We start from the raw sequence: 55144 nt of genomic DNA, 5'->3' as shown, positions 1-55144 counted from the left end.
GATCGACATTCTTCAGATTGTGTTCGCGCGCCCCGCGAATGGAAAGATATTTATGGTCGGCCATAGCCGGTCGCCGCCTCAGAATCTGGAATTTCCTGGAATGGCGGGTTTTCCCGGCCATCCCCTATGTAGGTAGTTTTGCCGCCACGTCGAGAGACGCCACAATTCCCGACCAAAGCGTTTAACCGTCTTTCGCGTGAACGGGCAAGCGGAAAGAACAAAGGCCGAACACGCTCCTGACAAAGCTGTGCAAAAGCTGACCTGCACGTAACCTTCCGGCGATCACATTTTTCGGTAACCGGCTATTGATGGTTGACGCCACCAGCTGACGGGAGCAGTCTCCAGCAGTCAACGAAGACGGCCGTCTTTCGATGGCCTCGCCGCCCAAAGGCGGCCTGCGAGACGCCGCAGGCATTTGCGATTTGTGCTTCGTGACGACAACGTCGCAATGGACAAAGGAGCGGAGCTATGACGCCACCGGATCGTCCCATAGGGTTCCAGTTGTTACTGGAGCGGCGGCAGGCATAAGTGCCAGGGTTTAGCGTTTTCGCCACCCGACAAACCGTGACCTGCCATATCCCCGTAAAAATCAGAGACTGTTAGTCGGATCGTCGGTTGAACGCCGCGTTGCATCCGAAATCAAATGCCGGCAGTACACTCCCGGTAGAGATTGGATTTGAGATCCAAAAAGGCCCCGTCCGTTTGCGCAAAGCACGGCGGGGCCGTTTTCATGTGCGGATTGTCTGTTTGGCGCAACGCAGCACGCGCCGACAGACTGTCAGTGGCGCGGCGGCCCGATCGAGCCGGCGCCGACATCGACGGTGATGCTGCCGGAAATCCTGACATCCGTATCGCCGATCTTGAACTGGCCGTTGCCGTTGCCGGGAAACGCGTCGTCGGGCTCCGGAGCCGGCTTGGCGATGCGGTAGTCGCCGGTTACGCCGGGCAGGGCGCCTTTTTGCGTTGACGGCGAACTGTCTTCGGCAAGTGCCGCGCCGCTGATGAGGCCCGCAATGGCGAGCGCTACAACGGCGATGACGCGGTGCAATGATCTGGACTGATGAGTGTCGGTCATCCCAAGACTATAGTGGCGCGCCGCCGATGGAACCAGACCGGCATCGTCAAATCTTCGACAGCCGGACGGAGTCCGATCCGGCCCTGGCTCACGCCGCCTTTTTTCGCGTGTCGAAAACATGGTCGACGATGCCCCATGCCTGGGCCTCGCGGGCGGTCATGAAGTGGTCGCGGTCCAGCGTGCGCTCGACCTCTTCATAGCTGCGGCCGCAATGCTGCGCGTAGAGTTCGGCCATGTGCCGTTTCGTCCGGCCGATGCGCTCGGCATGGCGCTGGATGTCGGAGGCCTGGCCCTGGAAGCCGCCCAGCGGCTGGTGCAGCAGGATGGTGGCGTTCGGCAGCGAGATCCGGCGCCCCGGTGCGCCTGCCATCAGCAGGAACGAGCCCATCGATGCGGCAAACCCCATGCATACGGTCGACACCGGGCAGCTGATGTATTGCATTGTGTCGTAGATGGCGAAGCCGCTGGTGACCACGCCGCCCGGCGAGTTGATGTAGAGCGAGATCTCCTTGTCGGGATTGTCCGATTCCAGCGACAAAAGCTGCGCGCAGACCAGCGCCGAAATGTCGTCGTTGATCTCGCCGTTGATGAAGATGATGCGCTCGCGCAGCAGCCGCGAAAAGATGTCGAAGGCGCGTTCGCCGCGGCTCGATTGCTCGATGACCATCGGCACCAGACTGGCAACACCGCTCATTATCTCTCTCCGTCCGTTTTGTTTTCAGGCCGCGCGAAGCAGGAGGCGAGGCGTGTTTGCGGCGATTGGCTTAGATGACCTGTTTGCACCGAGCGAAAGCCGGCAGCCGGCGCCCGCCATGGCGATGGCAGGCATGGCCTTGCGGGCAAATCCGTCATGGACGATGCGCAGATGCGTGCCGCCGGAAACGGTTCGGGCAAGTGTGAAGGTGACGGTACTTTCGAGCGGATCCTGCCTGGCTGCGTCGGCCGGCTGCTCCCGCCAGGAATAGCGCAGCAGCTTCTCGGGTTCGGCGTCGAGGATTTCGCATTCGATCGGCGCATCCGGACCGGCGAAGGCGAAACGGCTGCCAGTCTCCGGCCTGATGTCGTTCGGCATCATCCAGGCGGCCAGCAACTCCGGCACGGTCAGGGCCCGCCACACCTTTTCCGGCGGCGCCGCAAGGTCGTACTCGAACTCGAGCGCATCCGCGGCGTCGCTTTGGCCCTCGTATTGATCCCGCCTTCTTCATTGATCCATGTCCTTCAAAACCGCCTTCAGCCTTTCGATGCGTTCCGGCCAGAAGGTCCGGTAGCGTTCGACCCAGGAGAGCAAGGGGGCGAGCCCCTGCGGATCGGCGCGGTAATAGGCGTTGCGGCCGGCTCGCCGCTCGACCACCAGCCCGGCGCCACGCAGCACCGCCAGATGCTGCGACACCGCGGGCTGCGACACCGTCATCCCGGTGCGCAATTCCGACACGCTCATCTCGCCGGCGGCCAGCCGCTCAAAGACGGCGCGGCGCGTCGGGTCGGCCAGTGCGCGAAAAATCTCTGCTTCGATCATGCCAAAAGCATAAGTGCACACTTATCGATTTGGCAAGCGGTCTTTTCGAGCCCATATGATCGGCTTCGGCATTGCTGCCATTCCTTGACAATAAGCAGCGATGCGGATAAGAACGAAAAGGGAACAAAAACCTTGTGGGTAAAGGCAGCCATGGCAAGCGGCGATCGCCTGCAGCCTGTAAGGTGCTGCGACAAAAATTTGTTTCGGATGAGCGCGGAGAAATATCATGGCGGGTAGCGTCAACAAGGTCATTCTGGTCGGCAATCTCGGCGCGGATCCCGAAATCCGTCGCCTGAATTCGGGTGAACCGGTCGTCAACATCCGCATCGCCACATCGGAAAGCTGGCGCGACAAGAATTCCGGCGAACGCAAGGAAAAAACCGAGTGGCACAACGTCGTCATCTTCAATGAGGGCATCGCCAAGGTGGCGGAGCAATATCTGAAGAAGGGCATGAAGGTTTATGTCGAGGGCCAGTTGCAGACGCGCAAATGGCAGGACCAGACCGGTGCCGACAAGTACACGACGGAAGTCGTGCTGCAGAAATTCCGCGGTGAGCTGCAGATGCTCGACGCACGCGGACAGGGCGAGGGCGGTCAGGTCGGCGGCTATACCGGTGGCGGCAGCAGCCGTGGTTCCGATTTCGGCCAGTCCAGCCCGAGCGAAGGCTTCAATCGCGGCGGTGGCGGTGCCAAGAGCGGCGGCGGTGGCGGTTCGTCGCGCGAATTGGATGACGAAATCCCGTTCTGATCGCAACAGTTATGTCAGACACAGTGCCCCGAGAGTCATTCATGGACTTTCGGGGTTTTGCATTGTGAATTGAACGCTGACCGGGCCGATCAACGAAATACGGTGAAAGGACGAGTTGGGTGAAAGCACGCGTAAAGTGGGTCGAGGAGCGCACCTTCGTCGGGGAATCCGGCAGCGGTCACAAGGTCGTGCTCGGAACAGCGCACGGATCGGAAGGCAAGTCGCCGGGTCCAAGCCCGATGGAGCTGGTGCTGATCGGCACCGGTGGCTGTTCGGCCTATGATGTCGTGCATATCCTCGAAAAAGGCCGCGAGGCGGTCGAGGACTGCGTCGTCGAACTCGACTCCGACCGGGCCGAAACCGAGCCCAGGGTTTTTACACGCATCCATATGCATTTCGTCGTCAAGGGCAGGGCACTCTCCAGCGACAAGGTGAAACGCGCGATCGACCTTTCGATCGAAAAATATTGCTCGGCGTCTGCGATGCTGGCCAAGACCGCGACGATTACCCACGATTTCGAAGTGATCGACACGACGGTGAAATAGGGCCGGCTTCGGCGGCAGCTCGTCGCGTTACCCCGCCATCAGCGCCTTGATGCCATCGGCCACGAATTGCACGGCCAGTGCCGCCAGGATGACGCCAAGCAGCCGGGTCAGGATCGAACGACCAGTCTGGCCGAGGATGCGGTCGATGCGTTCCGACAGCACGAACACCAGATAGGTGATGGCGAGGCAGACGAAGATGATGCCGACCAGGGCTGCCTGCGCGGCAAATCCCTGAAATGAACCGGAAAGCAGCACCGTCGCCGAAATCGCGCCGGGGCCGGCGATCAGCGGGATCGCCAGCGGGAAGGCGGCGATGTTGTGGATCATGTCCTTGGTGATGGCGACGTCGCCGATCTTCTCCTTACGGTCCTGCCGGCGCTCGAACACCATCTCGAAGGCGATGAAGAACAGCAGGAAACCGCCGGCGACGCGGAAGGCCGGCAACGTTATGCCGAACACCGACAGGATCGATGCGCCGGCAACCGCAAACAGCGCCATCACCAGGAAGCCGATGATCGAGGCACGGACGGAAACCTGCTGGCGCTCCTCGCGGTTCATGCCGCGCGTTACGGCCAGGAACAGTGGCGCCAGGCCAGGCGGATCGATGGTCACGAGAATGGTGACGAAGGCGTTGAACAGGCTGTCGAAACTCGGCATCTCTGACCCTCCCGCCGGGCCGTGCCCGGACAGAATATTGGTAGAGCAAAGCCCGGTCGGTGGGAACTGTCAGCGGGAAAGTGGTTGATGCCGGCGCAAAGGATCGCGACGCTTTTATTCTGGGCTGCTGCTGCATTCCTCGGCGATCAAACCTCTCGGCGCGCCAGGAACTCGACTTCCAGCCGCCATGTCGCGCCATTGTCTTGCGAGCGTTCGCCCAGCCATCGGAAGGAGTTTTCGGTGATGCGTGAAAAGCTCCAGCGTACTGAACTGCCGGTGCCGTCGGCGCCCACTTGCACGATCGTGTCACCCTCGGCGCGGCCGAGCTGGCGGCTGAAATACTGGTTGCGCGGGTCGCTCCAGAAGATGTGCCAGGCATCCGCGCCGGGATCATAGACGCGCAGCGTCGTGCCATAAAAAGTCCATTTGCCGAGCGAAGGCTGGGAACCAGTGTCCCGCGCGGGCAGGATCCACACGTCCTGAATCGCCCGGCCTTCCAGCACCCAGCCGAAATGCACCTCGCCACGCCCTGTCAGCACCGTACCGTCCTCGAGATGGCGCGAGGCGTTGAAAGTCCAGGCGCCGACGAAGCGGCCGTAAAGGCTCAGTTTTTCGGCAAGCCCTTCGATCGGTCCGGGGCTATGCAGGGCTTCGGCAAACGAGGATTGATCGAACATGGTTGTGGCCTCTTCTTGTCAGGAGACTGGGAGGGAGTAGGCGGTGATGGGGTTCTGGGCTTGGGAAAAATTGCTATATTTCGTCCATGACAGCGACAACGCATACGCTTGCATCCGGCCCCGGCTGGCGCGTGACGGACGTGATCTGCTCGGCCGGCGCTGGCGATCGGCCGTTCGAGGAAGCTCATCAGGATTTCTGTGTGGCCGCCGTCACCAGCGGCACGTTCCGCTACCGCGCGCAACAAGGTACGGCAATGCTGGCGCCCGGCGCCCTCCTGCTCGGCAATCCCGGCACATGTTACGAGTGCGGGCATGAACATGGCAGCGGCGACCGTTGCCTGTCGTTTCATTTCGGGCCGTCCTACCTGGAACGGATCGTGGCTGGCGTGCCGGGCGCCAGGAAGCTGGCCTTCGCCACACCGCGCCTGCCGCCTTTGCCTGTGCTGGCGCCACTGCTGGCCGAGGCGGAAGCCGCGCGCGAGACTGCCGACCTGGATGCCTTCGAGGAACTTTCCCTGCGCATGGCCGGTGCCGCCGCGACGATTGCCACCGGAGCCACGCATGTCAGGCGCGCGCCGAGCCGCCGCGATCAGAAACGGGTGGCCGAAGCGGTGCGGCGGATAGAGTTGGATGCCGACGGGCCGGTCTCGCTTTCAGCGCTTGCGGATGAGACTGCGACCAGTCCTTACCATTTCCTGCGCATCTTCCGGCAGGTCGCGGGCATGACGCCCTATCAGTTCTTGCTCAAGACGCGGCTGCACAGGGCAGCGGTGCGGCTGCAGATGTCGGATGATGCGGTCTCGGCGATCGCCTTCGGGGCCGGCTTCAACGACCTGTCGACCTTCAACCGCCGGTTTCGTCGTGTCATGGGCGAAACGCCCGGTAAGTATCGCGCCCGCCGTGGCGCTATGGGCCTTCGCGTCTCGTGAATCGGCTCAGGTGCTCGCAAGGGCAGCCACAGGGTCCAATCCATCGCGCTCGTGGCTTTTGCTCGGGGAAAACGTCCATTGCAGGCTTTTGCGTCGATGGCGGCGAAACCGCCTTGGCCATATCGTCGCAATCAATGGTATCCATTTGAAATTACCACCAAAAATGACACTGGAAAAGTGCTGGGAATGTTGGAGTTTCAGCCTTGCTTCCTATATAAGCACCAAGTGATTCCTGATTAGATTGTGATCCGATTTGACCGACCAGAAGACACCGCGCGGCGCCGAGGGCGGCCCCACCGGCATCGAGCCGATATCCATCGTCGAGGAGATGCAGCGCTCCTATCTCGATTACGCCATGAGCGTGATCGTCAGCCGTGCGCTGCCGGACGTGCGCGACGGCCTCAAGCCGGTGCATCGCCGCATTCTCTTCGCCGCCCATGAGAGCGGTTACCATTGGAACCGCAAATATGTGAAGTCGGCGCGTCCTGTCGCCGACGTGATGGGTAAATACCATCCGCATGGCGACGCCTCCATCTATGACGCCTTGGTGCGCATGGCGCAGGACTGGTCGCTGCGCGTTCCGTTGATCGACGGGCAGGGCAATTTCGGCTCGATCGACGGCGATCCGCCTGCGGCGATGCGCTACACGGAAGCGCGCCTGACCAAGGTCGCGCACGAGCTCCTGGAGGATATCGACAAGGATACCGTCGATTTCCAGGACACTTATGACGCGTCGGGCAGCGAACCGAAGGTTCTGCCGGCACGGTTTCCCAACCTTTTGGTCAACGGCTCGGGCGGCATCGCCGTCGGCATGGCGACCAACATCCCGCCGCACAATCTCAGCGAAATCTGCAACGGCGCTATCGCCCTAATCGACAATCCGGCGATCGACCTGCCGGCGTTGATGGAGATCATTCCGGGACCGGATTTCCCGACCGGCGGCATCGTGCTTGGCCGTTCGGGCATCTACAACGCCTATTCGACCGGCCGTGGCTCCATCGTCATGCGCGGCAAGGTCAACATCGAACAGCGCGGCAATGACCGCGAGTCGATCATCATCACCGAAGTTCCCTACCAGGTGAACAAGTCGTCGATGATCGAGAAGATGGCTGAACTGGTGCGCGACAAGCGCATCGAGGGCATTTCCGATATCCGCGACGAGAGCGACCGCCAGGGCTACCGCGTCGTTATCGAGTTGAAGCGCGACGCCGTTGCCGACGTCATCCTCAACCAGCTCTATCGCTTCACGCCGCTGCAGACCTCTTTCGGCGCCAATATGGTGGCACTGAATGGCGGCAAACCGGAAGTGATGAACCTGACCGATATGCTGAAGGCGTTCGTCGCCTTCCGCGAGGAGGTGATCACAAGGCGGACAAAATTCCTGCTGCGCAAGGCGCGCGACCGCGCCCATGTGCTGGTCGGTCTCGCCATCGCCGTCGCCAATATCGACGAGATCATCAAACTGATCCGCACCGCTCCGGATCCGCAGACAGCGCGTGAGCAGTTGATGGAGCGGCGCTGGCCCTCTGGCGACGTGGAATCTCTGATCCTCCTGATCGATGACCCGCGTCATCGGATCAATGAAGACGGCACCTACAATCTGTCAGAGGAACAGGCGCGCGCCATCCTCGAACTGCGCCTGCAGCGCCTGACCGCGCTCGGCCGCGACGAGATCGCCGACGAGTTGAACACGATCGGCGCTGAAATCATTGATTATCTGGACATTTTGTCGTCCCGAGCGCGTGTCCAGAAGATCGTCAAGGACGAGCTTGCCGCCGTGCGCGACGAGTTCGGCACGCCGCGCCGCACCGAACTCACCGACGGCGGTTCGGACATGGAAGACGAGGATCTGATCCAGCGCGAGGACATGGTCGTGACGGTGAGCCATTCCGGCTACATCAAGCGCGTGCCGCTGTCGCTCTACCGGGCGCAGCGCCGCGGCGGCAAGGGCCGCTCCGGCATGTCGACCAAGGAAGAGGATTTCGTCACCCGGCTGTTCGTCGCCAACACCCATACACCGGTGCTGTTCTTTTCCTCGCGCGGCATCGTCTATAAGGAAAAGGTCTGGCGGCTGCCGATCGGCAATCCGCAATCACGCGGCAAGGCGCTGATCAACATGCTGCCGCTGGAGCAGGGCGAGCGCATCACCACCATCATGCCGCTGCCCGAGGACGAGGCCAGCTGGAGCGAACTCTACGTGATGTTCGCCACCACACGTGGCACCGTGCGCCGCAACGATCTATCCGACTTCGTCCAGGTCAACCGCAATGGCAAGATCGCCATGAAGCTGGAGGAAGAAGGCGACGAGATCCTCGGCGTCGAGACCTGCACCGACAAGGACGACGTGCTGCTGACCGCCAGTTCCGGCCAGTGCATACGCTTCTCCGTCGGCGACGTGCGCGTCTTCCAGAGCCGCAATTCGGTCGGCGTGCGTGGCATTGCCATGGCCGAGACAGACCGGGTGATTTCCATGGCGGTGATCGAGAGTGTCGATGCGTCGCCGGCCATACGCGCTGCCTATCTCAAGCGGGCGGCGGCCGAACGGCGGCTTGCCGCCGGAATCGCTGCCGGCGAAGAGGAAGAGATCGCGCTGACCAACGAAGAGGTCGGCGAGGAGGCGGAGCTTTCCGACGCGGACTACGAGAATCTCAAGGTACACGAGCAGTACGTGCTGACAGTGACGGAATATGGCTACGGCAAGCGGTCGTCTTCCTATGATTTCCGGGTGACCGGGCGCGGCGGCAAGGGCATTCGTGCCACCGATGTTTCCAAGGTAGCCGAGATCGGCCGGCTGGTGGCGACCTTCCCGGTCGGCAATGACGACCAGATCATGCTGGTGTCGGATGGCGGCACCGTCATCCGGGTGCCGGTCAACGGCATCCGCTTCGCCAGCCGCGCCACCAAGGGCGTGACCATCTTCAACACGGCTGAAGGTGAAAAGGTGGTTTCGGTCGAGCGCATCTCTGAGCCGCAATCGGACGAGGAAATCGAGGAAAGCACCGATGCCGGTGCCGAAACCGATCCTGCGGCGGATGCCGGCCCCGAGGGTGCGGAATAAGACTGCTACCTTGTTTTGACATAACAACGCCGGCCAATCGGCCGGCGCGGCAGCAAGTTGAGACTGACTTAGTAGTGACGATACGGCTTGCGGGGGCCGAAGCCTTCGAAGCGCTTGGCGTTGGCCTTGATGCGGACGCGTTGTGCCTCCTGATGCAGCCCGAATACGGTTGCAATCAGCATGGCGACGGTCATTGCGGTGGCGAGCATGTAGATCAGCATGTGCGTGTTCTCCTGCGCCTAACAACGGATAGATGGGATTTTGGTTTCATCTTATTAAGGTGCAACCTAGTGAACGCTGCGTGAAGGCTTCGTGATCGGCGTGTTCATCTGTCGTTCATGTGCCGGAAAAGGTTCACCGCCGGCGCGCCGATCGGATTTGCCTTTGCGAGAGAGGCTCGCTAGAAGCACCAGCCATGACTGAACGCATCGCCCTCTATGCCGGCTCCTTCGACCCGCTGACCAACGGCCATCTCGATGTGCTGAAGGCCTCGCTGGCCGTGGCCGATATCGTTTATGCGGCGATCGGCATCCATCCGGGCAAGCAACCGCTGTTTTCCTTCGAGGAACGGGTGCAATTGATCGAGACCGCCACGAAAGCGGAATTCGGCCGTGATGGCGCGCGCATCAAGGTCGTCGCCTTCGACGGGCTGGTCATCGACGCGGCCAGGAAGCAGGGCGCCTCGATCATGATCCGCGGCCTGCGCGACGGCACCGACCTCGACTACGAGATGCAGATGGCCGGCATGAATGAGACGATGGCGCCTGAACTGCAGACGGTTTTTCTGCCCGCCAGCCCCTCCGTGCGCACCATTACCGCCACACTTGTCCGCCAGATTGCCTCGATGGGAGGCGACATCCGCCCCTTCGTGCCGGCGGCTGTCGCTGGCGCGCTCACCGCCAAATTCAAGAAATAAGACCCCGGAGACAGATATGCAGCTGAAAAAGCTCGCCTCGTTCCTTGTTGTGCTTGCCGGTCTTGTGACCGCATCGGTCTCGGCTTTTGCCGCCGACCCGGAAAACACCATGATCATCACGCTGAAGGACGGCGACGTCACCATTGCGCTTCGGCCCGATCTCGCGCCCAAGAACGTCGCGCAGATCAAGAAGCTGGTGCGCCAGGGCGCCTATGACAATGTCGCCTTCCACCGCGTCATCGACGGTTTCATGGCGCAGACCGGCGACGTCAAGTTCGGCAACGTCAAGAAGGGTTTTAGCGCCCAGGCCGTCGGCACCGGCGGTTCCGATCTACCCGACCTGCCGGCCGAATTCTCGCAGACCGAGCGCTACACGCGCGGCGTGGTCGGCATGGCCCGCTCGCAGGACCCCAATTCGGCCAATTCGCAGTTCTTCATCATGTTCGCTCCGGCACCGCCCCTCGATGGCCAGTACACGATCGTCGGCAATGTCGTCAGCGGCATGGAACTGGTGGATCACATCAAGAAGGGCGACCAGGCGGACAACGGCACGGTCACCGATCCCGACCGGATGATCAAGGTGCGCATCGCCGCCGACAAGTAAATTGTCGAATAACTCTGTTTTTCTGAAAAAGGATATCTGACATGGCCGAAATCAAGGACCGCGAGAACGCGCTCATCATGGAAACGACCAAGGGCAATGTGGTCATCGAACTTTTCCCCGACCTGGCGCCGGGCCATGTCGCCCGCATCAAGGAACTGGCCAGGGAAGGCGCCTATGACGGCGTGGTCTTCCACCGCGTTATCGAGGGTTTCATGGCGCAGACCGGCGACGTCAAGTTCGGCAATTCCAGCAAGCCTTCCTTCGCGCCGTCCCGCGCGGGCATGGGCGGCTCTGAAAAGCCGGATTTGAAGGCTGAATTCTCCAACGCCAACCATGCTCGCGGCACCTGCTCGATGGCCCGTTCGCAGAACCCGAACTCGGCCAATTCGCAGTTCTTCATCTGCTTCGACGATGCCGCCTTCCTCAATCGTCAGTACACGGTCTGGGGCCAGGTCATCGAAGGCATGGACAATGTCGACAAGATCAAGCGCGGCGAGCCGGTGCAGGATCCCGACAAGATCGTCTCGCTGAAGGTCGCGGCCGACGTCAAGTAAGGGCAAACGACAATGATGGGCGTCGTCTGGTCGCTTCTCGGCATCCTGTCCGGCGCCTTCATTGCCATTCAGGCGCCGATCAATTCGCAACTGGCGCGCGGCCTGGGCCTCCCGGTCGCGGCGGCTGCGTTTTCGTTCCTGTCGGGCGCGATCGTGCTCGGCATTATTTCCGTCACGGTGGTGAAGCTGCAGGGCATCTCGCTCGACTGGAAGGCGCCGGCGCCCTGGCTGTTCGTGGCCGGCGGCATGCTGGGCGGTTTCTATGTCACGCTGTCGACGATTCTCACGCCACGCATCGGTGCGGCCGCGCTGATGGCGTTTCTGGTCGCCGGCCAGTTGCTGGCCGGCATGCTCATCGACCGCATCGGCTTCCTCGGCGTCGCGGTGCGTGAAATCTCGCTCGGTCGCATCGCCGGCGCGGTGCTGCTGCTGGTCGGAGCGCTGCTCGTCCGGCTCTACTGATGCGCGTCGATCTCTTTGACTTCGATTTGCCGGAGGAGCGCATCGCGCTTCGCCCGGCGGAGCCGCGCGACAGCGCCAAGATGCTGGTGGTCAAGCCGGGCGAGGCGCTCGACGACCGGACGGTTGGCAACCTGCCATCGTTGCTCAGGGCCGGCGACGTGCTGGTGTTCAACGACACCAAGGTCATTCCAGCGCAGCTCAAAGGCATCCGGCGGCGGGGTGAGGCGACGGCGCAGGTCGAAGCCACGCTGCATATGCGCATGGCGCCGGACCGCTGGCTGGCCTTCATGCGGCCGGGCAAGCGCATCGCAGCCGGCGACCGTATCCATTTCGGCCATGACGGCAATTCCTGTTTCCTCGGTCAGCTCGACGCCACGGTGATCGAGAAAGGCGAGGGCGGCGAAGCGCTGCTTGGCTTCGATCTGTCGGGGCCGTTCCTCGACGAGGCGCTGCACGCGGTCGGCCACATTCCGCTGCCGCCCTACATCGCCTCGAAACGCGACGACGACGAACGCGACCGGGCCGACTACCAGACCATCTATGCAAGCGAGGAAGGCGCCGTTGCGGCTCCGACAGCGGGCCTGCATTTCACGCCGGAGCTTTTTGCAGCGCTTGACAGCAAGGGCATCGAACGCCGCTTCGTCACCTTGCATGTCGGCGCAGGCACGTTCCTGCCGGTGAAGGCGGACGATACCGCCGACCACAAGATGCATGCCGAGACCGGTTCGGTCAGCGAAGCCACTGCGGACGCCCTGAATGCCGCAAGAGCAAGGGGCGGGCGCATCGTCGCTGTCGGCACGACCTCGCTGCGTCTGCTGGAGAGTGCGGCGCGTGAGGACGGTACTCTGGCTGCGTGGTCCGGTCCGACCGATATCTTCATCACGCCCGGCTACCGTTTTCGCACCGCCGACGTGCTGATGACCAATTTCCATCTGCCGCGCTCGACGCTGTTCATGCTGGTCTCGGCCTTCAGCGGCCTCGGCACGATGCGCGCGGCCTATGCGCATGCCATCGAGAGCCGCTACAGATTCTATTCCTATGGCGACGCAAGCCTACTTTTCCGAGCGGAGACGAGCGATGGACGATGATCTGCAAGCCTTTGACCGTGATGCGCTGGTCGCGGAAGTGAAAAAACTGCGCGCGGGCATTCGCCAGCACCGCGATTCCACCATGCGCGGCATCCACTACCGCCAGTCGCTTGACAATCAGGCGCCGGACGCCCCGGTCCACGACAAGGAATTCAATGGCTAAGCCGTTCAGCTTCAAGGTTCTGGCAACCGACGGCAAGGCGCGACGCGGCGTGATCGACATGCCGCGCGGCGAAATCCGCACGCCGGCCTTCATGCCGGTCGGCACCGGCGGCACCGTCAAGGCGATGTATATGGACCAGGTGCGCGGTGTCGGCGCCGACATCATCCTGGGCAACACCTATCATCTGATGCTGCGGCCCGGCGCCGAGCGCGTCGCGCGGCTCGGTGGCCTGCACGAGTTCGCCCGCTGGCCGCATCCGATTCTGACCGACAGCGGTGGTTTCCAGGTGATGTCGCTGTCGAAGCTGAGAAAGCTGACCGAAAAGGGCGTCACCTTCCGTTCGCATATCGATGGCGCTGCCTACGAGATGTCGCCGGAGCGGTCGATCGAGATCCAGGGACTGCTTGATTCCGACATCCAGATGCAGCTCGACGAATGCACGGCGCTGCCGGCCGAGATGAAGGAGATCGAGCGCGCCATGGAGCTGTCGCTGCGTTGGGCCGAGCGCTGCAAGACGGCGTTCGGCGATCAGCCGGGCAAGGCGATGTTCGGCATCGTGCAAGGCGGCGACAACGCAGCGCTCAGGGTGCGTTCGGCGCAGGCGCTGAGCGCGATGGAGCTGAAGGGCTACGCGGTTGGCGGCCTGGCCGTCGGCGAGCCGCAAGCGGTGATGCTCGAAATGCTCGACATCACCTGTCCGGAATTGCCAGCGGACAAGCCGCGCTATCTGATGGGCGTCGGCACGCCTGACGATATCCTGAAATCGGTGGCGCGCGGCATCGACATGTTCGACTGCGTAATGCCGACGCGGGCCGGCCGCCATGGTCTTGCCTATACCAGGCGCGGCAAGGTCAATCTGCGCAACGCCCGCCATGCCGATGATCCGCGTCCATTGGACGAGGAGAGCGACTGCCCGGCGGCCCGGGACTACTCACGCGCCTATCTCCACCATCTGGTGCGCTCGCAAGAGGCGCTCGGCGCCATGCTTTTGACTTGGAACAACCTGTCCTACTACCAGAAACTGATGCAGGACATCCGCGCTGCGATCGAGGCCGGCACCTTCGAGGCGCGCGGCGCGGAAATCACCGAGGGCTGGGAGAGGGGCGATATCCCGTTGCTGTGAGGCCTCAAATGCTGAGCGAATTGGAGGCGCGCAGGCTGCAGCCGGTGATCTGGAACGTGCCGTCGGGCTGTTGCTGCAACGTGTAAACCGCCTCGTAGTCCTTGCCGTCGGGACCGACGATCAGTACTTGCTGGACAATCGAACCCGGAGCCGTCTCCTCGACCTTGCCGAAGGAATAGGTTTGCGGCTTGCGCACCGGCGGGTAGCCGTTTGTCACCATGTTCATGAAGGCGTCGACGGTCGGGAAGATACGCTTCACATTCGGGGCGGCGAAGCTGTAGGCGGTGGCGCCGTCATTGGCGATGAGGGCCTTCAACTGGCCATCAATGACGGACTGGCCTGCCTTGATCTCGGCATCGCCTGCCAATGCCGACGACACAAAGAGGAATGGAACGACTGCGATTGCGAAAAAGGCGCGGCGCATGGCCTGTCTCCGTTGTCCGGCGAATATCTTCCCTCGAAATGGCGCTGTCCGAAGGCGCATCATAACATACGCTTGGCAGCGCATCGTGGTTTCAGCGATCGCGAATAATCGCTGGCGATCGGCGGCAGGTTGCATGCTGGTGTAGCAGCTGCGGAAGGTCGCAGCCCAGGCCTGGGCCGGCTGGGTACGGATTCCAGCGCTTGAAAGCCCGCCTCCAGTCTGCCAGAAGGGCCGCTGGACTTGGACGTTTAGCGGGACGAAGCCATGAAGGCGTTTTTCGTGCAGATCAAATGCGAGCTCGGCAAATCCTATGAGGTTGCCAGCGCGCTTGCCGATGCCGAGATCGCCTCGGAAATCTACTCCACCGCCGGCAATTACGATCTGCTCGCCAAATTCTACGTCGACGACGAGGAAGACGTCGGCCATTTCGTCAACGAAAAGGTGCAGATTCTCCGCGGCATCAAGGACACGTTCACCGTCGTCACGTTCCGCGCTTTCTAGCTGGCAAACGCATTTGCCCGGGCACGAGGCAAAGCCTGACCAAGGTCATATTTCAGCTGCCTCAATTTTAGGCAGGCGCAACATACTGATCGCCCGTATCTGCCAAATCACCGATTGCGCTTGATTTTCTCCGGCGACGCCAGTGAAATGGCGTCACAGGGGAGTATGCGATTGGCAGCGTTCGATGAAATGCTTCCGGAAGTCTCCGGATTGAGAAGACCGTATTCGGCTTATGATCGCTGGCTGAAGGAGCAGGACCCGGCCAGGCTGACCGAGAAGATGCAGGACGCCGAGCGCGTCTTCCGCAAGACCGGTATCACCTTCGCCGTTTATGGCGAGCAGGAAGCCTCCGAGCGGCTGATCCCGTTCGACATCGTTCCTCGCATTATTTCAGGCAATGAATGGCGGCGCCTCACGCAGGGCATAGAGCAGCGCGTGCAGGCGCTGAACGCCTTCCTCGACGACATCTATCATCGCCAGGAAATCCTGCGCGCAGGGCGCGTCCCCAGGGAATTGATCGCCAGGAACGAGGCCTTCCTGCCGGAGATGATCGGGGTCAGGCCGCCGGCCGGCGTCTACACCCATATCATCGGCGTCGACATCGTCCGCATCTCGGAGGACGAATTCTACGTGCTGGAGGACAATGCGCGCACACCGTCGGGCGTCTCCTATATGCTGGAGAACCGCGAGACGATGATGCAGCTGTTCCCCGAGCTGTTCCAGAAGATCAAGGTGCGGCCGGTGGAAAACTACCCTCAGCTTCTGCGCCAGTCGCTGGCGGCGGTGCGGCCGCAAAGCACAAAGGGTGCGCCGACCATTGCGGTGCTGACGCCCGGCAGTTTCAACTCCGCCTATTTCGAACACGCCTTCCTCGCCGACCAGATGGGCGTGCAACTGGTCGAAGGCCAGGATCTGCGGGTCGTCGACGGGCATGTCGCGATGCGCACGACCGAAGGCTACAAGCAGATCGATGTGCTTTACCGCCGCGTCGATGATTCCTTCCTCGACCCGCTGACCTTCCGGCCGGACTCCGCACTTGGCATACCCGGCATCATGGATGTCTATCGGGCCGGCAACATCACCATCGCCAACGCGCCGGGCACCGGCATTGCCGACGACAAGGCGATCTATTCCTACATGCCCGAGATCATCGAATTCTACACCGGCCGCAAGGCGATCCTGGGCAACATCCCAACCTGGCGCTGCTCGGAGCCGGACAGCCTGAAATACGTGCTCGAACACATCGACGAACTGGTGATCAAGGAAGTGCACGGTTCCGGCGGCTACGGCATGCTGGTTGGGCCGGCAGCAACCAAGAAGGAATGCGAGACGTTTGCCAAGAAACTCCAGGCAAAACCTTCGAATTACATCGCCCAGCCGACGCTCGCGCTGTCGACATGCCCGATCCTGACGGAAAAGGGGTTGGCGCCGCGCCATGTCGATCTCAGGCCTTATGTGCTGGTCTCCGACCGCATCCAGATCGTGCCCGGCGGGCTGACCCGCGTCGCGCTGAAGGAAGGCTCGCTGGTGGTCAATTCCTCGCAGGGCGGCGGGACGAAGGATACGTGGGTGCTGGATGATTGAAGTGAGTGAGTAAGGAATTAGGCAGTAGGCAGCAGGCAGCAGGCAGTAGTGGAAGCAGAGGACAGGGAAATGCCATATTCCATTGAGATTCAAACTCTTACTATTCCCTACTGCCTATTCCCTACTCACTAGCCCGAGGGGCCAATTCAATGCTTTTAGGCCGCACCGCCAACGGGCTCTATTGGATGAACCGCTATATCGAGCGGGCGGAAAACATGGCGCGCTTGGTCGATGCCGGCCTGCGCATGGCGCTGACCCGCACGCAGAGCGCCTCGGAAGAGTGGAGTTCGGTGCTGCTCAGCGCCGGTTCCGACGTCACCTTCAGCCAGAAATATTCTGACTATACCGCCGCCAATGTCGCCGACTTCCTGTTGCGCGACACGTCGAACCCGTCGAGCACGATGGCGTCGATCGAGACGGCCCGCAACAATGCCCGCATGGTGCGTACCGCGCTGACGCGCGAAACCTGGGAAAGCATCAACGAAGCCTGGATGTCGCTGAAGCGGATGCTGGCCAAGCCGATCGATGAGCGCGACCTACCCAGCGTGCTCGACGCCATCAAGCGCGAGACGGCGCTGATCCGCGGCTCATTCTACGGCACCATGCTGCGCAACGAGATCTTCGACTTCTCGCAGCTCGGCACTTATGTCGAGCGCGCGGACAACACGGCGCGCATCCTCGACGTGAAATATTATGTGCTGCTGCCGTCGATCTCCTGGGTCGGCTCGACGCTCGACAATTATCAGTGGGAATCGATCCTGCGTTCGGTCTCGGCGCATCGCTCCTATCGCTGGGTCTACGACGCCGATTACAAGCCGACCAACATTGCCGATTATCTGATCCTCAATGTCCGGATGCCGCGCTCGCTGATGTTCTGCTATCGCTTCCTGTCGGAGCATCTGAAATTCCTCGGTGACGATTACGGCGAGCGCCATGCCTGCCACGCAACGGCCGAGAAGACGCAGACAATGCTGAGAGCCGGGTCGATCAAGGGCATATTCGACGCCGGCCTGCATGAGTTCCTGGCCAATTTCATTCGCGACAACACCAAGCTGGGCGAAGAGATCGCACAAGATTATCGGTTCAATTGAGCATGGTCCCGAAAGGTGGAGCCGGTTTTCTCAGACTAATGGAAACCGTTTGTCCGGAGATCGTGCTCACAAACGGAATAGAAGCATGCGGCTGAAGATCACCCACCGGACCGAGTACCGTTACGATACGCCGGTGCACTATCTGTTGCAGCGGCTGCGGCTGCTTCCGGTCAGCGGATCGACGCAGACCATTCTGTCCTGGGCTCTGGCGATCGAAGGCGCGCGCGAAGAGGTCCGCTTCGTCGACCATTTCGGCAACGACACAAGGCTGTTGAGCGTCGAGGGCGAGCGCGACTTCATCACTGTGGAAGCATCAGGCGAAGTGGTGACGCGCGACACCGCGGGTGTCTCGGGACCACACCAGGGCTTTACGCCGCTCTGGCTGTACAGCCATGAGACACCATTGACGACGATCGGCAGCGGTGTTCGCGATCTCGCCGCGTCGGTCGGCAAGGGCAGCGACATTGAAAGGCTGCACCGGCTGATGGCCATCATCGGCGAACGCGTCGCCTACACGCCCGGCACCACCAACGCGACGACGCCGGCGGAGGAAGCCTTGGCGCTCAAGACCGGGGTCTGCCAGGATCATACCCATATCTTTGCCGCCGCCGCCCGCGCCATGGGCTTTCCAGCTCGCTATGTCAGCGGCTATCTGATGCTGGATGCCACGGTCGAGCAGGCGGCCAGCCATGCCTGGGCCGAAGCGCATGTTTCGGGTCTCGGCTGGGTTGCCTTTGATGCCGCCAATGGCATTTCACCCGACGAGCGTTATGTAAAGGTGGCAACAGGCCGCGATTACCGTGACGCCACGCCGGTGTCGGGAATTCGGCTGGGACAGGCGGAAGAACGGCTTGCGGTCACCGTCACGGTGGAGCAGTAATCCTCCGCAAGATTGCTGCCGAGCGATTCATCGTTTCAAGGAAACGCCGAACCGCTCTATCCCCTTGTTTTAACGCAATTCCGGACGGAAAACCGCTTCACACTTTTCCTGGAATTGCTCTAGAAGAGATTCCATGACTTATTGCGTTGGCCTGAAGATCGATCGCGGGCTCGTGTTCATGTCGGACACGCGCACCAATGCAGGCATGGATTCTATCTCCACTTTTCGCAAGATGCATGTCTGGGAAGAGCCGGGCGAGCGTGTCATCGTTTTGATGTCGGCGGGCAATCTGGCGACGACGCAGGCCGTGGTCAGCCTGCTTGACGAGCGCACCAAGGCGATCTCCGAAAGGCATTCTACGGTGCTCGAAACGCCGTCGATGTACCAAACGGTCCGCATTGTTGGCGACACGGTCAAGGAGGTCATCGCCAATTCGTCACCCGCTGGGGAAAAGGCGGATTCCTATTTCAATGCGTCCTTCATCCTCGGCGGTCAGATCAAGGGCAGCGAGCCGCGCCTGTTCATGATCTATCCGGAAGGCAATTTCATCGAATCGACCGATGACACGCCGTTTTTCCAGATCGGCGAGACCAAATACGGCAAGCCGATCATCATCCGCGCCTACGAAAGGACGATGAGCCTGGCCGAGACGGTGAAGCTGCTTTTGGTGTCGTTCGATTCGACGTTGAAGTCGAACCTGTCCGTCGGCTTGCCGCTCGACCTGCTCTTCCTGGAGAAGGATGCCTTCAAGGTCGGATTGAAGAAGCGGATCGGCCAGGACGACCAGTATTACCGCACGATCTCCGACGGCTGGTCGAATGCGCTGAAGACGGCCTTTGCCAGCCTGCCGGATTTCCCCGGCTGAGGCGTGCGGCATCCGTTGCTGGTTGCATATATTTCACGCGTTAATTAATAAAGAGACCAGCCGCGATGGATGGTGGCGGTCGATCATGTCGGGAGGACAGGATGAACAACGATGATTTCCGGCAATGGTCGCGGCGCGCCGCCGACTGGGGCGCCGACTACCGCAATACGCTGCGCGAGCGGCCGGTGCGGCCGCTGGTCGAGCCTGGCGACATTTTCCGAGGCATAGAGGCGTCGCCACCCGAAGACGCCGAACCGATGGACCGGATCTTCGCCGATTTCGAAGAGAAGATCCTGCCGGGAATGACACATTGGCAGCATCCGCGTTTCTTCGCCTATTTCCCGGCCAATGCGGCGCCGGTCTCGGTGGTGGCGGAATATCTGGTTTCGGCGATGGCCGCGCAATGCATGCTCTGGCAAACCTCGCCCGCGGCGACCGAACTTGAAACGCGCACCGTCGACTGGATGCGCCAGGCGCTCGGCCTGCCCGAAGGGTTTTCCGGGGTGATCCAGGATTCAGCCTCGTCGGCGACACTGGCCGCGGTGCTGACCATGCGCGAGCGGGCACTCGACTGGCAAGGCAACAAACAAGGCCTGGCAGGGCAGGCGCGGCTGCGCATCTATTCCTCCGATCAGGTGCACACTTCGATCGACCGGGCGATCTGGGTGTCAGGCATCGGCGAGGACAATCTCGTGCGCATTCCGGTCGGCGGCCGCTTTCGCGCCATGGACACGGCAGCGCTCGAGGCGGCAATCGTTGCTGACCGGGAAGCCGGCATGGTGCCGGCCGGGATCATCGCTTGCGTAGGCGGCACCAGCACCGGCGGCACCGACGACATTGCAGCGGTTGTCGAGGTCGCACGGCGACATGGGCTTTATCTTCACGTCGACGCCGCATGGGCGGGATCGGCGATGATCTGTCCGGAGTATCGGCATTTCTGGACAGGCGTCGAAGGCGCCGATTCAATCGTCTTCAATCCGCACAAATGGCTGGGCGCGCAGTTCGACTGCTCGATCCAGTTCCTGCGCGATCCCGAGAGCCATGTCAGGACGCTGGCCATCAAGCCGGATTATCTGAAGACGCACGGTCATGACGGCATCATCAACTATTCCGAATGGTCGGTGCCGCTCGGCCGGCGCTTCCGCGCGCTGAAATTATGGTTCCTACTGCGCGCTCATGGCCTGGAACGCCTGCGCACGATGATCCGCAATCATGTCGCCTGGAGCGAAGGGTTGGCGGAGCGGTTGGCAAGGGAGCCGGATTTCGAGATCGTCAGCGAACCGATGCTGTCGTTGTTCTCGTTCCGGCACAAGACCGTAATCCACGCGGACGAGCACAATCTGCGCCTTGTCAATGCGATCAACGACGATGGCCGCATCTACCTGACGCAGACGAAGGTTGATGGACTGATCGCAATCCGGTTCCAGGTCGGACAGTTCGAGGCGACTGCCGCCGATGTCGATGCGGCTTTTGTCGTTATCAAAGAAATCGCACGTGGCCTGGATCGCTGATTTCGTTAGCCGGCTTATGCCTTTCCATCGATTTCGTTTTCGACTATATACAAGAAAAACGAAAACGGGAGGTTGCCCATGTATCTGTCGCCGCGCCATGCCGAGATTATCCAGATGGCCAAGGATCATGGCCGCGTGCTGGTCGATGATCTGGCCACCCACTTCAATGTGACGCCGCAGACCATACGCAAGGACCTCAACGATTTGTGCGACCAGCGGCTGCTCTCGCGCATCCATGGTGGCGCGCTGTACCCCTCCGGCATCGAAAACATGGAGTATGAGGCGAGACGCAAGATCGCCGCCGACGAGAAGGAGGCGATCGGCCGCGCGGCCGCCAGACTGATCCCCGACAACGCCTCGCTGTTCATCAACATAGGCACCACGACAGAGTCGGTCAGCAAGGCGTTGCTCGATCACAACGGTCTCATGGTCATCACCAATAACATCAATGTTGCCAATAGGATGCGGATATATCCGTCGATCGAGGTGGTGATTGCGGGTGGTGTCGTGCGCGGGTCCGATGGCGGTGTGGTCGGCGAGGCGGCGGTCGACTTCATCAGGCAGTTCAAGGTCGACTACGCGGTGATCGGCGCATCCGCCATCGACCATGACGGCGCCTTGCTCGACTTCGATTTTCGCGAGGTCAAGGTGGCGCAGGCGATCATCGCCAATGCAAGGCATGTCATCCTGGTTTCCGACCAGACCAAATTCGAGCGAACCGCACCGGTGCGCATCGGCCATCTGTCGCAGGTCAACACCTTCATCACCGATCGTTGCGACATCCCGTCGGTGCGCAAGATCTGCCAGGAGGCCGAGGTTCAGCTGATCGAGACGTCGCTCGCCTAGGCGGTTTTCACCCGATATCACGCGCTCGTAATATTTCGTTTGACATTCGTTATCATTTCGAAATAATTCCGACACGGTTTCGTAAAAGCCCAAAAATGGTGCAATGCGAAATCGTTGGAGGAATTGTGGACGCATCTCCGATCCGTGACATTTTCGTCATAGGTGGCGGCATCAATGGCTGCGGCATTGCCCGTGATGCCGTCGGTCGTGGCTTTTCCGTGTTTCTCGCCGAGATGAACGACCTCGCCAGCGGAACCTCCTCGGGTTCGACCAAATTGATCCATGGCGGCCTGCGCTACCTCGAATTCTACGAATTCCGCCTGGTGCGCGAGGCGCTGATGGAGCGCGAGGTTTTGTGGAAGAACGCGCCGCACATCATCTGGCCAATGCGCTTCGTGCTGCCCTATGCCAAGGGCCTGCGCCCGGCCTGGCTGATCAGGCTCGGTCTCTTCCTCTACGACCACATTGGCGGGCGCAAATTGCTGCCCGCGACCCGGACGCTGGACATGGCCAGGGATCCGGCCGGCAAGCCTTTGAAGCCGCTGTTCAAGAAGGCCTTCGAATATTCTGATGGCTGGGTCAATGACGCGCGGCTGGTGGCGCTGAACGCACGTGATGCCGCCGACCGCGGCGCCACGGTCCGCACCCGCACGAAAGTGACCGGCGCGCGCCGCGAAAACGGCCTGTGGGCAATCCAGATCGAGGATCTGCAGACCGGCGAGACCGAGGAGATCAAGGCGCGACTGCTGGTCAATGCCGCCGGCCCCTGGGTCGATCATGTGCTTTCCGGCGTCGTCGGGCTCAACGATGTGCACAATGTCCGCCTCGTGCAGGGCAGCCACATCGTCGTCGCCAGGAAGTTCGACGATCCACGCGCCTATTTCTTCCAGAACAAGGATGGCCGCATCATCTTCGCCATTCCCTATGAGGAAGAGTTCACACTGATCGGCACCACCGACCAGGATTATCCCGGCGATCCGCATGACGTGAAGATCAGCGACACCGAGATCGATTATCTCTGCGCCGCGGCAAGCGAATATTTCGCCCAACCCGTCAAGCGCTCGGACATCGTCTGGACCTATTCGGCCGTCCGTCCGCTCTATGATGACGGCGCCTCCAAGGCGCAGGAAGCGACGCGGGACTATGTGCTCAAGGCCGATGGCGGCGAGGGCGCCGCCCCGATCGTCAACGCCTTCGGCGGCAAAATCACCACCTATCGCCGGCTGGCGGAATCGATGCTGGAAAAGATCGAGGGTTTTCTTGGCAAACGCGGCAAGCCGTGGACTGCAAACGCGCCGTTGCCGGGCGGCGATTTCCCGGCCACCGGTTTCGATGCCGAAGTGGCGAAATTGAAAACCGCTTATCCATTCCTCGACGCGCGCCTGGCTCGCCGGTTGACCCGGCTCTATGGAACCCGCGCGAGGATGCTGTTGGGGCTGGCCAAATCGAACGTCGATCTCGGCCGCAACTTCGGCGTCGATCTCTACGAGGCCGAGGTGCGCTATCTCGTTCAAAACGAATGGGCCGTCACATCGGAAGATGTATTGTGGCGCCGGACCAAGCGCGGTCTGCATCTCAGCCGCGAGCAGGTGGCGGCGCTCGATGAATTCATGCGCGGCATAAGCCGGCGCCATGTCGCGGCTGCCGAATGAAGAGGGGTTTGAGCTGATGCGGAAAGCCTGGGAGGAGGCGTCATGCTGGAACTGAGAAACGTCACCAAGACGGTCGGTGCGGTCGAGCATATAAGCGACGTGTCGCTGACGCTCCAGCACGGCTCGCTCAACGTCCTGCTCGGACCGACGCTTTCGGGCAAGACCAGCTTGATGCGGCTGATGGCCGGCCTCGATGTGCCAACCTCCGGTTCGATCTGGTTCGACGGCCAGAATGTCACCGGCGTGCCGGTGCAGAAGCGCAAGATCGCCATGGTCTACCAGCAGTTCATCAACTATCCGGCGATGACCGTTTATGAGAACATTGCTTCGCCGCTACGGGTGGCCGGCATCGAGCAGGCCAGGATCGACAGCCAGGTACGTGAAGCCGCCGCTCTTCTCAAGCTGACACCCTATCTCGACCGCACGCCGCTCAGCCTGTCGGGCGGCCAGCAGCAGCGCACCGCGCTGGCGCGCGCCATCGTCAAGAACGCAAGCCTGGTCCTGCTCGACGAACCGCTGGCCAATCTCGACTACAAATTGCGCGAGGAACTGCGCGCCGAATTGCCCAGGATATTCGCGGCCGCCGGCACCATCTTCGTCTACGCCACGACCGAGCCGCACGAGGCCCTGCTGCTTGGCGGCAACACGGCGACGCTTTCGCAAGGCAAGATCACCCAGTTCGGACCGACCATCGAGGTGTTCCGCAAGCCGGTGGATCTGGTGACAGCCAGGACGTTTTCCGATCCGCCGCTCAACACCATCGTGCTCGCCAAGAAGGGTCGGGATTTCCTGCTCGAGGGCGGCGTGAACCTGCCGGTGCCGGCCGAACTCTCCGGCATTGCCGACGCCATCTATACGATCGGTTTTCAGCCGCACCACCTGTCGCTCGAGCGGCCCAATACGGCGGCGGTGCCGGTGCGTGCCAAGGTGACGATCACCGAGATCACCGGATCGGAGAGCTTCATCCATCTCGATTTCGCCGATGCGCGCTGGGTCATGCTGACCCATGGTATCAGGCATTTCGAGCCAGACGAGGTGGTCGAGGTGTTCATCGATCCGCGCCACATCATGGTTTTCGACGAGCACGGCAGCGCCGTGACTGCGCCGAAGCTGGCGGCTTGAGGGCAAAGAGATGGCACGCATCGACGTCAACCATGTCCGACATTCCTACCTGCCGAACCCGCAGAAGGATGCCGATTTCGCGCTGCGGGAAGTGCACCATGTCTTCGAGGACGGCGGCGCCTATGCGCTGCTCGGGCCCTCCGGTTGCGGCAAGACCACGCTGCTCAACATCATTTCGGGATTGTTGCACCCCTCGCACGGCCAGTTGCTGTTCAACGGCAAGGACGTGACCAATTTGTCGACGCAGGAGCGCAACATCGCGCAGGTGTTCCAGTTCCCGGTCATTTACGACACCATGACCGTCTACGACAATCTGGCCTTCCCGCTGCGCAACCGCGGCGTGCCGGAAGCCGATGTCGACCGCAAGGTTCGCGAGACGTTGGAGATGATCGATCTGGCGTCCTGGGCGAAGAAGAAGGCGAGGGGCCTCACCGCCGACCAGAAGCAGAAGATCTCGCTCGGCCGCGGGCTGGTGCGCTCCGACGTCAACGCAATCCTGTTCGACGAGCCGCTGACCGTCATCGATCCGCACATGAAGTGGGTGCTGCGCTCGCAGCTGAAGCAGTTGCACCGCCGCTTTGGCTACACCATGGTCTATGTGACCCACGACCAGACCGAGGCGCTGACCTTCGCCGAGCAGGTCGTGGTCATGTATGATGGCGGCATCGTGCAGATCGGCACACCGGCCGAATTGTTCGAACGGCCACGCCATACCTTTGTCGGTTATTTTATCGGCTCGCCGGGCATGAACGTCATGCCGGTGGCAATCGACGGCAAGACGGCGACACTCGGCTCGCAGCGCATCGAACTGCCGGGCGCGCCAAAGGCAGGCAGCGGCGCCGTCGAGCTCGGCATCCGTCCCGAATATGTCCGGCTCGGCCGCGAAGGCATGGCCGTGCAGGTCAGCAAGGTCGAGGATCTCGGCCGCCACAAGGTGGTGCGCGCCAAGCTCGAAGGCCGCGATATTTCTGCCGTGATCGGTGAGGACGAGACCCTGCCCGCCGATCCGAAGGTGCGGTTCGATCCGGCCGGCATCAACATCTATGCCGATTCCTGGCGTGTCGAGATGGAGGCCTAGATGGAGAAGACCTGGAACAACAAGGCCTGGTTCATGGTGCTGCCGGTCCTCCTGCTGGTGGCGTTCTCGGCGGTGATCCCGCTGATGACGGTGGTCAACTATTCGGTGCAGGACACGTTCGGAAACAACGTCTTCTTCTGGAACGGCTCGGACTGGTACACCGAAATCCTGGAGTCGGAACGCTTCTGGCTGTCGATGGTCCGCAACCTGATCTTTTCCGCAACCATCCTCGCCATCGAGATTCCGCTCGGCATCTTCATCGCTCTTAACATGCCCAAGAAAGGCTGGGGCGTGCCGGTCTGCCTGGTGATGATGGCTCTGCCGCTGCTGATCCCGTGGAACGTCGTCGGCACGATTTGGCAGGTGTTCGGCCGCATCGACATTGGCCTGCTCGGCTACACGCTGTCGTCGCTTGGCTTCGACTACAACTACGTCAACGATCCGACCGACGCCTGGGTGACGGTCATCCTGATGGACGTCTGGCACTGGACAAGCCTCGTCGTTCTGCTTTGCTACGCTGGACTGGTCTCGATCCCCGATGCCTTCTACCAGGCGGCCAAGATCGATGGTGCATCGCGCTGGGCAGTGTTCCGCTACATCCAGCTGCCGAAGATGAACCGCGTGCTTCTGATCGCGGTGCTGCTGCGCTTCATGGACTCATTCATGATCTACACCGAGCCGTTCGTCGTCACGGGCGGAGGCCCTGGCAATTCGACGACGTTCCTGTCGATAGACCTGGTCAAGATTGCGATCGGTCAGTTCGATCTCGGGCCGGCGGCCGCCATGTCGATCATCTACTTCCTGATCATCCTTTTGCTGTCTTGGGTGTTCTACACCGTCATGACCAATGTCGATGCGGAGCGCTGAGATGAGCGGCGCCAACGAAGGAACGACGAGGCAGGACCGAGTGCGTGAGACGGCGGTTTCGGACGGGCTCGCCAGCACATTGTCGCAGGACCAGCTTGCGCGGCTGATGCGCCGGCGCGGCGAAGAATCCCGGTTCTGGTGGTTGGTGCCAACGATCTACATCATCTTTCTGATGCTGCCGATCTACTGGCTGGTCAATATGAGCTTCAAGACCAATCAGGAGATTCTGGGCGCGTTTTCGCTGTGGCCGAAGAGCCCGACCCTGGCCAACTACATCGTGATCTTCACCGACCCGTCCTGGTACAAGGGCTACATCAATTCGATCATCTATGTCGTCATGAACATGGTGATCTCGGTTTCGGTGGCGCTGCCGGCGGCCTACGCTTTCTCGCGCTACCGGTTCCTCGGCGACAAGCACCTCTTCTTCTGGCTGTTGACCAACCGCATGGCGCCGCCGGCAGTGTTCGCGCTGCCGTTCTTCCAGCTCTATTCGGCGTTCGGGCTGATCGACACGCATATCGCGGTGGCGCTGGCGCACTGCCTGTTCAACGTGCCGCTGGCGGTCTGGATCCTCGAGGGTTTCATGTCCGGCGTGCCGAAGGAGATCGACGAGACCGCCTATATCGATGGCTATTCCTTCCCGCGCTTCTTCCTGAAAATCTTCATGCCGCTGATCGCAAGCGGCGTCGGCGTGGCCTGCTTCTTCTGCTTCATGTTCTCATGGGTCGAACTGCTGATCGCGCGCACCTTGACCACGACGGCCGCCAAACCGATCGCGGCGATCATGACGCGTACGGTCTCGGCCTCCGGGCTCGACTGGGGCGTGCTGGCCGCCGCCGGCGTGCTCACCATCCTTCCAGGCGCGCTCGTGATCTGGTTCGTCCGCAACTACATCGCCAAGGGCTTTGCCCTAGGGAGGGTATGACCATGAACCTCACCTGGATGGCATGGACGCTGCCAACGGCGATCTTTTTCATCACGATCCTGGTACTGCTCTGTGGCATGGCGGTCTGGGAATACGCCTCGCCTGGCGGCAATCCCCGGGTCGGCCTCCTGCGCTTCGAGACGACGCGCGGCGACCGCCTCTTTGTTTCGCTGCTCGGCAGCGCCTTTATCCATCTCGCTTGGCTGGGTCTTGTCGGACCCAACCTGTGGTGGGCTCTCGCTCTCTCCGTAGTCTACGCCGTCGGCGTGTTCCGCTACGTATAGAGGGGGAAACTGTTGGAGCGACCGCGTGCCGACGGCCGCTCCAGATCGCACTTGAAACTTGAAAAGTGGAGGAACGAAATGCGAAGGCAATTTTTAACATCAACGACTGCGCTTGTCCTGCTCTGGGGAGCAGGCCAGGCCTATGCCGGAATGGACGAAGCCAAGACTTTCCTCGATACCGAAATCAAGGACTTGTCGACGCTCGATCGCGGCGCCCAGGAAGCCGAATTGCAATGGTTCATCGATGCCGCGAAGCCTTTCGCCGGGATGGACATCAAGGTGGTCTCCGAGACCATCGATACGCATAGCTATGAGTCCAAGGTCTTGGCGCCCGCCTTCACCGCGATCACCGGCATCAAGATCACTCACGACCTGATCGGCGAAGGCGATGTCGTCGAGAAGCTGCAGACGCAGATGCAGTCGGGCGAAAACATTTACGACGCCTACGTCAACGACTCCGACCTGATCGGCACCCACTGGCGGTACCAGCAGGCGCGCAGCCTGACCAAGTGGATGGCGAATGAGGGCAAGGATGTCACCAATCCCAACCTCGACCTCGCCGACTTCATCGGCACCAAGTTCACGACCGCTCCGGACGGCGACCTCTACCAGCTGCCCGACCAGCAGTTCGCGAATCTCTACTGGTTCCGCTACGACTGGTTCAACGACGAGAAGAACAAGGCCGATTTCAAGGCCAAGTACGGCTACGACCTCGGCGTTCCGGTCAACTGGTCGGCCTATGAGGACATCGCCGAGTTCTTCACCGGCCGCGAAATCGACGGCAAGAAGGTCTATGGCCACATGGACTACGGCAAGAAGGACCCGTCGCTCGGCTGGCGGTTCACCGACGCATGGCTGTCGATGGCCGGCAACGGCGATAAGGGCCTGCCAAACGGTCTTCCCGTCGACGAATGGGGCATCAAGGTCAACGAGAAGTCGCAGCCTGTCGGCTCGTGCGTCGCGCGCGGCGGCGACACCAATGGCCCGGCTTCCGTGTATTCGATCCAGAAGTACCTGGATTGGCTGAAGGCCTATGCGCCGCCGGAAGCCCAAGGCATGACGTTCGGCGAATCCGGCCCCGTCCCGTCGCAGGGCACGGTCGCGCAGCAGATGTTCACTTACACCGCCTTCACCGCCTCCTTCGTCAAGGAAGGGCTGCCGGTCGTGAACGCGGACGGCACCCCGAAATGGCGCTTTGCTCCCTCGCCGCATGGCGTCTACTGGAAGGACGGCATGAAGCTCGGCTACCAGGACGTGGGTTCATGGACGCTTCTCAAGTCCACGCCTGACGATCGCGCCAAGGCCGCCTGGCTCTATGCGCAGTTCGTCGTATCGAAGACGGTCGACGTGAAGAAGAGCCATGTCGGCCTGACGCTGATCCGCGAGTCGACGATCCAGGACAAGAGCTTCACGGAACGCGCTCCGAAGCTCGGCGGCCTGATCGAGTTCTACCGCTCGCCGGCCCGTGTTCAGTGGTCGCCGACCGGAACGAACGTTCCGGACTATCCGAAGCTGGCACAGCTCTGGTGGCAGGCGATCGGCGATGCGTCGTCGGGTGCCAAGACGGCACAGGAGGCGATGGACTCGCTTTGCTCTGAGCAGGAAAAGGTCATGGAACGCCTGGAAAAGGCCGGCATCCAGGGCGATATCGGCCCGAAGATGGCCGAAGAGCATGACCTCGCCTACTGGAACGCCGACGCGGTCAAGAAGGGCAATCTCGCTCCTCAGTTGAAGATCGAGAACGAGAAGGAAAAGCCGGTCACCATCAATTACGACGAGCTGGTGAAGAGCTGGCAAAAGTAAGGCTGTTCTAAGCGGGCGTCTGCGCCCGTGTGACATTGGGGGAGGCGGCATCTTGCCGTCTCCCCTGTTTGTGTAAAAGACAAAGCGGGGAGGCATAATGACGGGATATATCCTTGCCATCGACCAGGGCACGACTTCGACCCGGGCGATACTGTTCGACGGCGAGATGAAGGTCGCCGGCAGCGGGCAAAAGGAATTCGCCCAGCACTATCCGGCTTCCGGCTGGGTCGAGCACGATCCCGAGGATATCTGGGCGAGTGTGGTGTCGACCGTGAAGGCGGCGCTGAAGAAGGCCGGCCGGAATGCTTCCGACGTGGCCGCGATCGGCATCACCAATCAGCGCGAAACCGTGGTCATCTGGGACAGAGCGACCGGCAAGCCGATCCACAATGCCATTGTCTGGCAGGACCGGCGCACCGCGCCGCTGTGCCAGAAACTCAAGAAGCAAGGGTTGGAGAAGACATTCACCAAGAAAACCGGGCTGCTGCTCGATCCCTATTTTTCCGGCACCAAAATCGCCTGGATGCTGGACAAGGTGAAGGGCGCCAGAAAACGCGCCGAGAAGGGCGAACTGCTCGCCGGCACCATCGACAGTTTCCTGATCTGGCGGCTGACCGGCGGCAAGGTCCACGCCACGGACGCCACCAACGCCTCGCGCACGCTGGTCTACAACATCGCTGAGAATGCCTGGGACGACGAGCTGCTGTCGATCCTCAACATCCCGGCAAAAATGCTTCCCGAGGTGAAAGACTGCGCCGATGACTATGGAATCACGGAGAAAAATCTCTTTGGCGCCGAGATAAGAATCCTCGGTGTCGCCGGCGACCAGCATGCGGCAACCATCGGCCAAGCCTGCTTCGAGCCAGGCATGATGAAATCGACCTACGGCACCGGCTGCTTTGCGCTGCTCAACACGGATAGCGACCTGGTGCGCTCGAAGAACCGGCTCTTGACCACTATCGCCTACAGGCTGAACGGCAAGACGACCTATGCGCTGGAAGGTTCGATCTTCATTGCAGGGGCCGCGGTGCAGTGGCTGCGCGACGGCGTCAAGGTGATCGGCAAGGCCGAGCAGAGCGGCAAACTGGCTGATGAAGCTGATCCGACGCAAAATGTCTATCTGGTGCCCGCCTTCGTCGGGCTGGGCGCGCCGCATTGGGATGCCGAAGCACGCGGCGCCATCTTTGGGCTGACCCGCAATTCCGGCCCGGCGGAGTTTGCCCGCGCCGCCCTGGAAGCCGTGGCCTACCAGACGCGCGACCTGCTCGACGCCATGCGCAAGGACTGGAAGGGCGCTTCTGCCAAGACCGTGCTGCGGGTCGACGGGGGCATGGTGGCGTCGGACTGGACGATGCAGCGTCTGGCCGACATCCTCGATGCACCGGTCGACCGCCCGACCATTCTGGAGACGACGGCGCTCGGTGCCGCCTGGCTGGCCGGCTCGAAGGCAGGTGTGTGGCCGGATGCCAAGAAGTTTGCGAAGAGTTGGGCACTCGAACGGCGCTTCAAGCCGGACATGGATGGCTCCGTGCGCGCAGCCAAGCTCGCTGGTTGGCGCGATGCTGTGCGCAGGACGCTCAGCGTGTCATAAACAGCCATCAGTGGCGGGTGATGGGGCGCGAGGAATGCAGCCAGACTGGTATCCTGCTTGGCGCGACGAGGCTATCGAACAGCTGAAGGCCAAGAATGCACGCTTGAAAAAAGATCTCCACCTCGGTAGCTGGTTGCGCTATGACTATGACCTGACGGCCGGAACGCTTCTGTTCTCGCAAGACGGGGTCGCCAAGGTCGTCACCGAAATCCAGATTGTCGGCTCAACGAGCACGGAGGCCGGAAACTGGCTGTGGGCTTGGGCAAATTCCAGCCTGCCCAGCGAGCTCCTCAGCGATGCAAAGCTAGTCCGATCCTTCGGAGAGCAGAATGGCATCGACGAACTGGCCCAAGCCTATGCGACGGATGCGGACAATGCGCTGGAAGTGGTTGGTTGGGAACTCAGTGCGGTGATGGCCCGTATCTGCAATGGGTTGGGTATCTATCGTTGTCCCAGCAGAGAGGACGGCGGTGGCTTTTATCTGATGCTCAAGAGCATCAACTGGGCAAGCTGACGGCAACTGTTCGTCTTCCGGCCAAAGGATCAAAAGCCCGCGCCGTTGCCGGCGCGAGCTCCACTAACGCATCTCAGCTACTTAAACGCGCCTTGATCAGTAAGGCGAACGGCACTCCTTGCGAGGGCCGTAATTCGGCTGGAACGTGTTGTCCGAAGCACGGTAGCTGCGATAGCGGTCGTAGCACCATTGGACGTGGGCGTTGCCTCCGTAGACGCGGTTGTTTTCGTTGTTGATGATTGCGCCGGTAATCAGCGCGCCAGTAGCGAAGGCGGCAAGCGGGAACCAATAATCGCCGTGACGACGGTAGCCGGGGCGATATTCGCGATAGCCGCGATGGCCGTTCCAATATGCGCCGCGATTGCGGGAAAAATTGCGGTCACGCGAAAAACTGCGGTCACGCGAAAAATTGCGATTGTGGCGGTCCTTACGCCACTCCCGGTACTGGACTGTCTGCACATCCGGCACCGCGACCTGGGATTGCGGCACATAGTTCGGTTGGGCATTAACGGACACCGCCTCCGCCGCAACGAATGTGACGGAGAGAGTGGCCGCCAGCAGGCTCGTTGTGATTCTGTTCATTGGTCTTCTCCTCGATAGTTTGGCGGACGTCCCTGTGCCGGGAAAACGAGCGGCGCATACAATTGTTCCCCAGACTGGATGCCGCTGTCGGGCAGAAATGCCAGTGTTCCCTTGGCTGTTCTCCCACCGATGGCGCGGCTGGCAAGTGTCGCGACAGGGCGAAGCCGCCCGTGTCTGCGAGCCCTCTTTTTCCGGTTGACCGGTCGAGGCACTCTCCCTATGTTCCGCGCAATTTCGAGGGCCGCCTTTCGCCCGCGGGAGCGCGTAGCTCAGCCGGTAGAGCAACTGACTTTTAATCAGTAGGTCATGGGTTCGAATCCCATCGCGCTCACCAAATCCACGCGATAAACTGTCACCCATCTCTCGGGAAGGGCACACCACAACTGGCTCGAAGCCGTCAGCGCTTCCAGAAATCGCGGTGCGGTGCGAGCATCTCGTCGGCGATTTCTGGGAAGGGGCCAAAGACCTCGATCTTTTTCTGGCCAGAGTCGAGGACGGTGCGCGAAGAGAGGCTCATCGTCGGATTCTCTGCGTGATCCCCGGTGAGCGCCAGCATCTCGGTCTCCTCGAAGCCGTAGACCAGCCGGCCGATATTCGCCCAGTAGAGCGTTCCGGTGCACATCGCGCAGGGCTCACCGGTTGAGACCAGCGTGCATTGCCATAAGAACTCCGGCTCGTAGGCTGCCGCGGCGCGCCGGGCGAGCTCCGTCTCGGCGTGGCGCACCGTGTCGAGATTGCCTTGCCGCATCAGCACCCGATCGTCCGGCCCGACCAGCACGCAACCAAACGGATGATGCCCATGCGCCGCCGCCTCGCGCGCGACCGCGTCGGCGGATCGAAGGTGGGCGAGCATCTGATCGCGTGTCATGGCAAGATCCTGTCATGCCGACATCCACCGATGAGCGGCTGAGCGAGATTGGTGCCAACGGACGCGAGTGGCAAGAGCCAACTTTTGCTTGAGACCTTTGCCTCGGGATATCAGACCTTTGCCCTACAATCCGCCGGCCGGTCTTGGCGTCGAACAGATGAGCACAGGCGCGGCAAAGCGGAAAGCCGGCTGAAAAGGCCATCCTCGCCGAGCTTCTCGAAGGAGTTCGGCGGCGCGAAAATGCGAACAGCGTCAGACCGAAGGCTCCCCGAACACCAGCGAAACATTGGCGCCGGCGTGGCGTTCGAGCCGGCCGGCGAGGTCGAGTTCCAGCAGCACCATGAAGACCTGGGCCGGGTGCAGGCCGGTGTGGCGGATGATCTCGTCGACCGCCACTGGCGTCGGGCCGAGCGCCTCGATGACGCGGGCGCGGTCGCTTTCGCCGGGCGGTGGTGTGGCCGAGAAGTCGGGCGGCTCTTCGAACGGCGGCACGTCGGGCGCCCGCATGCCGGTCAGCGGGGCGATCGCCCTGGAAATATCCGATGCCTCGGTGACCAGGGTGGCACCATCCTTGAGCAGGCCGTTGGTACCGGCGGCGCGTGGATCGAGCGGTGAGCCCGGCACGGCAAAGACCAGCCGGCCCATTTCGCCGGCAAGCCTGGCGCTGATCAGGGAGCCGGAGCGTTGCGCTGCCTCGACCACCACCAGCCCAAGGACCGCACCCGCAACAAGGCGGTTGCGGCGCGGAAAATCCTGGGCGCGCGGCTGCCAGCCGAACGGCATCTCCGAAATGATGGCGCCACGCTCGGCGATTTCCTCGCACAGGCCGGCATTTTCAGGCGGGTAGGGCAGGTCGAGTCCTCCGGCCAGCACGCCGATCGTGCCAGTCGCAAGACTGCCCTGATGCGCCGCCGTGTCGATGCCGCGCGCCAGGCCGGAGACGATTGCGTAGCCGTCGCGGCCAAGATCCGCCGCCAGCATGCGCGCCATCTTGATGCCGGCCAGCGATGCGTTGCGCGCACCGACAATGGCGACCCCCGGCAGTCGGAAGACAGCGGCATTGCCCTTGACCGCCAGCAGCGGCGGCGGATGGTCCATGTTGCGCAAGAGCTGGGGATAGTCAGGCTCACCAATGCCGACAAAGCGTGCGCCAGCCTTTCTGGCCGTTTCCAATTCGGCCTCGGCTTCGGCAACGGAAGGGATGCGGGCGATCCGGCGGGCGCCGCCCGAAATCATCAGTTCCGGAAGTATCTCCAGCGCCACCTCGGCAGAACCGAAGCGGTTGATCAGGTCGCGAAAAGAGGCGGGGCCGACATTCTGGGTGCGGATCAGCCGTAGCCAGCTCAGCCGCTGCCGGTCGCTGAGGCGCGGCCCGGCGGCCGGCCCACTCACCACGGCGGCAGGCTCGCTCACCCCTTGGCTCCGATCTTGCCCTCGGTGCCGGCAAGCAGGCGCGAAATGTTTTCCCGGTGCTTGATGAAAACGATGATGCTCATCAGCACGAACAAGGCCGCATTCTGTGGTGTGCTCAGCACATAGAGGGCGATCGGCACGATGACCGCCGCTGTCAGCGCCGCAAGCGAGGAATACCGGAAGAGGAATGCCATCACCAGCCAGGCGACGGCGAAGATCAGCGCCACCTGCCAGGCAAGGCCGATCAGCACACCGAGGTAGGTGGCGACGCCCTTGCCGCCCTTGAAACCGAGCCAGACCGGGAAGAGATGACCGAGAAAGGCGCCGAGGCCGGCCCAGATCGCCAGGTCAGGCGCAAAATGGCCTGATATCAGCACGGCGGCCGTGCCCTTCAGCGCGTCGAGCAGCAGTGTCGCGGCGGCAAGGCCCTTGTTGCCGGTGCGCAGAACATTGGTGGCGCCGATGTTGCCGGAGCCGATCTTGCGCACATCGCCAAGGCCGGCGGCGCGGGTGAGCAGAAGCCCGAACGGAATCGAGCCAAGCAAATAGCCGAACACGAGCGCTGGGATGAGGCTGTAAATCATTGTTTCCCCCGCATTTCCCCAGTTCGGCCGGATCAGGCGCGGTGCGCCGTGGCCGGTTCAGGCGGAAAACACTGTGCGGCCCGCAATCAGCGTTTGCAAGACCTTGCCTTGCAGTCGCGCGCCTTCGAAACAGGTGTTTTTCGACCGCGAACGAATGCCGCTTTCACTGACAATCCAGGGCTCGTCGAGATCGACCAGCGCAAGATCGGCGACAGCGCCCGGTTTCAGCGTGCCGCCGGGCAGGCCGAACAGTTTTGCCGGGGCGGTGGACAGGGTCTCGATCAGCCGGAGCAACGGCACGTCGCCATTGTGGTAGAGCCGCAATGCGGCGCCCAGCAGGGTCTCCAGCCCGATGGCGCCCGCCGCTGCATCGGCGAAGGGCAGGCGCTTGGTGTCGACGTCCTGCGGATCATGCGAGGAGACGATGATGTCGATCGTGCCGTCCCTGACCGCCTCGATCATCGCCAACCGGTCTTCCTCGGCGCGCAAAGGTGGCGTCAGGCGGAAGAAGGTGCGGTATTCGCCGACATCGTTTTCATTCAGCGACAGATTGTGGATCGCCACGCCTGACGTCACCGTCGCGCCGTCGGCTTTCGCACGCGTTATGGCGTTTGCCGCCATCGCCGTCGAGATCTTTGCTGCATGGTACGAACCACGCGTCAGCCGGGCCAAGGCCAGATCGCGCTCCAGCGGGATGGATTCCGCTTCGCGCGGAACGCCGGAGAGGCCGAGCCAACTGGCGTAGAGGCCTTCATTCATCACGCCGGATGAACCGAGGTCCGCATCCTGCGTCTCATGCACGATGGTGGCGCCGAAGTCGCGCGCATAGGTCAGCGCGCGGCGCATCACCAGCGCGCTCGATATGGTGTGACGGCCATCGGTGAAGGCGACGGCGCCGGCTTCGCGCAGCAGGCCGAACTCGGTCATTTCGCGCCCGTCGAGGCCCTTGGTGATCGCCGCAGCCGGAAAGACGTTGACGATGGCCGTGTCCTTGGCGGTGCGCAGCACGAATTCGACCAGCGCCACATTGTCGATCACCGGATCGGTATCGGGCATCATGACGATGGATGTGACGCCGCCGGCTGCCGCCGCGACACTCGCCGACGCAATGGTCTCGCGATGCTCGCCGCCCGGTTCGCCGATGAAGACGCGGCCGTCGATCAGGCCTGGAATGATCGCCTTGCCGGCGCAGTCGACGACGATAGCGCCCTCGGGCGCGCCCTGGTTCAGCGCTGCCTTGCCGGCGGCAACGATCTTGCGGCCATCGACGATGACGGCGCCGACTTCATCGATGCCCCGCGAGGGGTCGACGATGCGGACGCGCTCGAAAACCGTCGTGCTCATGCGCCGCGGCCCTCGTGATTGCGGCCCTCTTGATTACGACGGGGGTCGAGCAGGGCCTCCATGACGGCCATACGCACGGCAACGCCCATCTCGACCTGTTCCTGGATGACGCTTTGCGGACCATCGGCGATTTCCGAGGCGATCTCGACGCCGCGGTTCATCGGTCCGGGATGCATCACCAGTGCGTCGTCCTTGGCCGCCTTCAGTTTCTCCGCATCGAGGCCGAAATAGCGGAAATATTCGCGCACCGAAGGCACGAAGGCGCCTTCCATGCGCTCGCGCTGCAAGCGCAGCATCATCACCACGTCGGCACCCTTGAGGCCCTCGGCCATCGATCGGGTGACAATAACACCCATCTTCTCGATGCCCGACGGCAGCAGCGTTGACGGCGCAACGACGCGCACCTGCGCGCCAAGCGCGTTGAGGAGCATGATGTTGGAGCGCGCCACGCGCGAATGCAGGATGTCGCCGCAGATCGCCACGATCAGCTTCGACAGCGGGCCCTTGGCGCGGCGAATGGTCAGCGCGTCGAGCAGTGCCTGTGTCGGATGCTCATGCGCGCCGTCGCCGGCATTGACGACGGAGCAGCCGACCTTCTGCGCAAGCAGCGCTGCCGCTCCCGCCGATTGGTGGCGGATGATCAGGATGTCGGGCCGCATGGCGTTCAGCGTCATCGCCGTGTCGATCAGCGTCTCGCCCTTCTTCACCGAAGAGCTCGCCACCGACATGTTCATGACATCGGCGCCGAGCCGCTTTCCGGCCAGCTCGAACGACGACTGCGTACGCGTCGAGGCTTCATAGAAGAGGTTGATCTGTGTGCGACCGCGCAGCGTCGAGGTTTTCTTCTCCGACTGCCGCGAGATCGCGACCGCCCGGTCCGCCCTGTCGAGCAACAGCTCGATATCGGCGGGGGAAAGGTCGCGGATGCCCAGAAGATGGCGATGAGGATAGGGGGACGAAGCGTCGGTCATCTCAAGGCGCTGCTATAGGGTGGAGACTTTGCGGCTGCAAGCGCCAGCTTTGCATTGCAGCCGTTCTCCTCAATTTTTTCGTGTAGATAGCCGATTGTATCGGCCGGTATTTTCATCGCGCGCGCTGCATGGCTTGGCTATATCTAGCCGACAGCCTCGGATTCGTGGCTTTCTGACGATAGAAGGATTGGGCGTGACCGACGACGTGACGAACCAGCCGCCGCCGCTGACGGGCGGCAACGCCTGGCGGGGCGATCCGTTGCTGATCCAGCTAGCGGAGCGTTTTTCCGATCCGGTGCGCAAGGAACTCGATGGTCTCGGCCGCTTTGTGCTGACGCAGGAGGCGCAGGAATTGGCGCGCCTCGCCAATGTCGAGACGCCGAAGCTCAGGACGCATGATCGCCAGGGACGGCGCATCGACGTGGTCGAGTTCCATCCCGCCTATCACGCCTTGATGCGCCGCTCTGTGGCCAACGGGCTGCATTCCTCGGTGTGGGAGAACGGCGACACCGAGATCGGCCGCCGCCATCAGGTCCGCGCCGCCCGGTTTTATCTGACGGCTGAGCTGGAGACCGGGCATCTGTGCCCCATCACCATGACCAACGCTTCGCTGGCGGCCTTGATGGCCAGCCCGAAACTGTTTCGCGAATGGGCGCCGCGCGTGACGACGCGCAAATACGACCAGAGCCAGAAACCGCCGGTCGAGAAGACCGGGCTGACCCTCGGCATGGGCATGACCGAGAAACAGGGCGGCACCGATGTGCGCGCCAATGTGACGAGGGCGGAACGCGCCGGCAGCGGTTTTTATCGTCTGAACGGGCACAAATGGTTCATGTCCGCGCCGATGTCGGATGCCTTCCTGGTGCTGGCGCAGGCGCCTGAGGGACTATCGTGCTTCCTCGTGCCGCGCGTTCTCGGTGACGGTTCGGGCAACGGCTTCCGCTTTCAGCGGCTGAAGGACAAGCTCGGCAATCGTTCCAACGCCTCCTCCGAAGTCGAATTTGTCAATGCCATCGGCGAGATGGTCGGCGAAGCCGGTGCCGGTGTGAAGACGATCATGGACATGGTCACCCTGACCCGGCTCGATTGTGCCATCGCATCGTCGGCGATCATGCGCGCGGGCCTGGCCGAGGCCGTTCACCACGCCCGCCATCGCCAGGTGTTCGGTTCGACCCTGATCGAGCAGCCGTTGATGCAGCGCGTTCTGGCCGACATGGCGCTCGATGTCGCCGCCGCCACCGCGCTGTCGTTCCGGTTGGCGCGCTCCTTCGACGAGGCGGCCAGCGATCGCGGCGAGGCGGCGTTTGCTCGGGCCATGACGCCGGTCGTCAAATACTGGGTCTGCAAGATCGCGCCGCCTTTGCTCTATGAGACTATGGAGTGCCTCGGCGGCAATGGCTATGTCGAGGAGGCGCCACTCGCCCGCTACTATCGCGAGGCCCCGGTCAACGCGATCTGGGAAGGCTCGGGCAATGTCATGGCGCTTGATGTGCTGCGCGTGCTCGGCCGTGCGCCCGGCCTGTTCGAGGATGTGCTGGCCGGCATCGACCGTGATCTCGGCGCCGGCGGACGCGGCACGATCGGCGTGCTGAAGGCGGCGATGCAGGTTGCCTCAACCGACGAAGGTTCTGCCCGGCTGCTGACCGAGCAGCTGGCGCTGTCGGCTGCGGCGGCGGAATTGCGCCGTCTGGGGGCAGGGCGGATCGCCGACGCTTTCGTCGAGACGCGTTTGGCCGGCCAATGGCGCAACACCTATGGCATGATCGATTCGCGCCACGATGCACGCATGATCATCGACACGCTCTATCCGCCGGTGAACTGAGCCGCGAGCATCGCAAAAACCGGCGCCATCCACAGTTTTGACGCGTTGGCGGGCATCTTCACGCGTATGGCTAATCGCCGTTAACCTTAACAAATGGTTTCCATTGCGATGGCGGACGGCAAGGCCCACTGTCCTAGTGCAAGCAGGGAATGGTTCAGATTGGCCGTCTCTTGCTTTGCGAAGCAGGAACACCGATGCGACAGGTACTGACCTCTTTTCTGGCCTTGCACTGGGCGATTGTTTTCGCCCTGCTTGCGCTAATCTGCATCGACGGAAACCGGGGTGTGGCGGCGGCGCTCGGCGTGCTGGGCACTACAATCGAGGGTACCCGCTTCGTCGACCTCGACAATTTCGTCGTCGTGGCGCCGCTCGCCACCGCATTGCTTGTCGTCGCGGTTCTGTTTTTCTGGGCCTTTGTCGAAGCCCTGGTCAACGACGCGACCAGCTCGGGCGCCGACAGCGTCGCCCGCATCGCCTTCATATGCGCGTCCGGCGTGTTGTCGCTGATCGTCGTCGGTGGCGCCGCGCAAGGCATCAACGGGCTGTTCATGGCTGTCGCCGTGCAACTGGCGGCACTTCTGGCGTCCTATGTCGCCATGCTTGCCGAACGGCGATCCTTGGTTGCGACAGCGGCTTCGGGCGAAAGCGAGATCCATGCCGTCGCGCACGGCATGGCAAAAGCCGCGGCCCACAATTCGCTGCTTTCACTCATATCAGGCCGAACGGTGTCCAAGACCGGCTCCCATCCCAGGGGAGGCCGCTGATGCGCTACATCTTCGGATTCTGGGCGGCGCCGATGGCGATTTTCTGGGGCTGGTTCTATCTGTCGGCCAATGACATCAATTTCGGCTACACGATGCTCAGCCGACAGATGCACGACTTCTTCTTCCAGCTCTATGGTCAGATGCTCGGCATCGACCCGGCGATCATTCCCGGCATGGTGGCGAAGACGTGCGTCTTCGACGGGTTGCTGCTGATGGCGCTTTGGGCCTTCCGCCGTCGCCGCGAAATCGCCGGCTGGGTCAGACAGCGCTGGGCGGGTCCGGTTCCGTTCGAGCGGATGCGTGGAGCGACTGAAGCCGGTCCAAAACTCCCTGCAGAATAAACGCGGCAGCCGCCGAATCGATCTTGCCGGCGCGTTTGCGGCGCGAGAAATCCATCTCGATCAGCGTCCTTTCGGCCGCGACCGTCGATAGTCTCTCATCCCAGAGCACGAACGGCAGGTCGCTTATCTGGGCCATGTTGCGGACGAAGGCGCGTGATTTCTGCGCACGCGGACCTTCCGAACCGTCCATGTTGATCGGCAGCCCAATCACCACCGCGCCGGCATTCTCCTTGTGCAGCAAGGCGAGCAGCACCGCCGCATCGAGCGAGAATTTCCTTCGCATGATGACCGGGCGCGGATGGGCGAAGGAAAACCTCTGGTCCGAGACCGCGACGCCGATCGTCTTGTCGCCGAGGTCAAGCCCCGCCAGCGTCTTGCCGCCGGTTAGCCGCGCCGGCAATTCCTCGATCGTGATAATGCCCACCGGCCGTCCTTCGCCTTTCACCACCACGTGTTTTGTCAAACGCGTGGCGGACACAGTAACCCTTTGATCTCCGGGCCGTCGGCGTTCTATCCTTTGGCAAGATAAAAATCGAGGAATGCATTCATGAAACTGACCTGGTACGGCCACTCGGCCTTTCGCATCGAGACCGCTGATGCCAAGATCCTCATCGATCCCTATCTGATCGGCAATCCGTCCTGGACGGGCGGCTGGGAGGGACCGGCCGAGGGGATCACGCATGTGCTGCTGACGCATGGCCATAGCGACCACATCAGCGGCGCCGTGGAAGTGCTCGGCAAAAGCGGCGCCCAATTGGTCGCCAATTTCGAGATCTGCATGTATCTGGTCGGCAAGGGTGTCAGCGACAAGAAGATCAACCCGGGCAACATCGGCGGCACCGTCGATTGCGGCAGCTTCACCACCACTTTTGTCCAGGCGCTGCACTCATCCTCGTTCCCCGGCGAGGGCGGCCAGAACACCTATCTCGGCAATCCGGGCGGCCTCGTCCTGCATTTCCCGGAAGACAAGACGCTCTATCACATGGGCGACACCGACATCTTCTCCGACATGGCGCTGATCAACGAGTTGCATGAACCCAAGGTCGGCCTGGTGCCGATCGGCGACCGCTTCACCATGGGCGGCGCGGTGGCTGCACTTGCCTGCCGGCGTTTCTTCAAATTCGATACCGTGGTTCCCTGTCACTTCGGCACGTTTCCGATGATCGATCCGACCGCCGACAAGTTCGAGGCCGGCATGGAAGGGTCCGGCGTGACGGTGGCATCGCCTGATATCGGTGAGACGATTACGATCTAGGCGTGGCGAAAGCGGAATAAGACCATGGCTTTGAGGAAATCTCTTTGTGTATCGATGTTGGTCGCGGCGTCGCCCGCGCTCGCCGCGGATGATTTCATCGAGGGCGTCTACCTGCAATCCGAGGAGCTTTGCAAACAGGCCAAAAAGGACACGCTGCAAACGCTGATCGACGCAGGCAACATCGTGCTTTCGGCGCACGGCCTGCAGAGCGTCGAATACAATTGCGAGTTTCTGCAGATCAGCAAGGCCACGGCTTCGCCGAGCTGGGCGGTGACGGCCATCTGCCAGGAACCGGGTTATGTCTTTCCCGACGTTCTCTCCGTGACGCAAATGAACGCCAAGCAGATCGATCTCGTGTCGGTTCGGCCCGTCGACGACGAAAGCGAAGCAAGCGGCAACAGCGGCAGCTACTATCTGTGCGAAGGCGTTGCTCTGCCATAGACGTATTCTGAGGGCCCACGAGCGGGCCGCCGGCACAGCCTGGTCTCTCGCACGATGCATGTTGCGCAGCGCGCGCGGCGCCGCTATAGCCCGAACTGGTTTTCCCCGAGGCAAAAACATGTCCGTAGATCTTCAGACAGTGAAGCGCGTCGCGCATCTCGCCCGCATCGCGGTGAGCGAAGAAGACGCCGAACGGATGACCGGCGAGCTGAACGCCATTCTGGGCTTCGTCGAGCAGCTGAACGAGGTCGATGTTTCCGGTGTCGAACCAATGACCTCGGTGACGCCGATGGACATGAAGAAGCGCAGCGATGTCGTCACCGACGGCGGCAAGGCGGCCGACATCGTCGCTAACGCGCCGGCGACCGAAGAGAACTTCTTCCTCGTGCCGAAGGTCGTGGAGTAAGTCGGCCGATGGCAATCGAGATCGCCATTGAGAAGCCGCTCCAGGACGACGTGCGCAGGCTGGTCACGGAACTCAACGAGACCTTGCTCGAACTGACGCCGCCGGAGCATTGCTACCATTTGACGGTCGAGCAGATGGCCGGTGAGGACACGACGGTTTTCATCGCCCGCGATAATGGCCTGGCCATTGGCTGCGGCGCGCTGAAGCGTCATGACGGCGCCATTGGCGAGGTCAAGCGCATGTATATCAGGCCGTCGCATCGCGGGCAGAAGATCGGCGCGAAAATCGTTGAGCGGGTCGAATCGCTGGCGCGCAACGAGGGGCTGAAGCACCTGGTGCTGGAGACGGGCGATCGTCATCCCGCGGCGTGGACAGTCTACGAACGCGCCGGGTTTTCGCGCTGCGGCCCGGTGCTGGATTATCCCGATTCTGAGTGGTCGGTGTTTTACGAAAAGAGCCTTTGATGAGCGACCTGACCCAGCTGACGATTTCACAGGCCCGCGCCAAGCTGCGCGACAAGGAAATCACCGCGACCGAGATCACCGAGGCCTATCTCGGCGCTATCGAGCGCGCCAATCCGGCGCTCAATGCCTATGTCGCCGTGACCGGCGACAAGGCGCGCGACATGGCCAAGGCGTCCGACGCCAGGCTGGTCAAGGGCGAGGGCGGTGCGCTGGAAGGCATTCCGTTGGGGATCAAGGACCTGTTCGGCACCGAAGGCGTCCACACGCAGGCTTGCAGCCATGTGCTCGACGGGTTCAAGCCGCGCTACGAATCGACCGTTACGTCAAATCTGTGGGCCGACGGCGCCGTTATGCTCGGCAAACTCAACATGGACGAGTTCGCCATGGGCTCGTCCAACGAGACGTCCTACTATGGCCCGGTCATCAATCCGTGGCGGCGCTCGCGCCTCGATACTGCGGTGATGCCCACGACGCATCAGGGCGACGGCGGCTTCGTTTCGGCCGGCGGCACGAGGACCGTGCGCAGCCTGGACAATGCGCAGTTGGTGCCGGGTGGCTCTTCTGGCGGGTCGGCCACGGCAGTCTCCGCCTTCCTGTGCGCCGGCGCGACCGCGACGGACACTGGCGGCTCGATCCGCCAGCCGGCCGCCTTCACCGGGACGGTCGGCATCAAGCCGACCTATGGCCGCTGCTCGCGCTGGGGTATCGTCGCGTTCGCCTCGTCGCTCGACCAGGCCGGCCCGATCGCGCGCGACGTACGCGATGCCGCGATCCTGTTGAAATCGATGGCCTCTGTCGATCCGAAGGACACGACGTCGGTCGACCGGCCGGTGCCGGATTATGAGGCGGTGATCGGCAAGCCGATCAAGGGCATGAAGGTCGGCATTCCCAGGGAATACCGCGTCGACGGCATGCCCGAAGAGATCGAAGCGCTGTGGCAGAAGGGCATTGCCTGGCTGAAGGACGCCGGCGCCGAGATCGTCGACATTTCCCTGCCGCATACGAAATACGCGCTGCCCGCCTATTACATCGTGGCGCCGGCCGAGGCTTCGTCCAACCTCGCCCGCTATGATGGCGTCCGCTACGGCTTGCGCGTGCCGGGCAAGGATATCGTCGACATGTATGAGAAGACCCGCGCCGCGGGTTTCGGCCGCGAGGTCAAGCGCCGCATCATGATCGGCACCTATGTGCTGTCGGCCGGCTATTACGACGCCTACTATCTGCAGGCGCAGAAGGTGCGCAATCTGATCAAGCGGGATTTCGAGACTGTCTTCGCCGCCGGCGTCGATGTCATCCTGACCCCGGCAACGCCGTCCGCCGCCTTCGGCATCGCCGACGAGGACATGGCTGCCGATCCGGTCAAGATGTACCTGAACGACATCTTCACCGTCACTGTGAACATGGCGGGCCTGCCGGGCATCGCTGTGCCCGCCGGGCTCGACGCCAAGGGCCTGCCGCTCGGCCTGCAGCTGATCGGCCGGCCGTTCGATGAGGAAACCCTGTTCCAGACCGCTGCCGTCATCGAGCAGGCCGCAGGCACGTTCCAGCCGGAGAAGTGGTGGTAGGGACGTCGCTCGTCTAGCGCATGCCCTGAAAGTCGAATCGATTTTCGGAAGGATCCTGCGCAAAATCAAAGTGTTAGCGTCCTTTGAGCGCGCACGCCCGCGCGGCGCTGCAATGGGGTGAGCGATGTTCTTCTACCTGTCCAAGATCTTTTGGTTCTTCATCCAGCCGCTGAACCTGGCGATCTTTCTGCTGCTGGCGGGATTGCTCGCGGCCATGATCGGGCGCCGGCGGCTGGCGGCTACCGGCAGCGTGCTGGCATTTCTGGTCCTTGCGCTGTCAGCGTGGACGTCGCTCGGCGCCATGATGCTCAATCCGCTGGAAGAGCGCTTCGCGCGCCCGCCGCTGCCGGCAAAGGTCGACGGCATCGTCGTGCTCGGCGGCGGCTTCGAGGGCGCCATCAATCTGGCGCGCGGCGGCTATGAGTTGAACAGCAGCGGAGATCGGATGGTCGAGACCGCAGTTCTGGCCCGGCGCTTTCCTACCGCCAAGGTGGTCGTCTCCGGCGGCACCGGCGCGTTGTTTCTCGATGGCGAGGGCGATGCCGCAACCGCGCCGCGCCTGCTCACCGCGCTTGGCGTGGCCGCCGATCGTCTGATCCTGGAGAACAAGTCCCGCAACACCTATGAGAACGCGGTCTTCACCAAGGAGTTGCTAACGCCGAAGCCCGGCGAGACCTGGCTGCTGGTGACTTCGGCCTTCCATATGCCGCGCGCCAAGGCGCTGTTCGACAAGGCCGGTTTTGCGACTGTTCCCTGGCCGGTCGACTATCGCACCTCGGGCAAAGAAGGCATCGGCCTGTTCCGCGACAATCCAGCCGATTCGCTGCAGGCCGCCACCATGGCCATCCGCGAATGGATCGGGCTTTTTGCCTACTGGCTGTCAGGCCGGATCGATCAGCCTTTTCCAGGCGGCTGACCGATCACCGCCTGCCTGGCGGCCGAGAAGAACTGGCGCCGCACCAGAACGGCCAGCAGCAACAGCGTCGACAACACGAACACCATTGGGTCGACGAACCAGCCGAGATAACCGATCGAGAAGAACACGCCGCGCAGGCCGGAGTTGAAGTGCTTTCCGGCCAGCATGTTCATTTGCGCCGCACGCCACACCGCCGTTTCGGTGACCGGATTGCGTGAGGCTTCGCCATGCGGGATCGGCACGGCGCCGATCAGGATCGTGCAATAGTTGAACAGCCGGTACGCCCAGCCGAATTTGAAGAACGAAAACGCCAGGATCAGCACCAGCCCGAACACCTTTATCTGGAAGGCCGCGCGCGACGGCGCGCCACCCAGGGGCAGGTCGCTGAGCACTTCAAGAACCCGGTCGGATGCGCCGAGCAGGGCAAAACAGCCGCCGATGGCGATCAGCGAGCTGGAGGCGAAGAAGGCGGTGCCTTGCTGCAGCCCGCTCATGATGGCGGTATCGACGATGCGGATCTCGCGCTCGGCCATGGTCCGCATCCAGGCTTGCCGCTGTGCATTCATCGCCGTCGTCAGTGACATGCGGCTGACCAGCTTGCCGTCGGAGGCGAACGTGTGCAGCAGCCACGCGACGAGGAAGAAGGCCAGCGCCGCGAGATCGGCTGTCGAAAGATCGAGGGAATCGCCCATGGCCTGAATTTAGCACATTCAGCGCGATCGCTTCGATGTCCGCCTACAGCGATAAGGCACCAATGTCGCTGCCGGAGCAAACAAGGTCGGCGGGTGCAGCGCCGCGATTTCCAAAAGAGCGGAAACATCGTGGGAATTCCTATATGTAGTCATCGACCTGACGCCAGGAGACAACGCCGCGTGTTCCTTTCGGTTTTCGACCTGTTCAAGATCGGCATAGGACCCTCGAGTTCGCACACGATGGGGCCGATGACAGCCGCTGCGCGGTTTCTCGACGAGGTCGCGGGACATGACTGGCCGCGTCCGGCGGGCGTCAAGGTCGATCGGCTTGGCGCAAGTCTGCACGGGTCACTCGCCTACACCGGTATTGGCCACGGCAGTGATCGCGCCGTCATGCTCGGCCTTGCCGGCCTGACGCCGCAGACGGTCGATCCCGACCAGGCCGATGGCATTGCCAGCCGCATCGCCGCCGAAAAGCGCATTTCGCCGCCCGGCCATCCCGCCTATCGCTTCGATCCGGCCACCGATCTGGTGCTGGACCGCAAAACGCCGCTCACCGGTCACGCCAACGGCATGGCGTTCTACGCCTATGATTCCGGCGGCCGCCTGCTGCTCAAGCGCATCTATTATTCGATCGGCGGCGGCTTCGTGGTTTCCGAAGAAGAACTGCAGCGGATGAAAGCCAAAGGTTCGGTGACAACCGAAGGCAAGAAAGTGCCTTATCCGTTCAAGAATGCGGTCGAGATGCTGGCCATGGCCGGCAAAAGCGGCCTTTCCATCGCCGACATGAAACGCGTCAACGAGGAGACGCAGATGACGCGCGAGGAGCTCGACGCCGGCCTCGACGGAATCTGGAGCGCCATGAAGGGCTGCATCGACCGTGGCCTGTCGCAGGATGGCATCATGCCGGGTGGGCTGAAGGTGCGCCGCCGTGCCCGCATGCTGCACGATAAGCTGCAGGAGCAGTGGCAGCAGAACAAGCCCAATCCTTTGCTCGCCAATGACTGGCTGTCGATCTACGCCATGGCCGTGAACGAGGAAAATGCCGCCGGCGGCCGCGTCGTCACCGCGCCGACCAATGGCGCTGCCGGCACGCTGCCGGCGGTGCTGCGCTACTGGCTGCATTTCCATCCCGAGGCGGACCAGCCGAGCATTCGTGATTTCCTGCTGACGGCTGCCGCCGTTGGCGGCATCATCAAGACCAACGCGTCGATCTCGGGCGCCGAGGTCGGCTGTCAGGGCGAGGTCGGCTCGGCATCGGCGATGGCGGCGGCCGGCCTGTGCGCCGTCATGGGCGGCACGCCCGAGCAGGTCGAGAATGCCGCCGAGATCGCGCTCGAACATCATCTCGGCATGACCTGCGATCCGGTCGGCGGGCTGGTGCAGGTGCCGTGCATCGAACGCAATGCGCTGGGCGCGGTCAAGGCGGTGACGGCAGCGTCACTGGCCATCAAGGGCGACGGCATCCATTTCGTACCGCTCGATGCGGCGATCGAGACCATGCGCCAGACCGGCCTCGACATGAACGAGAAGTACAAGGAAACCAGCCTTGGCGGGCTTGCAGTCAACGTCGTGGAGTGCTGAAGGCTGGCCTAAACCGCTACTGTGGAGAAGTCGATCCGGTCGTTGACGCGTTCGCGTGCAGGACTAACCTTAAGCGATGTCTCTCAATCTCATAAAACTCTGTGTCGGCTGCGACAGCGTCGAGGATCTCGAAGAGTGGATCGCCTTCCGCCTCGACGAGCGGCGGCGCGCCGGTGAGCCGGTCGAGCAGTATCACACCACCCGTATGATGCCGACGCGCGGCGCCGAGGTTACCGATGGCGGTTCGCTCTATTGGGTGATCAAAGGCAATGTGCAGTGCCGCCAGTTGATCACCGAAATCCGGCCGTTCACCGACAGTGAAGGCATAGGCCGTTGCCATCTGATACTCGACCCCGAGGTTGTACGCACCGACTGGCAGCCACGCCGGGCTTTTCAGGGCTGGCGCTACCTGAAGCCGGCGGACGCGCCGCTCGATCTGGGTAAGGGCAAGGCCGGATTGATCGAGATGCCGCCGAAACTCAGGCGCGAGCTGGCCGATCTCGGTCTGCTCTGACCCCAGGTGGCATCACCGCCTGGCCCTTTGCACTGCCCGATGTGGGGCTTGCAAGCGATGTGGCAACGCCACATCTTGTTTTTCATGAGCGATAAGAAGCAGCCTGTGCCAGCGGGGACCAATCCTGCGCCGATCAAGCCTCAATCCAACGCGGAGAGATCGACGCCTTCATTCGTCAGGCGAGGACACTTGCCGCGTCGGCGACCGGTTCGGGCAGGCTGATCCTTGCTCTCGACGCAACAATGAGCCGCCAGCCGACCTGGGATCTGGCCTGCACGCTGCAGGGCCAGATGTTCGACGCCGTCGGCAAGGCCGGAACCCTCAGCGTGCAACTGGTCTATTTTCGTGGTCTCGGCGAGTGCCGTTCGTCGGCTTTCGTGAGCGACACCAACGCCTTGAAGCAGCTGATGACGCGGATCGAATGCCGTAGCGGCCACACCCAGATCGGCAAGGTCCTGACGCATGCGTTGAAACAGACGGCGGCCGCCAAGGTCAATGCGCTGGTCTACATCGGCGACGCGATGGAAGAGAATATCGACGATCTGGCCGAAAAGGCCGGCAGCCTCGGCCTTCATGGCGTTCCCGTCTTCGTGTTTCAGGAAGGCCATGATTCCGGCGCAGAAAAGGCGTTCAAAGAGATTGCACGGCTGTCCAAGGGGGCTTGGTTTAGATTTGATCGGCGGGCTGCCGCGACCCTGGCAGGACTGCTTTCGGCCGTCGCCGTGTTTGCGACCGGCGGGTTAAAGGCGCTCGAAGCCAGGGGCAGGCCGGAAGACCGGCTGATGATCGAGTATCTGCGGGGCGGCGGAAAATAATGGGCGCGATCATCGCTTTTGGAGCGTTGCTTCTGCTGCTCCTCGGCGCAGTGACGATCTTTCTGCGTGCCGAGCCGGCGAAACTGGCGAGCACGCTGCGAACGCTCGGGCCGGCTCTTCTGGCACTTGTCGGCGTCGCCGTGCTTGTGGTCGGCCGGGAAGGCATCGGCGGCATGATTCTCACCGGCGCAATTGCCTGGTATGGTTCCATGCGCATGAAACGCCAGCCGGCCGGGCTTGCACCGGGCAAACGCTCGACGGTGCGCACAGCGGCATTGGAAATGGAACTCGATCACGATACCGGCGGCCTCGAAGGACTGGTCCTGGCTGGCCGCCACGAAGGCAAGATGCTTGGCGCGATGGGGCTGGCGGAATTGCAACACCTCTACCGCGAACTCTCCGGCGATCCGGAGAGCCGACAGCTGCTAGAGACGTATCTTGACGGCAGATTTCCCGTCTGGCGCAAAAACGCTGAGACGAACGGTGGCGAAGGGCTGGGTGTTGCGCCAGGTCCGGGCGCCATGACTAAGGAGGAGGCCTACAAGGTCCTTGGTCTTGAAGCGGGGGCCGCCGCGGCGGATGTCCGCAAGGCGCACCGCCGCCTGATGCAGCGCCTGCACCCCGATGTCGGCGGCACGTCTTTCCTGGCGGCGCGGATTAACGAAGCCAAGGACGTCTTGCTCTCCAATCACAACTAGTCTCCTTCGACGCAGAATTTTTCCGGGAGATGGCTTGCACGCCGTCCTACTGCTGGACGGCGTAGCACTCGATGTTCTTCTTCTTCAAAGCGGTACAGGCCTTCCAGGCGGCGGTCTTCGAACCGAAGCCACCGAAGCGGGCGCGGTAGTAGGTGACGCCATCCTTGTCGAAGGCGACAGTGAAACCGGAAGCGTCCGCCAGCACCTTGGGCGCCTGCTTGGTGGTCTTGTCGAGAAAGGCCTGGGCCTCGGACTGCTTGGGCGACGAGGCGACCTGAATGGCCCAACCCGAAGGCACCGACGCGGTGTTGACCGGGTCGACAGCCGCCGGCGTCGGCTCGGCATAGGCCGCTACAACCTGGGCCGTCGCGACTTGGGGGGCTGAAACGATGACGGTCTTGACCTTTCTGGTCTTGACGACGGGGGCTGCTTCTTCGGCCTGCGCGGTATCGTCTTCCGCGACCGTGGCGTCCTCGGCAACGGTGACATCGTCCTGCGCTATGACAGGCTTGTCGTCCGGTGTCGGAGCGTCATGCTTGGGCAGGAGAACCTTGGCAAGGGCGGTGATCGGGTTGTTGCCACCGGCCTTGGCGACCAGATCGCCACCACCGCGAGTCGACGCCCTCGGCAGATAGGTGTTGATCAAGCTGGCCATCTGATTGTCGCGGCTGCCGCCCGAGGTGCCGCCCATGACCACGCCGACGATGCGGCGATTGCCATCGGAAACCGATGAGACGAGGTTGAAGCCGGAGGCGCGGGTGTAGCCAGTCTTGATGCCGTCGACGCCCTTGATGCGTCCAAGCAGACGGTTGTGGCCGTTGATGCGCTGGCGCCCATAGAGAAAGGAGCGCTGCGAGAAATAGCCGTAATACTGGGGAAAATGCTCGCGCAGCGCGATGCCGAGCGTCGCCATGTCGCGCGCGGTGGTGAACTGGCCGGGGTCGGGCAGGCCATTGGCGTTGCGGAACACGGTGCCGTTCATCCCCAGCGCACGCGCCTTGGCGGTCATCATGCGGGCAAAAGTGGTTTCATTGCCGCCGAGCATTTCGCCGAGCGCGGTGGCCGAGTCATTCGCCGACTTGGTGACGATCGACAGGATCGCGGTCTCGACCGTGACGGAACCGCCCGGCTTCACGCCAAGTTTCGTCGGCGCCTCGGCGGAGGCCTTGGCGGAAAACACCACTGGCGTGTTCCTGCTGATCTTGCCCTTCGCCATCGCTTCGAAGGTCAGATACAGCGTCATCATCTTGGTCAGCGAAGCCGGATAGCGCCTGCCGTTGGCGTCGGCGGAGTAGAGCACTTTGCCGGTCTTGGCATCCACGACGATGGCCGCCTGCCTGGCCGCCAGCGACGAGGCAACGTCGCCAAAAACGAATGTCATCGCCAGGGCGATGATCATCATCGTTTTGAGAGGGGAGGTAGATTTGGAAACGATGCCCAACAACGCCTTACGCACTGGTACTTCCCTTGGATTTCTTCGTTGCGTTGGAGGCGGCAAAGGGTCCTGCCTCGCTTCCGGCCAAGCTACCGGCGCAGCGTTACCAATCCGTTTATGGTAACCGCCGCGTTCACCATTTTCTTCGGGCTTGTGGCTCTCTTTATTCGATTTTTAGCCATTGGCTGCGCAGGCGGGTCCGGAAGCCCGCGAAATCTTGACTTTTGTGCGGCGCACAATATATTATCTTGCATTGCACAAGGGCGCCCCGAAGAAGGACGCTTCAACCGTCAAGGGAATCGTGAAATGACCCAGACCTATGAGGACTTCAGCAAATACGGCAAAGAGTTCGCCGACACCGGATTGAAGAGCTTTGCGTCGCTGTCCAAGGGCGCGCAGGCGATTGCCACCGAAGCTGGTGAATACACCAAGAAGAGTTTTGAAACCGGCAGCGCCACGGTGGAGAAGCTGTTTTCAGCCAAGTCGCTGGAAAAGGCGATCGAGATCCAGTCGGATTACGCCAAGCAGTCCTATGAGGCGTTCGTCGCCGAGGCCACCAAGATCGGCGATCTCTATGCCGAACTCGCCAAGGAAGCTTACAAGCCATTCGAATCGATCGTTGCCAAGGCAAAGTAATTTTGCCCGGGCGAACTGATTTCGCCTGACGTGACCCCAGATTCAGCCTTTGAACCCGAGAAAAAGCCCGGCCACGGAAACGCGGCCCGGCTTTTTCGTGTCAATTTCCGTTCCAGAGCCTCGCGCCCCTTCACGATTGCGAAAATCGTCCAAGTTTGGTGACCTAGCCATATTGTCAGCTAACCAGAAGGGCTTAAAATCGTACATCGAACACCTACATGTCGAACTCGCATGGGGAATCGAAAGAGGCAGGAATACGTGACGATCGGTTTGACTGCCACGAGACGAGTGGTGCGGATGCAAGACGGCGACGGTAACGGCAATGGGGCCGGCCGTGGGACGGCCGTCATCACGCGCACCAAAACCAAGACCAAGAAGCCCAGCCTTTATCGGGTCCTCATCCTCAACGACGACTACACTCCGATGGAGTTCGTGGTTCACGTGCTGGAGCGTTTTTTCCAGAAGGATCGCGAAGCCGCCACACGCATCATGCTTCATGTTCACAATCATGGAGTGGGCGAGTGCGGGGTCTATACATTCGAGGTGGCCGAGACCAAAGTGTCCCAGGTCATGGATTTCGCCCGACAGAATCAGCATCCGCTGCAATGCGTGATGGAGAAGAAGTGAGGTAACATGCCGGCTTTCTCCCAAGGCCTGGAAAAGGCGCTTCACCAGGCGCTGACGCTCGCCAATGAGCGGCACCATGAATATGCAACCCTAGAACATCTGCTGCTCGCGCTCATCGACGACACCGAGGCGGCCGCCGTCATGCGCGCCTGCAATGTCGATCTCGATGAGCTCAAGCACACGGTTCTCACCTATATCGACACCGAGCTCGACAACCTCGTCACCGGTTACGACGAGGACTCCAAGCCGACCGCCGGTTTCCAGCGCGTCATCCAGCGCGCGGTGATCCATGTGCAGTCGTCTGGCCGCGAGGAGGTTTCGGGCGCTAACGTCCTCGTCGCCATCTTCGCCGAGCGCGAGAGCCATGCCGCCTATTTCCTGCAGGAACAGCAGATGACCCGCTACGACGCGGTCAACTACATCTCGCACGGCATTGCCAAGCGTCCGGGCGCATCGGAGACACGCTCGCCGCGCGGTGCCGATGACGAGCAGGGCGGCCAGAACGGCGCCGAGCCACAAGAGGAAAGCGGCAAGAAGAAGCAGCAGCAGGATGCGCTGACGGCTTATTGCGTCAATCTCAACAACAAGGCCAAGGCCGGCAAGATCGACCCGCTGATCGGCCGCGAGTCCGAGATCAACCGCACCATTCAGGTGCTGTGCCGCCGCTCGAAGAACAACCCGCTCTATGTCGGTGATCCCGGCGTCGGCAAGACGGCGATCGCCGAGGGTCTGGCCAAGCGCATCGTCGAGGGCGACGTTCCCGAAGTGCTGCACAACGCCACCATCTTCGCGCTCGACATGGGCACGCTGCTCGCCGGCACGCGCTATCGCGGCGATTTCGAGGAACGGCTGAAGCAGGTCGTCAAGGAACTCGAGGACTATCCCGGTGCCGTGCTGTTCATCGACGAGATCCATACGGTCATCGGCGCAGGGGCTACTTCAGGCGGCGCCATGGATGCGTCCAACCTGTTGAAGCCGGCGCTGTCATCGGGTGCGATCCGCTGCATCGGCTCGACCACCTACAAGGAATTCCGCCAGTTCTTCGAGAAGGACCGTGCTTTGGTGCGGCGCTTCCAGAAGATCGACGTCAACGAACCGACCATCGCGGACGCCATCGAGATCATGAAGGGCCTCAAGCCCTATTATGAGGAGTTCCACAAGGTGAAGTTCACCAACGAGGCGATCAAGGCCTCGGTGGAGCTGTCGGCACGTTACATCAACGACCGCAAGCTGCCGGACAAGGCGATCGACGTGATCGACGAGACCGGCGCCTCGCAGATGCTGGTTCCGGAAGCCAAGCGCAAGAAGACGATCGGCATCAAGGAGATCGAGGCGACGATCGCCACCATGGCCCGCATCCCGCCGAAGACGGTTTCGGCCGATGACGAGAAGGTGCTGCAGGGTCTCGATATCGAGCTGAAGCGCGTCGTTTATGGCCAGGACACCGCGATCACCGCGTTGACCTCGGCGATCAAGCTGGCACGTGCCGGCCTGCGCGAACCGGAGAAGCCGATCGGCTCCTACCTGTTCTCCGGCCCGACCGGCGTCGGCAAGACCGAAGTGGCCAAGCAGTTGGCCGCCTCGCTCGGCGTCGAGCTTATCCGCTTCGACATGTCGGAATATATGGAACGCCACACTGTCTCGCGGCTGATCGGCGCGCCTCCCGGCTATGTCGGCTTCGACCAGGGCGGTCTTTTGACGGACGGCGTCGACCAGCATCCGCATTGCGTGCTGTTGCTTGATGAGGTCGAGAAGGCGCATCCGGACCTGTTCAACATCCTGTTGCAGGTTATGGACCATGGCAAGCTGACCGACCACAACGGCAAGCAGATCGACTTCCGCAATGTGATCCTGATCATGACCACCAATGCGGGCGCGTCGGATGCGCAGCGTGCGGCGATCGGCTTCGGCTCGACCAAGCGCGAAGGCGACGATGTCGAGGCGATCAACCGGCTGTTCACGCCGGAATTCCGCAACCGTCTCGATGCGATCATCCCGTTCGGCTCGTTGCCGGTGCCGGTCATTCATCAGGTGGTGCAGAAGTTCGTCATGCAGCTCGAGGCCCAGCTTTCCGAGCGTGGCGTCACCTTCGACCTGTCGGCGGATGCGATCGCCTGGCTCGCCGACAAGGGCTATGATGAGCGCATGGGAGCGCGGCCGCTCGGCCGTGTGATCCAGGAGCACATCAAAAAGCCGTTGGCCGACGAGGTGCTGTTCGGCAAGCTCAAGAAGGGCGGCACGGTGCGCGTCACCGTCGAGAAGAAGGAAACCGGCGAGACCGGCCTGAAGCTCGAATCGCTCGCCGACGAGGCGCCGGTGAAGCCGAAGAAGGAAGAGCCGGAAGAAACGCCGAAGCCCAGAAAAGCCGTGGCGAAGAAGCCGACGGCGAAGAAGCTGGTGGCGCCGAAGCCTGAAGCCAAGGGCAAGGACGGCGGCAAGCGCAGTCTCGTCCCGCAACTGCCCCGAAAGAACTGACCTTGACGAAAGGCGAAAAAAGCCCCGGAAATGAACTGACCCCATAAAGTTGGACGGTTCATTGAGTTGGTAGGTTTAAGGGCTGGTTCCTGTATTGCACAGGGGCCAGCCCTTTCAGTTTCAGTTTGATGCGGCGGTGGTTGTAATAGTCGATGTAGTCCGTGATGGCGTCGTCCAGGCTTTGAACGGTGTCAAAGGTTCCGGGATGGAAGAGCTCGGATTTGAGGATGGCAAAGAAGCTCTCCATTGGGGCGTTGTCGAGGCAATTGCCTTTGCGTG

The 55144-nt window shown here is 62.0% G+C and carries 60 protein-coding genes, 1 tRNA gene and 2 pseudogenes (1 of these 63 cut by a window edge); 44 read left to right on the top strand and 19 right to left on the bottom strand.

The genetic code is table 11. The features are described from left to right. The 5 genes and pseudogenes from uvrA to NKJ04_RS28895 form a co-directional block, all read right to left on the bottom strand. Positions 1–64, bottom strand: partial view of an excinuclease ABC subunit UvrA gene (gene uvrA, locus NKJ04_RS28915; protein WP_352678757.1) — the 5' portion only. 2858 nt of this gene lie to the left of the window's left edge; the window shows 64 of its 2922 coding nt (coding positions 1–64); it begins with the start codon at positions 62–64; its stop codon lies off the left edge, out of view. Positions 65–778: 714 nt separating this feature from the next. Beyond that, positions 779–1075 (bottom strand): hypothetical protein, encoded by a 297-nt coding sequence (locus NKJ04_RS28910; RefSeq protein WP_128303588.1) that lies wholly within the window; start codon positions 1073–1075, stop codon positions 779–781. A gap of 88 nt (positions 1076–1163) precedes the next feature. Next, positions 1164–1769, bottom strand: a complete 606-nt coding sequence (locus tag NKJ04_RS28905; RefSeq protein ID WP_352678754.1) for an ATP-dependent Clp protease proteolytic subunit — start codon at positions 1767–1769, stop codon at positions 1164–1166. A 24-nt stretch (positions 1770–1793) separates the two neighbouring features. Further along, positions 1794–2252 (bottom strand): annotated as a pseudogene (locus tag NKJ04_RS28900) (SRPBCC family protein); the annotation flags it as partial. 24 nt (positions 2253–2276) lie between these two features. Next, positions 2277–2591 (bottom strand): ArsR/SmtB family transcription factor, encoded by a 315-nt coding sequence (locus NKJ04_RS28895; protein WP_352678749.1) that lies wholly within the window; start codon positions 2589–2591, stop codon positions 2277–2279. Between the two features lie 226 nt (positions 2592–2817). Here NKJ04_RS28895 and NKJ04_RS28890 point away from each other — a divergent pair, with 226 nt between their 5' ends. Beyond that, positions 2818–3339, top strand: coding sequence for a single-stranded DNA-binding protein (locus NKJ04_RS28890; RefSeq protein WP_127270744.1), 522 nt, complete (start codon positions 2818–2820; stop codon positions 3337–3339). 119 nt (positions 3340–3458) lie between these two features. Further along, positions 3459–3884, top strand: a complete 426-nt coding sequence (locus NKJ04_RS28885) for an OsmC family protein (RefSeq protein WP_352678746.1) — start codon at positions 3459–3461, stop codon at positions 3882–3884. 27 nt (positions 3885–3911) lie between these two features. Here the strand turns inward: NKJ04_RS28885 and NKJ04_RS28880 are convergent, their stop codons facing one another. Beyond that, entirely contained in the window at positions 3912–4541 is a 630-nt protein-coding gene (locus tag NKJ04_RS28880) for a MarC family protein (RefSeq protein ID WP_023670949.1), read from the bottom strand. 146 nt (positions 4542–4687) lie between these two features. Then, a complete protein-coding gene (locus tag NKJ04_RS28875; protein ID WP_352553041.1) occupies positions 4688–5218 on the bottom strand; it encodes a hypothetical protein in 531 nt (176 codons plus the stop codon). An 86-nt stretch (positions 5219–5304) separates the two neighbouring features. On the opposite strand from NKJ04_RS28875, the gene NKJ04_RS28870 reads away from it, so the two are divergent. After that, a complete protein-coding gene (locus NKJ04_RS28870) occupies positions 5305–6147 on the top strand; it encodes a helix-turn-helix transcriptional regulator (RefSeq protein WP_352678744.1) in 843 nt (280 codons plus the stop codon). 253 nt (positions 6148–6400) lie between these two features. After that, positions 6401–9205 carry a DNA gyrase subunit A gene (gyrA, locus tag NKJ04_RS28865; protein WP_352678742.1) on the top strand — a complete coding sequence of 935 codons (2805 nt, stop codon included), beginning with the start codon at positions 6401–6403 and terminating at the stop codon, positions 9203–9205. A 68-nt stretch (positions 9206–9273) separates the two neighbouring features. Here gyrA and NKJ04_RS28860 read toward each other — a convergent pair whose 3' ends face one another. After that, positions 9274–9426, bottom strand: a complete 153-nt coding sequence (locus NKJ04_RS28860; RefSeq protein ID WP_352678740.1) for a hypothetical protein — start codon at positions 9424–9426, stop codon at positions 9274–9276. Between the two features lie 194 nt (positions 9427–9620). Here NKJ04_RS28860 and coaD point away from each other — a divergent pair, with 194 nt between their 5' ends. The 7 genes from coaD to tgt all read left to right on the top strand — a co-directional run bounded on the left by coaD (position 9621) and on the right by tgt (position 14115). Then, a complete protein-coding gene (coaD, locus tag NKJ04_RS28855) occupies positions 9621–10121 on the top strand; it encodes a pantetheine-phosphate adenylyltransferase (protein WP_352660327.1) in 501 nt (166 codons plus the stop codon). Positions 10122–10230: 109 nt separating this feature from the next. After that, positions 10231–10725: a peptidylprolyl isomerase gene (locus NKJ04_RS28850; protein WP_352678772.1), complete on the top strand. Its 495-nt coding sequence runs from the start codon at positions 10231–10233 to the stop codon at positions 10723–10725. Positions 10726–10766: 41 nt separating this feature from the next. Continuing rightward, positions 10767–11279, top strand: coding sequence for a peptidylprolyl isomerase (locus NKJ04_RS28845; RefSeq protein WP_352442597.1), 513 nt, complete (start codon positions 10767–10769; stop codon positions 11277–11279). A 12-nt stretch (positions 11280–11291) separates the two neighbouring features. Next, complete coding sequence (locus NKJ04_RS28840) at positions 11292–11741, top strand: DMT family transporter (protein ID WP_352442598.1); 450 nt, start codon at positions 11292–11294, stop codon at positions 11739–11741. Then, complete coding sequence (queA, locus tag NKJ04_RS28835; RefSeq protein WP_352442599.1) at positions 11741–12829, top strand: tRNA preQ1(34) S-adenosylmethionine ribosyltransferase-isomerase QueA; 1089 nt, start codon at positions 11741–11743, stop codon at positions 12827–12829. The genes NKJ04_RS28840 and queA overlap by 1 nt, the downstream gene beginning before the upstream one ends. Beyond that, positions 12819–12992, top strand: a complete 174-nt coding sequence (locus NKJ04_RS28830; RefSeq protein WP_023812988.1) for a hypothetical protein — start codon at positions 12819–12821, stop codon at positions 12990–12992. The genes queA and NKJ04_RS28830 overlap by 11 nt, the downstream gene beginning before the upstream one ends. Further along, complete coding sequence (gene tgt / locus NKJ04_RS28825) at positions 12985–14115, top strand: tRNA guanosine(34) transglycosylase Tgt (protein WP_128303591.1); 1131 nt, start codon at positions 12985–12987, stop codon at positions 14113–14115. The genes NKJ04_RS28830 and tgt overlap by 8 nt, the downstream gene beginning before the upstream one ends. Before the next feature lie 4 nt (positions 14116–14119). On the opposite strand, the gene NKJ04_RS28820 is transcribed toward tgt, so the two are convergent. Continuing rightward, complete coding sequence (locus NKJ04_RS28820) at positions 14120–14539, bottom strand: DUF4864 domain-containing protein (protein ID WP_352678737.1); 420 nt, start codon at positions 14537–14539, stop codon at positions 14120–14122. A gap of 264 nt (positions 14540–14803) precedes the next feature. Here NKJ04_RS28820 and NKJ04_RS28815 point away from each other — a divergent pair, with 264 nt between their 5' ends. From NKJ04_RS28815 to NKJ04_RS28740, 16 genes are all read left to right on the top strand, one after another. Beyond that, a complete protein-coding gene (locus tag NKJ04_RS28815) occupies positions 14804–15040 on the top strand; it encodes an Lrp/AsnC ligand binding domain-containing protein (protein ID WP_352678735.1) in 237 nt (78 codons plus the stop codon). Between the two features lie 171 nt (positions 15041–15211). Further along, a complete protein-coding gene (locus NKJ04_RS28810; protein ID WP_023812984.1) occupies positions 15212–16624 on the top strand; it encodes a circularly permuted type 2 ATP-grasp protein in 1413 nt (470 codons plus the stop codon). A 149-nt stretch (positions 16625–16773) separates the two neighbouring features. Then, complete coding sequence (locus tag NKJ04_RS28805; protein ID WP_352553054.1) at positions 16774–17715, top strand: alpha-E domain-containing protein; 942 nt, start codon at positions 16774–16776, stop codon at positions 17713–17715. An 85-nt stretch (positions 17716–17800) separates the two neighbouring features. Then, positions 17801–18595: a transglutaminase family protein gene (locus tag NKJ04_RS28800; RefSeq protein WP_352442601.1), complete on the top strand. Its 795-nt coding sequence runs from the start codon at positions 17801–17803 to the stop codon at positions 18593–18595. Positions 18596–18728: 133 nt separating this feature from the next. Next, the gene (locus NKJ04_RS28795; protein ID WP_023812981.1) at positions 18729–19460 is read left to right on the top strand and encodes a proteasome-type protease; all 732 of its coding nucleotides are present in this window, start codon (positions 18729–18731) and stop codon (positions 19458–19460) included. Between the two features lie 101 nt (positions 19461–19561). Continuing rightward, positions 19562–20971 (top strand): pyridoxal phosphate-dependent decarboxylase family protein, encoded by a 1410-nt coding sequence (locus tag NKJ04_RS28790; RefSeq protein ID WP_352678731.1) that lies wholly within the window; start codon positions 19562–19564, stop codon positions 20969–20971. A gap of 78 nt (positions 20972–21049) precedes the next feature. Next, positions 21050–21817 carry a DeoR/GlpR family DNA-binding transcription regulator gene (locus NKJ04_RS28785; RefSeq protein WP_127258922.1) on the top strand — a complete coding sequence of 256 codons (768 nt, stop codon included), beginning with the start codon at positions 21050–21052 and terminating at the stop codon, positions 21815–21817. Between the two features lie 125 nt (positions 21818–21942). Next, positions 21943–23469, top strand: a complete 1527-nt coding sequence (gene glpD, locus NKJ04_RS28780) for a glycerol-3-phosphate dehydrogenase (protein WP_352553058.1) — start codon at positions 21943–21945, stop codon at positions 23467–23469. Positions 23470–23511: 42 nt separating this feature from the next. Beyond that, positions 23512–24591, top strand: coding sequence for an ABC transporter ATP-binding protein (locus tag NKJ04_RS28775; RefSeq protein ID WP_352678730.1), 1080 nt, complete (start codon positions 23512–23514; stop codon positions 24589–24591). A 10-nt stretch (positions 24592–24601) separates the two neighbouring features. Further along, positions 24602–25669 carry an ABC transporter ATP-binding protein gene (locus NKJ04_RS28770; protein ID WP_023812976.1) on the top strand — a complete coding sequence of 356 codons (1068 nt, stop codon included), beginning with the start codon at positions 24602–24604 and terminating at the stop codon, positions 25667–25669. Then, positions 25670–26536, top strand: coding sequence for a carbohydrate ABC transporter permease (locus NKJ04_RS28765; RefSeq protein WP_352678727.1), 867 nt, complete (start codon positions 25670–25672; stop codon positions 26534–26536). A gap of 1 nt (position 26537) precedes the next feature. Further along, a complete protein-coding gene (locus NKJ04_RS28760; protein ID WP_027036701.1) occupies positions 26538–27461 on the top strand; it encodes a carbohydrate ABC transporter permease in 924 nt (307 codons plus the stop codon). Positions 27462–27463: 2 nt separating this feature from the next. Beyond that, positions 27464–27745 carry a DUF2160 domain-containing protein gene (locus tag NKJ04_RS28755; protein ID WP_023812973.1) on the top strand — a complete coding sequence of 94 codons (282 nt, stop codon included), beginning with the start codon at positions 27464–27466 and terminating at the stop codon, positions 27743–27745. Positions 27746–27823: 78 nt separating this feature from the next. Beyond that, on the top strand, positions 27824–29548 hold the full coding sequence (locus NKJ04_RS28750; RefSeq protein WP_023812972.1) for an ABC transporter substrate-binding protein: 1725 nt from the start codon (positions 27824–27826) through the stop codon (positions 29546–29548). Between the two features lie 97 nt (positions 29549–29645). After that, a complete protein-coding gene (glpK, locus tag NKJ04_RS28745; protein ID WP_352678723.1) occupies positions 29646–31139 on the top strand; it encodes a glycerol kinase GlpK in 1494 nt (497 codons plus the stop codon). A 34-nt stretch (positions 31140–31173) separates the two neighbouring features. Beyond that, positions 31174–31653 (top strand): DUF6882 domain-containing protein, encoded by a 480-nt coding sequence (locus NKJ04_RS28740; RefSeq protein WP_128303598.1) that lies wholly within the window; start codon positions 31174–31176, stop codon positions 31651–31653. Between the two features lie 96 nt (positions 31654–31749). Here NKJ04_RS28740 and NKJ04_RS28735 read toward each other — a convergent pair whose 3' ends face one another. Next, a complete protein-coding gene (locus NKJ04_RS28735) occupies positions 31750–32235 on the bottom strand; it encodes a BA14K family protein (protein ID WP_023812969.1) in 486 nt (161 codons plus the stop codon). Between the two features lie 258 nt (positions 32236–32493). Here NKJ04_RS28735 and NKJ04_RS28730 point away from each other — a divergent pair. Then, positions 32494–32569: transfer RNA gene (locus tag NKJ04_RS28730), tRNA-Lys, on the top strand. 63 nt (positions 32570–32632) lie between these two features. Here NKJ04_RS28730 and NKJ04_RS28725 read toward each other — a convergent pair. The 5 genes from NKJ04_RS28725 to NKJ04_RS28705 all read right to left on the bottom strand — a co-directional run bounded on the left by NKJ04_RS28725 (position 32633) and on the right by NKJ04_RS28705 (position 37415). After that, the gene (locus NKJ04_RS28725; RefSeq protein ID WP_352678720.1) at positions 32633–33103 is read right to left on the bottom strand and encodes a nucleoside deaminase; all 471 of its coding nucleotides are present in this window, start codon (positions 33101–33103) and stop codon (positions 32633–32635) included. A 252-nt stretch (positions 33104–33355) separates the two neighbouring features. Next, a complete protein-coding gene (gene dprA / locus NKJ04_RS28720; RefSeq protein ID WP_352678769.1) occupies positions 33356–34495 on the bottom strand; it encodes a DNA-processing protein DprA in 1140 nt (379 codons plus the stop codon). 17 nt (positions 34496–34512) lie between these two features. Next, complete coding sequence (gene plsY / locus NKJ04_RS28715) at positions 34513–35100, bottom strand: glycerol-3-phosphate 1-O-acyltransferase PlsY (protein ID WP_352678718.1); 588 nt, start codon at positions 35098–35100, stop codon at positions 34513–34515. A gap of 57 nt (positions 35101–35157) precedes the next feature. Next, positions 35158–36444, bottom strand: coding sequence for a dihydroorotase (locus NKJ04_RS28710; RefSeq protein WP_352678716.1), 1287 nt, complete (start codon positions 36442–36444; stop codon positions 35158–35160). Continuing rightward, on the bottom strand, positions 36441–37415 hold the full coding sequence (locus NKJ04_RS28705; RefSeq protein WP_352678714.1) for an aspartate carbamoyltransferase catalytic subunit: 975 nt from the start codon (positions 37413–37415) through the stop codon (positions 36441–36443). The genes NKJ04_RS28710 and NKJ04_RS28705 overlap by 4 nt, the downstream gene beginning before the upstream one ends. A gap of 193 nt (positions 37416–37608) precedes the next feature. Here NKJ04_RS28705 and NKJ04_RS28700 point away from each other — a divergent pair, with 193 nt between their 5' ends. From NKJ04_RS28700 to NKJ04_RS28690, 3 genes are all read left to right on the top strand, one after another. Further along, a complete protein-coding gene (locus NKJ04_RS28700) occupies positions 37609–39237 on the top strand; it encodes a DNA alkylation response protein (protein WP_352678712.1) in 1629 nt (542 codons plus the stop codon). A 194-nt stretch (positions 39238–39431) separates the two neighbouring features. Beyond that, positions 39432–40001, top strand: coding sequence for a hypothetical protein (locus NKJ04_RS28695; protein ID WP_352678710.1), 570 nt, complete (start codon positions 39432–39434; stop codon positions 39999–40001). Then, positions 40001–40342, top strand: a complete 342-nt coding sequence (locus NKJ04_RS28690) for a DUF6105 family protein (RefSeq protein ID WP_023812962.1) — start codon at positions 40001–40003, stop codon at positions 40340–40342. Before NKJ04_RS28695 ends, NKJ04_RS28690 begins: the two co-directional genes overlap by 1 nt. Here the strand turns inward: NKJ04_RS28690 and ruvX are convergent. Then, positions 40260–40766: a Holliday junction resolvase RuvX gene (gene ruvX, locus NKJ04_RS28685; protein WP_352612923.1), complete on the bottom strand. Its 507-nt coding sequence runs from the start codon at positions 40764–40766 to the stop codon at positions 40260–40262. The two genes, NKJ04_RS28690 and ruvX, sit on opposite strands and share 83 nt — an antisense overlap. A gap of 123 nt (positions 40767–40889) precedes the next feature. On the opposite strand from ruvX, the gene NKJ04_RS28680 reads away from it, so the two are divergent. From NKJ04_RS28680 to NKJ04_RS28655, 6 genes are all read left to right on the top strand, one after another. After that, entirely contained in the window at positions 40890–41597 is a 708-nt protein-coding gene (locus NKJ04_RS28680; RefSeq protein WP_352678707.1) for a metal-dependent hydrolase, read from the top strand. A gap of 24 nt (positions 41598–41621) precedes the next feature. Continuing rightward, a complete protein-coding gene (locus NKJ04_RS28675) occupies positions 41622–42038 on the top strand; it encodes a hypothetical protein (protein ID WP_352553071.1) in 417 nt (138 codons plus the stop codon). Between the two features lie 118 nt (positions 42039–42156). After that, a complete protein-coding gene (gene gatC, locus NKJ04_RS28670) occupies positions 42157–42444 on the top strand; it encodes an Asp-tRNA(Asn)/Glu-tRNA(Gln) amidotransferase subunit GatC (RefSeq protein ID WP_023812958.1) in 288 nt (95 codons plus the stop codon). Between the two features lie 8 nt (positions 42445–42452). Next, the gene (locus tag NKJ04_RS28665; RefSeq protein ID WP_352678703.1) at positions 42453–42908 is read left to right on the top strand and encodes a GNAT family N-acetyltransferase; all 456 of its coding nucleotides are present in this window, start codon (positions 42453–42455) and stop codon (positions 42906–42908) included. Continuing rightward, the gene (locus NKJ04_RS28660) at positions 42908–44473 is read left to right on the top strand and encodes an amidase (protein WP_023812956.1); all 1566 of its coding nucleotides are present in this window, start codon (positions 42908–42910) and stop codon (positions 44471–44473) included. The genes NKJ04_RS28665 and NKJ04_RS28660 overlap by 1 nt, the downstream gene beginning before the upstream one ends. A gap of 124 nt (positions 44474–44597) precedes the next feature. Further along, a complete protein-coding gene (locus tag NKJ04_RS28655) occupies positions 44598–45389 on the top strand; it encodes a YdcF family protein (RefSeq protein WP_352553072.1) in 792 nt (263 codons plus the stop codon). Here NKJ04_RS28655 and NKJ04_RS28650 read toward each other — a convergent pair. After that, complete coding sequence (locus tag NKJ04_RS28650) at positions 45368–46081, bottom strand: DUF599 domain-containing protein (RefSeq protein WP_027161543.1); 714 nt, start codon at positions 46079–46081, stop codon at positions 45368–45370. The two genes, NKJ04_RS28655 and NKJ04_RS28650, sit on opposite strands and share 22 nt — an antisense overlap. A 180-nt stretch (positions 46082–46261) precedes the next feature. On the opposite strand from NKJ04_RS28650, the gene NKJ04_RS28645 reads away from it, so the two are divergent. From NKJ04_RS28645 to NKJ04_RS28630, 4 genes and pseudogenes are all read left to right on the top strand, one after another. Then, positions 46262–47665 carry an L-serine ammonia-lyase gene (locus NKJ04_RS28645; protein ID WP_352678699.1) on the top strand — a complete coding sequence of 468 codons (1404 nt, stop codon included), beginning with the start codon at positions 46262–46264 and terminating at the stop codon, positions 47663–47665. Positions 47666–47741: 76 nt separating this feature from the next. Continuing rightward, positions 47742–48179 (top strand): DUF1489 family protein, encoded by a 438-nt coding sequence (locus NKJ04_RS28640; protein ID WP_013531780.1) that lies wholly within the window; start codon positions 47742–47744, stop codon positions 48177–48179. Between the two features lie 84 nt (positions 48180–48263). Next, positions 48264–48994, top strand: a pseudogene (locus NKJ04_RS28635) (vWA domain-containing protein). Continuing rightward, positions 48994–49692 (top strand): DnaJ domain-containing protein, encoded by a 699-nt coding sequence (locus tag NKJ04_RS28630; protein ID WP_023812952.1) that lies wholly within the window; start codon positions 48994–48996, stop codon positions 49690–49692. Before NKJ04_RS28635 ends, NKJ04_RS28630 begins: the two are co-directional and overlap by 1 nt. Positions 49693–49738: 46 nt before the next feature. Here the strand turns inward: NKJ04_RS28630 and NKJ04_RS28625 are convergent, their stop codons facing one another. Next, a complete protein-coding gene (locus NKJ04_RS28625; protein ID WP_128303603.1) occupies positions 49739–51148 on the bottom strand; it encodes a D-alanyl-D-alanine carboxypeptidase in 1410 nt (469 codons plus the stop codon). A 285-nt stretch (positions 51149–51433) separates the two neighbouring features. Here NKJ04_RS28625 and NKJ04_RS28620 point away from each other — a divergent pair, with 285 nt between their 5' ends. The 3 genes from NKJ04_RS28620 (at position 51434) to clpA (ending at position 54865) form a co-directional block, all read left to right on the top strand. Continuing rightward, complete coding sequence (locus tag NKJ04_RS28620) at positions 51434–51763, top strand: phasin family protein (protein ID WP_013531776.1); 330 nt, start codon at positions 51434–51436, stop codon at positions 51761–51763. Positions 51764–52060: 297 nt separating this feature from the next. Then, complete coding sequence (gene clpS, locus NKJ04_RS28615; protein ID WP_023812950.1) at positions 52061–52390, top strand: ATP-dependent Clp protease adapter ClpS; 330 nt, start codon at positions 52061–52063, stop codon at positions 52388–52390. A gap of 6 nt (positions 52391–52396) precedes the next feature. After that, positions 52397–54865 carry an ATP-dependent Clp protease ATP-binding subunit ClpA gene (gene clpA / locus NKJ04_RS28610; protein WP_352678693.1) on the top strand — a complete coding sequence of 823 codons (2469 nt, stop codon included), beginning with the start codon at positions 52397–52399 and terminating at the stop codon, positions 54863–54865. 58 nt (positions 54866–54923) lie between these two features. On the opposite strand, the gene NKJ04_RS28605 is transcribed toward clpA, so the two are convergent. After that, positions 54924–55144 (bottom strand): IS3 family transposase (locus NKJ04_RS28605; RefSeq protein WP_352678690.1); only part of this gene is annotated, 221 nt, incomplete at its 5' end.

The sequence above is a fragment of the Mesorhizobium sp. M0618 genome (assembly GCF_040320765.1).
Lineage (GTDB): Bacteria > Pseudomonadota > Alphaproteobacteria > Rhizobiales > Rhizobiaceae > Mesorhizobium.
This window is presented reverse-complemented; position numbering and strand designations above follow the sequence as displayed.

Bases quoted from the DNA above. Each gene is read 5' to 3' on its own strand.
- NKJ04_RS28735 (WP_023812969.1), bottom strand. From the start codon at position 32,235: ATGAACAGAATCACAACGAGCCTGCTGGCGGCCACTCTCTCCGTCACA.
- NKJ04_RS28875 (WP_352553041.1), bottom strand. From the start codon at position 5,218: ATGTTCGATCAATCCTCGTTTGCCGAAGCCCTGCATAGCCCCGGACCG.
- NKJ04_RS28640 (WP_013531780.1), top strand. From the start codon at position 47,742: ATGTCTCTCAATCTCATAAAACTCTGTGTCGGCTGCGACAGCGTCGAG.
- NKJ04_RS28890 (WP_127270744.1), top strand. From the start codon at position 2,818: ATGGCGGGTAGCGTCAACAAGGTCATTCTGGTCGGCAATCTCGGCGCG.
- NKJ04_RS28815 (WP_352678735.1), top strand. From the start codon at position 14,804: ATGAAGGCGTTTTTCGTGCAGATCAAATGCGAGCTCGGCAAATCCTAT.
- NKJ04_RS28795 (WP_023812981.1), top strand. From the start codon at position 18,729: ATGACTTATTGCGTTGGCCTGAAGATCGATCGCGGGCTCGTGTTCATG.
- NKJ04_RS28870 (WP_352678744.1), top strand. From the start codon at position 5,305: ATGACAGCGACAACGCATACGCTTGCATCCGGCCCCGGCTGGCGCGTG.
- NKJ04_RS28675 (WP_352553071.1), top strand. From the start codon at position 41,622: ATGGCTTTGAGGAAATCTCTTTGTGTATCGATGTTGGTCGCGGCGTCG.
- clpA (WP_352678693.1), top strand. From the start codon at position 52,397: ATGCCGGCTTTCTCCCAAGGCCTGGAAAAGGCGCTTCACCAGGCGCTG.
- NKJ04_RS28650 (WP_027161543.1), bottom strand. From the start codon at position 46,081: ATGGGCGATTCCCTCGATCTTTCGACAGCCGATCTCGCGGCGCTGGCC.
- NKJ04_RS28880 (WP_023670949.1), bottom strand. From the start codon at position 4,541: ATGCCGAGTTTCGACAGCCTGTTCAACGCCTTCGTCACCATTCTCGTG.
- NKJ04_RS28705 (WP_352678714.1), bottom strand. From the start codon at position 37,415: ATGACCGACGCTTCGTCCCCCTATCCTCATCGCCATCTTCTGGGCATC.
- NKJ04_RS28790 (WP_352678731.1), top strand. From the start codon at position 19,562: ATGAACAACGATGATTTCCGGCAATGGTCGCGGCGCGCCGCCGACTGG.
- NKJ04_RS28860 (WP_352678740.1), bottom strand. From the start codon at position 9,426: ATGCTGATCTACATGCTCGCCACCGCAATGACCGTCGCCATGCTGATT.
- NKJ04_RS28695 (WP_352678710.1), top strand. From the start codon at position 39,432: ATGCGACAGGTACTGACCTCTTTTCTGGCCTTGCACTGGGCGATTGTT.
- NKJ04_RS28770 (WP_023812976.1), top strand. From the start codon at position 24,602: ATGGCACGCATCGACGTCAACCATGTCCGACATTCCTACCTGCCGAAC.
- NKJ04_RS28630 (WP_023812952.1), top strand. From the start codon at position 48,994: ATGGGCGCGATCATCGCTTTTGGAGCGTTGCTTCTGCTGCTCCTCGGC.
- glpK (WP_352678723.1), top strand. From the start codon at position 29,646: ATGACGGGATATATCCTTGCCATCGACCAGGGCACGACTTCGACCCGG.
- NKJ04_RS28755 (WP_023812973.1), top strand. From the start codon at position 27,464: ATGAACCTCACCTGGATGGCATGGACGCTGCCAACGGCGATCTTTTTC.
- NKJ04_RS28775 (WP_352678730.1), top strand. From the start codon at position 23,512: ATGCTGGAACTGAGAAACGTCACCAAGACGGTCGGTGCGGTCGAGCAT.
- NKJ04_RS28840 (WP_352442598.1), top strand. From the start codon at position 11,292: ATGATGGGCGTCGTCTGGTCGCTTCTCGGCATCCTGTCCGGCGCCTTC.
- NKJ04_RS28820 (WP_352678737.1), bottom strand. From the start codon at position 14,539: ATGCGCCGCGCCTTTTTCGCAATCGCAGTCGTTCCATTCCTCTTTGTG.
- NKJ04_RS28850 (WP_352678772.1), top strand. From the start codon at position 10,231: ATGATCATCACGCTGAAGGACGGCGACGTCACCATTGCGCTTCGGCCC.
- NKJ04_RS28760 (WP_027036701.1), top strand. From the start codon at position 26,538: ATGAGCGGCGCCAACGAAGGAACGACGAGGCAGGACCGAGTGCGTGAG.
- NKJ04_RS28765 (WP_352678727.1), top strand. From the start codon at position 25,670: ATGGAGAAGACCTGGAACAACAAGGCCTGGTTCATGGTGCTGCCGGTC.
- NKJ04_RS28620 (WP_013531776.1), top strand. From the start codon at position 51,434: ATGACCCAGACCTATGAGGACTTCAGCAAATACGGCAAAGAGTTCGCC.
- NKJ04_RS28750 (WP_023812972.1), top strand. From the start codon at position 27,824: ATGCGAAGGCAATTTTTAACATCAACGACTGCGCTTGTCCTGCTCTGG.
- NKJ04_RS28895 (WP_352678749.1), bottom strand. From the start codon at position 2,591: ATGATCGAAGCAGAGATTTTTCGCGCACTGGCCGACCCGACGCGCCGC.
- NKJ04_RS28800 (WP_352442601.1), top strand. From the start codon at position 17,801: ATGCGGCTGAAGATCACCCACCGGACCGAGTACCGTTACGATACGCCG.
- coaD (WP_352660327.1), top strand. From the start codon at position 9,621: ATGACTGAACGCATCGCCCTCTATGCCGGCTCCTTCGACCCGCTGACC.
- NKJ04_RS28785 (WP_127258922.1), top strand. From the start codon at position 21,050: ATGTATCTGTCGCCGCGCCATGCCGAGATTATCCAGATGGCCAAGGAT.
- gatC (WP_023812958.1), top strand. From the start codon at position 42,157: ATGTCCGTAGATCTTCAGACAGTGAAGCGCGTCGCGCATCTCGCCCGC.
- NKJ04_RS28805 (WP_352553054.1), top strand. From the start codon at position 16,774: ATGCTTTTAGGCCGCACCGCCAACGGGCTCTATTGGATGAACCGCTAT.
- plsY (WP_352678718.1), bottom strand. From the start codon at position 35,100: ATGATTTACAGCCTCATCCCAGCGCTCGTGTTCGGCTATTTGCTTGGC.
- NKJ04_RS28665 (WP_352678703.1), top strand. From the start codon at position 42,453: ATGGCAATCGAGATCGCCATTGAGAAGCCGCTCCAGGACGACGTGCGC.
- NKJ04_RS28690 (WP_023812962.1), top strand. From the start codon at position 40,001: ATGCGCTACATCTTCGGATTCTGGGCGGCGCCGATGGCGATTTTCTGG.
- NKJ04_RS28910 (WP_128303588.1), bottom strand. From the start codon at position 1,075: ATGACCGACACTCATCAGTCCAGATCATTGCACCGCGTCATCGCCGTT.
- NKJ04_RS28725 (WP_352678720.1), bottom strand. From the start codon at position 33,103: ATGACACGCGATCAGATGCTCGCCCACCTTCGATCCGCCGACGCGGTC.
- NKJ04_RS28710 (WP_352678716.1), bottom strand. From the start codon at position 36,444: ATGAGCACGACGGTTTTCGAGCGCGTCCGCATCGTCGACCCCTCGCGG.
- NKJ04_RS28905 (WP_352678754.1), bottom strand. From the start codon at position 1,769: ATGAGCGGTGTTGCCAGTCTGGTGCCGATGGTCATCGAGCAATCGAGC.
- tgt (WP_128303591.1), top strand. From the start codon at position 12,985: ATGGCTAAGCCGTTCAGCTTCAAGGTTCTGGCAACCGACGGCAAGGCG.
- NKJ04_RS28655 (WP_352553072.1), top strand. From the start codon at position 44,598: ATGTTCTTCTACCTGTCCAAGATCTTTTGGTTCTTCATCCAGCCGCTG.
- NKJ04_RS28830 (WP_023812988.1), top strand. From the start codon at position 12,819: ATGGACGATGATCTGCAAGCCTTTGACCGTGATGCGCTGGTCGCGGAA.
- queA (WP_352442599.1), top strand. From the start codon at position 11,741: ATGCGCGTCGATCTCTTTGACTTCGATTTGCCGGAGGAGCGCATCGCG.
- NKJ04_RS28845 (WP_352442597.1), top strand. From the start codon at position 10,767: ATGGCCGAAATCAAGGACCGCGAGAACGCGCTCATCATGGAAACGACC.
- NKJ04_RS28660 (WP_023812956.1), top strand. From the start codon at position 42,908: ATGAGCGACCTGACCCAGCTGACGATTTCACAGGCCCGCGCCAAGCTG.
- NKJ04_RS28740 (WP_128303598.1), top strand. From the start codon at position 31,174: ATGCAGCCAGACTGGTATCCTGCTTGGCGCGACGAGGCTATCGAACAG.
- NKJ04_RS28680 (WP_352678707.1), top strand. From the start codon at position 40,890: ATGAAACTGACCTGGTACGGCCACTCGGCCTTTCGCATCGAGACCGCT.
- clpS (WP_023812950.1), top strand. From the start codon at position 52,061: ATGCAAGACGGCGACGGTAACGGCAATGGGGCCGGCCGTGGGACGGCC.